Raw genomic sequence first — 57,671 nt, forward strand, 5'->3', positions numbered from 1 at the left:
CCGAGAAGCGGCTCAACCTGCTCGGCACGCACGCCATCGACTTCGACCGCGACACCCAGCTGGTGCTGCACCGGCGGCGCTCGCTGCCGTACCACGCCAACGGCATGACCCTGTGGGCCTACCGGGCCGACGGCTCCACCGTGCTGGAGAAGACCTACTACTCGGTCGGCGGCGGCTTCGTCGTGGACGAGGACGCGATCGGCGCGGACCGGGTCAAGCCCGACGACACCTCGCTCAAGTACCCCTTCCGCACCGGCGACGAGCTGCTCCGGCTCAGCCGGGAGACCGGCCTGTCCATCTCCGGCCTGATGCTGGAGAACGAGAAGGCCTGGCGCAGCGAGGAGGAGATCCGCACCGGGCTGCTGGAGATCTGGCAGGTCATGCAGGAGTGCGTCCGGGCCGGCATGTCCCGCGAGGGCATACTCCCCGGCGGCCTCAAGGTGCGCCGCCGCGCCGCCTCGGGCGCCCGTGCGCTGCGCGCCGAGGGCATCGGCCCGGCCAACGCGATGGAGTGGGTGACCCTCTACGCGATGGCGGTCAACGAGGAGAACGCCTCCGGCCGCCGGGTGGTCACCGCCCCGACCAACGGCGCGGCCGGCATCATCCCCGCCGTCCTGCACTACTACCTGAACTTCATCCCCGGCGCGGACGAGGACGGCATCGTCCGCTTCCTGCTCGCCGCGGGCGCGATCGGCATGCTCTTCAAGGAGAACGCCTCCATCTCCGGCGCCGAGGTCGGCTGCCAGGGCGAGGTCGGCTCGGCCTGCTCGATGGCGGCCGGCGGCCTCGCCGAGGTCCTCGGCGGCTCGCCCGAGCAGGTCGAGAACGCCGCCGAGATCGGCATCGAGCACAACCTCGGCCTCACCTGCGACCCGGTCGGCGGCCTGGTGCAGATCCCCTGCATCGAGCGCAACGGCATGGCCTCGGTCAAGGCCGTCACCGCCGCCCGGATGGCCCTGCGCGGCGACGGCCGCCACCACGTCTCCCTCGACAAGGCGATCAAGACCATGAAGGAGACCGGCGCCGACATGAAGATCAAGTACAAGGAGACGTCCCGCGGCGGCCTCGCCGTCAACGTCATCGAGTGCTGACAGCGCCCCGCTCACGACCGCGCCCCCGCCCACCGGCGGGGGCGCGGTCGTTTGCTCCCCCCGGCCAGGGGCAAGAAGTGGGGCCGACGTCAGGTCACGCAGGATCGGAACCGGGAGATCGTGAATAATCTCAGGCGCTGACGTGAACCTATGCAAATTCCGAAGGTGAACTAAGTTACAAACCTTCCATTCGAAGCCACCCGGTTTGCCCACATGCTGAGATCCATGCGATAGTCGAAGCGTTCGAGGGTGAACGTCAGCGACTGACGGAGCCCCGGGCAATGACTTCGGCCCGCCCGACCCGGCACGGCCGACACCCATCGCACGGCACGCACCCCCTTGGCCGCGCGGTGACTTGCAAGGGCCCCCAGCCGCCGACCACGGCGATATCGGGGGCCCTGCGTGTTTTCCGGGCCCGGCTCGCACCGGACGGGCCCGGTTCAGACCCGCTCGCGGACCTTCAGCTCGAACCAGACGCCCTTGCCGCGCGGCAGCAGGTCGGCGCCCCAGCGGTCCGCGAGGTCGTCGACCACCTGGAGCCCGCGCCCGCGCTCGGTGACCGGCAGCGGCTCCGCCAGGATCATGCAGGGCAGCGCCCGCGAGGAGTCCCGCACCTCGACCCGGAGCCAGCCCGGTTTCCGCACCACCTGGAGCCCGATCGTCCGCCCCGCGGCATGCCGCACGGCATTGGCGACCAGCTCACTGGTGAGTAACTCGCACACCTCCAGGTGCTGGTGCAGCTCCCAGGCACCCAGGACCGCGAGCACCAGTCGGCGCGCCACCGGTCCGGTCTCCGGCCGGGACGGGAGCCGCACCTCACCCGGCGTCGTCCGGTCGCACAGCCTGCCGGCGTACAGCCGCTCCAGCTCGTCGCAGCTGAGCCGTTCCAGCGCCGCCAGGGAGTCCTGGAACGACCCCCACGACGCTTCGGCGACCAAGCTGGAACCCGGAATCGATGACTGATCTGTTTCGCCCCAACCCGCCATGCGCCCCATCATTGCGGAACGCAAGCGGCCGCGTACGGACAATGAACAAACGATCACTACTCTTTCGGCATATGCCGGGTGCAACCCGAACCCGCGTTCGTACGGGCCGGGCCGCCCCCGTGCCGATGTGCTACCAAGCGCTCCAGTCCATGTTCCAGCCGCTGAGGCCGTTGTCCGGCTTGACCTGTCCGCGCGTGGAGTTCAGCACCGTGACGATGTCCCCGATCAGCGAACCGTCGTAGAACTTGCCCGCCTCGGTGCCCGGTGCGCCACCCTCGACGTCCTTGAGGGCCACGCAGCCGTGGCTGGTGTTCTGGGTGCCGAACACCGACGCGGGGCGCCACCAGTTGCCGTGCACGTAGGTGCCGCTGTCGGTCAGCCGCATCGAGTGCGGAACCTGCTTGTCGTAGGGGTCGCCGGTCATGCCGGGCAGGGTGCTGGACTGCATCCGCACCACGCCCTCCTTGGACATCACGACCATGGTGCCGTTCCAGGTCGGGAACTCCGACGAGCCGGAAGTGATGTCCAGGACCGAGCTCTGGCCGTCCCGGACCACCGTCATCCTGTGCGTCTTGGCGTCAACGGTCGAAACCTGGGATCGCCCGATAGTGAAGGGCTCGTCCCGGTCCACTCCCCCGTAGACGCCCGGCGCGATCTCCACGCTCTTCAGCCGGTACTTGACGGTCACCTTGGTGCCGGGGGTCCAGTGCTTCTCGGGACGGAAGTCCAGCCGGCGGTCGCCGAACCAGTGACCCTTGAGCACGGTGCCGTTGTCGGTCTCGAAGGTGATGCCCCGGGCCACCGCCTCCTTGTTCTTCACGTCCTTGTCGAAGTCGACCGAGACGATCATGCCGACGCCGTAGGTGGCGTTGTCCTGGACGTTGTCGCTCACCTTCGACTCCCGCTCGGGCGCCAGCGTGGTGAAGCCGCTCTCCGCCTCGGCGACCACGCCGCCGGCGTCCGCCGCCAGCGCGTTCACCTGGTACGCGGTGCCGACCGCCAGCGGGCCGGACGGCGTCCAGCTCGACCCGTCGGCGGCGAGGGTGCCGGCCACCTCCTTGCCGGCCTTGTCGCTCACCTTGACCGTGGTGAGCTTCCCGCCCGTCACCGCGACCTTGAGCGCGCCGTTCGGGGCGACGTCCACCGCGCCGCTCTTCGGCTGGATGTCCACCACGGCCTGGGAGACCTTGGGCGCGGCGGGGGCGGTGGTGGCGGCGCCGGCGGGGGCGCCCGTGGCGGCCGGAGCGCCGGTGGCCTGACCGTCGGCCGGGGCGGCGGACGACGGGGCCCCCGCGGTCCCGCCGGCCCCCAGCTCGGCCTTGGCCGCCGTCCCGCTCCCCGCCCCGCCGCTCCCGCCGCAGGCGCTGGTCAGCACCAGCGCCCCGCCGACCAGCCCCGCGGCCACCACCCTGCGTATCGACTTCACCGTCGTCCCCCTCGTTCGTGTCACGGTGTTCGACATTTACACGCGCCGTGCACCGGAAAGGTTGCGCCGTTCGGGGGGCATCGGCACCGAAAACACGACCGGCCCGACCCCAACGAGTGAGGATCGGGCCGGTCGTGGCGGTTCCGCGACTGGCGGGTGCTACTGGCGGGTACGACTACCAGTTCGCCCAGCCGATGTTCCAGCCGCTCAGGCCGTTGTCGGGGGCGACGACCTTCTCCTTGGAGTTCTTGATCGTGATGACGTCACCGATCATCGAATCGTTGAAGAACTTGCCGGCCACCGAGGCGTCGCTGCCGCCCTTCTCGTCCTGCATCGAGATGCAGCCGTGGCTGGCGTTGCTCTTGCCGAACGGGTTGGCCCAGTAGTTGCCGTGCACGAAGGTGCCCGAGTTGGTCAGCCGCATCGCGTGCGGGACGTCCGGGATGTCGTACTCGCCGCCGAGGCCGACGGTCTGCGAGTTCATCCGGGTGACCTTCTCCTTGGACATCACCACCATGGTGCCGTTCCAGGAGGGGTTCTTCTCGTCGCCCAGGGTCACCGGGATCGTGCGGCTGTCGCCGCCCCGGGTCACCGTCATCTGGTGGGTGGCCGAGTCGGCGACCGAGACCTGGGAGCGGCCGATGGTGAACGGCTCGTCCTTGTCGATGTCGCCGTAGACGCCCGGGGAGACCTCGACGTTCTTCAGGCGGTACTTGATGAGCACCTTGGTGCCCGGGTTCCAGTACTTCTCCGGGCGGAAGTCCAGCCGCTTGGTGCCGAACCAGTGGCCCTTCACGGTGGTGCCGTCGCTGGCCTCGAAGGTGATGCCCTGGACGACCGCGTCCTTGTTCTTGACGTCCTTGTTGAAGACCACCGAGACGATCATGCCGACGCCGTAGGTGGCGTTGTCGGCGATGTTGTCGTTGGTGGAGATCTTCTTCGCCGGGGTCAGCGTGGTGAACGAGGTGGTCGACGCGGCCACCAGGCCCTCGGCGTCGGTGGCCTGGGCGTTCACCTTGTACGCCATGCCGACGGCCAGCGGGGCGCTGGGCTTCCAGCCGCTGCCGTCCGCGGCGATGGCGCCCGCGACCGGCTTGCCCTCCTTGTCGGTCACCTCGACCGTGGTGAGCTTGCCGCCGGTCACCCCGACCTTGAGCGCGCCGTCCGGGGCGACGTCCTGGGAGCCGTCCTTGGGCTCGACGTTCAGCACGGCGGCCGAGGTCTTCGGCGCGGCGGAGCTCGGGCCGGGCGTCGGCGTCCCGCCGTTGACCGCGGCTCCGGCGTCGGCGGCCCCCGCGCTGGCGGTCGCGTCACCCCCGCCGGCCGCCTTGTCGTCACCCCCGCTGTTGCAGGCCGCGGTGAGCAGCAGCACCCCACCCATCGCCAACGCCACCGCGCTCTGGCGCAGACGGCGGCTGGTGACGGTGGTACGTATCGCGGCGTCGGCCGCCCTAACCGGCTTCACGGTCTCTCCCCTCCCGGTGTCCATCACTGTGGACGCGCTGGTGCCCGAACGGGTTGCACCGGACCGGCGATCATCCGCGCCGGGCTTCGGCGCGGCAAGCAGGATAGCTGGGCCGATCGGGTGAATCCTGGGAGGGCTGCCGGTGAACGGGGGTGAAGATCGTCCGCACCCGGCGGTCACGCCGCCGTCAGGGCCTGGAGCCGGGGGACGGCGCCGGGGCGACGGCCGGGGGAACACCCGCCGGGAGGCCCGGGGCGGGGCTCGGCACCGGACTCGGGGACGCCCCGGGCGGCGCACTCGGGGACGCAGTCGGCGGCGCACTCGGGGACCCGCCGACCGGCGCACTCGGGAGCGGACCGGCGCCCGGCCCGGCGGCCGGGGCGCCGGAGGGGCTCGCGCCCGACTGGAGGGCGCTCCCGGCCACCCACTGCGCCCAGGGCAGGTTCCAGCCGTTCAGCCCGTTGCTCGGCGGCACCGCGTCCCCCGTCGAGGCCCGGACCTCCAGCACGTCCCCCGGGATCGTGTGCTCGAACAGCCAGCCCGCCGGCGTCTCCCCGCTCGCCCCGCCCTTGGCGTCGGCCAGCCCGATGCAGCCGTGGCTGGTGTTGGCGGTGCCGAACACCGACGGGTTGGCCCAGTAGTTGCCGTGCACGAAGGTGCCGGAGTTGGTCAGCCGCATCGCGTGCGGCACGTCCTTGATGTCGTACTCGTCGCCCATCCCGACGGTCTGCGAGTTCATCCTGGTCACCCGGTACTTCTCGGACACCACGAGCACGCCCCGGTAGGTCGTGTGCTTGGCGTCCCCGCCGGACACCTTGAGGGTGCGCACCACCCGGCCGCCCTGGCCGGCCCGGACGGTGAGGGTGTGGGCGTCCAGGTCGACGGTGGAGACCTGGGGCCGGCCGACGGTGAACCGGACGTCCTTGTTCTGGGTGCCGAACTCGCCCGGGGCGCCCTGGACGTCCTTGAGCCGCAGCGCGACCGCCACCTTGGTGCCCGGCGCCCAGTACGCCCGGGGGCGGAAGTCCAGCCGCTGGCCGCCGAACCAGTGCGCGGCCACCTCCACCGGCGGGTCGGCGGTCACCGCGATCGCCCGCTCCACCGCCGCCCGGTCGGTGACCGGGCGGCTGAACCGCAGCGAGACCGGCATCCCGACCCCGACCGTGGAGCCGTCCTCGGGGGTGAAGAAGGCGACGAAGGTGTGCGCCCGGGCCATGGTCGAGAAGTCGGCGTGCTGGACCGCCCGCTGCCCCTGGTCGTCCTCGGCCACCGCGTCCAGGGTGAACCTGGTGCCCAGCGGCAGCGGGCCGTCCGGCGCCCAGCCGGTGCCGTCCGCGGAGAGCGTCCCCGGCACCTCGCCGCCCCGGTTGTCGGCCAGCCGCACCGACACCAGCCGGCCCTGGGCGACGCTCACCCGGACCGGGCCCTCGGGCGGCAGGTTCTGGGTGTCGTCGGCCGGCAGCGCGGTGATCGACGCCCTGGAGGCCGGCGGCGGACCGGACGGCTCCGCCCGGACGGCGTCCGCGCTCGTGCTCCCCGGCCCGCCGCCACCGCCGGAGCACCCGGCCAGCACGGCCAGGGAGCAGCCCACCGCCGCCAGCCGCCGTGCCCACATCCGTCCTCGGGGCCGCATCCCGGGACCTCCCGCCGTAGCCGTCCGATACCCCGCACAACGAGGACGGCCCCGGCAGGACACGCCGACACGCCGGAAGCACCCACTCCGACGGCCCAGCACCGCGGCCGTACCCGGGCGCCATCCGCCGGTAACACGGTGTTAAGCCGCTTCCGTCCGGTGCGATCAGGGAATGAGACACCGCACGGGGTCCGGGACACCCCGTCAGGGAGGGCACCGCCATGGCGTCAGGGCAGGAGTCGGCGGCCGCCGTGCGCGCGCACGCCCCCACGGCCGTCAACGGGCACCGCGCGTACGGGCATCCCGGCGAGCGGCCGGACGGCGAACCGCCCTGGCCGGGCAGCCGGCTGCCGCTCGGCGCGCGCTTCCACCCCGGTCCGGACGGCCGCCCCGGCACCAACTTCGCGCTCTGGGCCGGCGGCGCCGAGGCCGTCGACCTCTGCCTCTTCGACGAGGACGGCCGGGAGAGCCGGCTGCGCCTCACCGAGCAGGACGCCCACACCTGGCACGGCTTCGTCCCCGGGGTCCTGCCCGGCACCCGGTACGGCTACCGGGTGCACGGCCGCTGGGACCCGTGGACCGGCGCCCGGTGGAACCCGGCCAAACTGCTGCTCGACCCCTACGCCCGGGCGATCGACGGCGGCTACACCGCGCACGACGCGGTCTGCTCCGCGGCCCGCAACTGGCCCGAGGCCGAGGTCGCCGACACCGTCCGGGACAACCGCGACTCGGCCCCCTACGTGCCCAGAGCCGTGGTCGTCCGGGACGACGACGACTGGTCCGACGACCACCGGCCGAAGACGCCATGGGCCGAGACCGTGCTCTACGAGCTGCACGTGCGCGGCTTCACCCGCCGCCACCCCGACGTCCCGCCCGAGCTGCGCGGCACCTACGCCGGACTCGCCCACCCCGCGGCGATCGCCCACCTCACCGGCCTGGGCGTCACCGCGGTCGAGCTGCTCCCGGTCCACCACCACGTCAGCGAGGACCACCTCCAGGCCCGCGGCCTCGTCAACTACTGGGGCTACAACACGGTCGGCTACTTCGCCCCGCACGCCGGCTACTCCGCCGCCGGCTCGCGCGGCGGCCAGGTCGGCGAGTTCAAGCGGATGGTCCGCGCCCTGCACGCCGCCGGCATCGAGGTGATCCTCGACGTCGTCTACAACCACACCGCCGACGGCGCCGAGCTCGGCCCCGCACTGCTGCTGCGCGGCATCGACAACGCCGGCTACTACCGGCTGCCGCCCAACCGCCCGCGCGGCTACGCCGACTACACCGGCTGCGGCAACAGCCTCGACACCCGCCGCCCCCAGGTGGTCCGGCTGATCACCGACTCGCTGCGCTACTGGGTGCACGAGATGGGCGTGGACGGCTTCCGCTTCGACCTCGCCGCCACCCTCGCCCGCGGCGCCGACGGCGGCGTCACGATGGAGCACCCGCTGCTCTCCGCCGTCTCCCAGGACCCGCTGCTCAGCCGGGTGAAGCTGATCGCCGAGCCCTGGGACGTCGGCCCGGGCGGCTACCAGGTGGGCGGGTTCCCGCCACCCTGGGCCGAGTGGAACGACCGCTACCGCGACACCGTGCGGGACTTCTGGCGCGGCGCCCGCCCGGACGTCCGGGAGCTCGGCTACCGGCTCTCCGGCTCCTCCGACCTCTACCAGCGGGACGGCCGGCGCCCGTACGCCTCCGTCAACTACGTGACCGCGCACGACGGCTTCACCCTGCGCGACCTCGTCTCCTACGACCGCAAGCACAACGAGGCCAACGGCGAGGCCAACCGGGACGGCACCGACGACAACCGCTCCTGGAACCACGGCGCCGAGGGGGAGAGCGCCGACCCCGCCGTCACCGCCCTGCGCCGCCGCCAGCTGCGCAACCTCACCGCCACCCTGCTGCTCTCCGCCGGGGTCCCGATGATCACCGCGGGGGACGAGTTCGGCCGCACCCAGGGCGGCAACAACAACGCCTACTGCCAGGACAACGAGGTGAGCTGGCTGGACTGGTCGCTGCTCGACGACCCGGCCTGGCGGAGCCTGTACGAGTTCACCGCCCGGCTGGTCCGGCTCCGCCGCGACCACCCGGTGCTGCGGCAGCGGGCGTTCTTCTCCGGCCGCGCCACCGCCCCCGGCGGCCTGCCGGACCTGGCCTGGTTCACCCCGCTCGGCAAGGAGATGACCGAGGCCGACTGGTTCGCGCCGACCGCCGCCGTGGGCATGCTGCTGGCCGGCACCGCGATGTCGGAACGGGACGCGCGCGGCCGGCCGCTGCTCGACGACAGCTTCCTGCTGCTGCTCAACGCCGGCCCCGAACCGGTCCCCTTCGTCCTGCCCGGCACGCCCCGGGCGGGCGACGGCACCGGCTACGAGACCGTGGTCGACACGGCGGCGGCGGACGGCGGCCCGGCGGGGCGGCACCTCCCCGGCGACCCGGTCCCGCTCGGCGCCCGCGCCCTGCGCCTGCTCCGGACCGTGCCCTGACCGCGCCGGCCGGCCGCCCCCGGCCGACGGCTCCCAGCTGGCCGGTTCTCGACGACAGGTCCGAAAAACCGGATGAGAAATGACGCGTACTCGGCCTACCCTCACCGCGATGGCCGAGAACCAAGCCCCCGACACCGCCCCCGACTCCGAGACCGGCTCCGACCCCGAGCCCGGCAGCGAGCCGCCCGCCCCCCGCCGGTCGACGGTGCGCTCGCTGCTGCGCCTGTGGCCCTACGTCCGCCCGATCCGCGCCCGGCTGGCCGTCTCGGTCACCGCCGCGATGCTCGCCTCGCTCAGCGCCCTGCTGGTCCCGACCGTGCTCGGCCGGATCGTGGACGGCCCGATCGCCGAGCGCGACCTCGACGGCCTCTGGGCCCCGGCGGCGCTGCTGCTCCTGCTCGGCCTCGCCGAGGCCGCCCTGTTCTACACCCGCCGGGTGGTGCTGGCCCGGCCGCTGTCCGGCGTCGAGACGGCGATGCGCGGCGACCTCTTCGCCAAACTCCAGCGGCTGCCGGTGTCCTTCCACGACCGCTGGGGCTCCGGCCAGCTGCTCTCCCGGGCCACCTCCGACATGTACACCATGCGGCTGTTCCTGGCCTTCCCGCTGGTCTTCCTGATCGTCAACACGGTGACCTTCCTGGTCGGCACCACGCTGATGTTCACCCAGGACTGGCGACTGGCGCTGATCGTGCTGGGCCCGGCCGTCCCGCTGCTGATCCTCACCCGCCGCTTCGAGGCCGGCTACTCGGGCGCCGCCCGCCGCGCCCAGGACCAGAACGGCGACCTCGCCACCGTGGTCGAGGAGTCCGTGCTCGGCATCCGGATCCTCAAGGCCTTCGGCCGCCACCGCTCGATGGCGGAACGTTTCCGCGAGCACTCCCGGCAGCTGCGCCGCACCGAACTGCGGAAGGCCGGACTGCTCGCCAACCTGTGGTCGGTCATCGTCGGCCTGCCCGAGCTGGCCCTCGGCTGCGCCCTCGCGGTCGGCGTCCACCTGGTCGCCCAGGACCAGTTGTCCGCCGGCACCCTGGTCGCCTTCCTGTCCACCGCGCTCTCGCTGCGCTGGCCGGTCGAGTCGCTGGGCTGGCTGCTCGCCTACGCCAACGAGGCCGCCACCGCCACCGACCGCTTCTTCGAGGTGCTGGACGAGCCCGAGGCGGAGGCCGCCGAGGCCCCCGCGGGCGGCTCCGCCGACTCCACCGACGTCCAGGACGGCATCCGGCTCACCGGCGTCCGCTTCCGCTACCCCGACGCCCCGGCCGACACCCCGGACCTGCTCCGCGGCGTCGACCTGCACATCCGCAGCGGCGAGACGATGGCCCTGGTCGGCGCCACCGGCAGCGGCAAGACCACCCTCACCGCCCTGCTCCCCCGCCTCTACGAGGCCACCGGCGGCAGCATCACCCTCGACGGCCGGGACATCCGCGAGTTCGACCGCACCCGGCTGCGGGAGCTGGTCGCGGTCGCCTTCGAGGAGCCCACCCTGTTCTCCGCCACCGTCCGGGAGAACGTGCTGATGGGCGCCCCCGGCGCGGACGAGGAGCGGCTGCTCACCGCGCTCGCCACCGCCCAGGCCGGCTTCGTCGAGAAGCTGCCGGAGGGCGTCGCCACCGAGGTCGGCGAGCAGGGCCTCAGCCTGTCCGGCGGCCAGCGCCAGCGGCTCGCGCTGGCCCGCGCCGTGGTCGGCGACCCGGCCTTCCTGGTGCTCGACGACCCGCTGTCGGCCCTGGACGTGCACACCGAGGCGCTGGTCGAACGCGCCCTGCGCCAGGTCCTCGCCGCCACCACCGCCCTGGTGGTCGCGCACCGGCCGAGCACCGTCCTGCTCGCCGACCGGGTCGCCGTGCTCGCCGACGGCCGGATCGAGGCCGTCGGCACCCACCAGGAGCTGCTGCGCGACTCGGCCCGCTACCGCGAACTGATGTCGGGCGAGGCCGCCCTCGTCCCCGAGGGGAGCACCGCCCGATGACCACCACCGTCGAACCCGCCGCCGCGCGCACCGACCCGGCCGCGCCGGACGAGGAGGAGCTGCCGGCCCCGCCCGCCGACGAGGAGGACATCCCCGTCCCGGCGGGCGCGCCGCGCGCCCTGCTGCGCTCGCTGCTCGGCCCGCACCGGGGCCGGATCGCCACCGCCATGGCGGTGATCCTGCTCCAGCAGGCCGCGCTGCAGGCCGGACCGCTGCTGGTCGCCTTCGCGATGGACCGGGGAATCCCCGCCCTGCGCGAGCACGACTCCGGACCGCTGGTCGCGGTGGTGGTCGCCTACCTGGGCTGCGCGCTGCTCGGCACCCTGCTCCAGTGGGCGTTCATCAAGATCAGCGCCCGGGTCAACCAGGACATCCTGCTGGACCTGCGCGGGCGGATCTTCCGGCACGCCCAGCGGCTCAGCCTGGACTTCCACGAGCGCTACACCTCGGGCCGGATCATCTCCCGCGCCACCAGCGACGTGGACGCTCTGCGCGAGCTGCTCTCCGAGGGCCTCCAGGAGCTGCTGACGGTCTTCCTCTCGGTCTGCTCGATCTCGGTCATCCTGCTGGTGCTGGACTGGCGGCTCGGTCTGGCCTCGCTGGCCTCCTTCCTGCCGCTGTGGCTGATCGCCCGCTCGTTCCGGCGCCGCTCGCGCCGGGTCTACCGGCGTTCGCGCACCGCCGCCGCCTCGCTGATCGTCCGCTTCACCGAGACCATGAACGGCATCCGCCCGGTCAAGGCCTTCCGCCGCGAGCGGGCCAACGACGCGGCGTTCGGCGTGGTGAACCGGCAGTCGGCCACCGCCACCGCGGACGGCCTGCTGGAGATCGCCCGGTACGTCGGTCTGTCCCGGGGCACGGCCAATGTGTGGAGCACCGGCGTGCTGGTGCTGGGCGCCTGGCTGGTCACCGACGGCGCCGTCGAACTGGGCGTGCTGACCGCCTTCGTGCTCTATCTGCGCCGGCTGTTCGACCCGATCGACCAGCTGGCGATGTTCCTCAACAGCTACCAGTCGGCCGCCGCGGCGCTGGAGAAGATCGCCGGCCTGCTGGCCCACGAGCCGACCGTCGCCGAGCCGACGGAGCCCGAGGAGCTGCCGGCCACGTCCGTGACGGGCCGGGAGGTGCGCTTCGAGAGGACGCGGTTCGCGTACCGCACCGGCAAGGAGGTGCTGCCGCCGTTCGACCTGGTGCTGCCGGCCGGGCAGACCGTCGCCGTGGTCGGCGCGACCGGGGCCGGCAAGTCGACGGTGGCCAAGCTGCTGGCCCGGTTCTACGACCCGACCGAGGGCCGGATCACCCTGGACGGGGTGGACCTGCGCGACCTCGCCGGTCCCGAGCTGCGGCGCGGGGTGGTGATGGTGACCCAGGAGTCCTTCCTGTTCTCCGGCACCGTCGCCGAGAACATCGCGATCGGCCGGCCCGGCGCCACCCGGGCCGAGGTCGAGGAGGCGGCCCGGGCGATCGGGGCGCACGCCTTCATCGCCGAGCTGCCGGACGGCTACGACACGGACGTACGCAAGCGCGGCGGGCGGATCTCGGCCGGCCAGCGGCAGCTGGTGGCCTTCGCCCGCGCGCTGCTCGCCGACCCGGCGGTGCTGATCCTCGACGAGGCCACCAGCTCGCTGGACGTGCCGGGCGAGCAGGCGGTGCAGCGGGCGATGCGCACGGTGCTGGCCGGGCGGACGGCCGTGATCATCGCCCACCGCCTCTCCACCGTGGAGATCGCGGACCGGGTGCTGGTGATGGAGCAGGGCCGGATCGTGGAGGACGGCAGCCCGCGCGAGCTGGTCGACGGCGCCGGGCGCTTCGCCCGGCTGCACCGGGCCTGGCGGGACAGCCTGGTCTGACACCCGCTCACGGCCCTCCCGCACCCTTCGCGAGTAATAGTCCATAGACCCTTTCGTCCATTACCGAAAGGGTCTATGGTCGTTCCCGGGGCCTACCGCCTCCGGGTTCGCGAAGGGGAACGAGCATGGTCGACCGTCAGCACTGGGAGCAGTGGCAGCGCAGCTGGGACCGGCAGCAGGAGTGGTACCTGCCCGACCGCGAGGAGCGGTTCCGGGTGATGATCGACCTCGTCGGCGCCGTGGCCGGCCCGGCCCCGCGGGTGCTCGACCTCGCCTGCGGCACCGGCAGCATCACCGAGCGGCTGCTCGCCCGGCTGCCCGGCGCCACCAGTGTGGGCGTGGACCAGGACCCGGCGCTGATGACCATCGCCCGGGGCGTGCTCGGCGAGGACGAGCGGTTCACCCTGGTGACCGCCGACCTCAAGGACCCGCAGTGGGCCCGCGCCCTGCCGCCGGGACCGTTCGACGCGGTGGTGACCGCCACCGCCCTGCACTGGCTGCCCGCCACCCATCTGGCCCGGCTCTACGCCGACCTGGCCGGACTGCTCCGCCCCGGCGGAGTGTTCCTCAACGCCGACCACATGCCGGACCCGGAGGTCCCGCTGCTCAACGCCGCCGAGCGGGCCCAGCGGCACGGGCGGCAGGAGCGGGAGAAGGCCGAGGGTGTCCTGGACTGGGAGGCCTGGTGGCTCGCCGCCGCGGCCGACCCGCTGCTCGCCGACCAGGTGGCCGCCCGCAACGTGCTGTACGGCTCGCACGCCGACGGCGAGTCCCACCCGGCCGGCTGGCACACCGAGCGACTGGTGGCGTCCGGCTTCGCCGAGGCCGGGGTAGCCTGGCGCTCGGTCACCGACGCCATGGTGGCGGCCGTCCGCTGAGCAGGCCGCCCACCGAGCGGGGCGGTCCGTCGAACGGAGCGGTCCGTCGGGTGGAGCGATCCACCGGGTGGGGCGCCGGTCCGGCCGGCGCCCCGCCCGGTGCGCTCAGCGCAGCAGCACCGCGTCCATGCCCGGCACCTCCGGCGGCAGCGCCACCAGCCCCAGCTCGGCGGGCGAGGCCAGCCGGGGGTGCGAGGGCAGCACCCGCACCGTGTAGCCGAACGGCCCGGTGCGGCCGAGCTCCAGTGAGCCCTCGTACCTGGTCCGCCCGTCCAGGTCGGGCCCGCCGACCGGCTTGAGCGCGAGCAGAGTGGCGTCCGAGATCCGGTCGGACTCGTCCACCCGGCCGGAGACCACCTGGACCTCGACGTCGGTCGGCTCCAGCGGGCCCAGGGTCACCTGCACCCGCAGCGCCAGGGCGCTGCCGAGCTCCTGCGCCTCGTCCGGGCAGTCCGCCTCGACGTGCTCCACCCGGACGGCCGGCCAGGCCTCGCGCACCCCGGCCTTCCACCCGGCCAGCTCCCGGGCAGCGCGGTGCGCCCCGCTGCCGGCCAGCTCCCGCTGGGCCTGCGCGGCCGGGGCGTAGAGCCGTTCGACGTACTCGCGGACCATCCGGCCGGCCAGCACCTTGGGCCCGAGGGTGACCAGGGTGTGCCGGACCATCGCGATCCACCGGTGCGGCAGGCCGTCCGAGCCCCGGTCGTAGAAGCGGGTGGCGACCTGGTCCTCGATCAGGTCGTAGAGCGCGGCGGCCTCGATGTCGTCGCGCCGCTCGGCCTCCCGGCTGTCCGGGTCGAGCACGCCGTCGCCGGTGTCGGCGGTGGGGATCGCCCAGCCGTTCTGGCCGTCGAACCACTCGTCCCACCAGCCGTCCAGCACCGACAGGTTGAGGCAGCCGTTGAGCGCGGCCTTCATCCCCGAGGTGCCGCAGGCCTCCAGCGGGCGGAGCGGGTTGTTCAGCCAGACGTCGCAGCCCGGGTAGAGGTGCCGGGCCATCGCCATGTCGTAGTCCGGCAGGAAGACGATCCGGTGCCGGACGGCGGGGTCGTCGGCGAAGGCCACCATCTGCTGGATCAGCCGCTTGCCGCCGTCGTCGGCCGGGTGGGCCTTGCCGGCCACCACGATCTGCACCGGCCTGGTCGGGTGCAGCAGCAGCGCGCGCAGCCGGTCCTGGTCGCGGAGCATCAGGGTGAGCCGCTTGTAGGAGGGCACCCGGCGGGCGAAGCCGATGGTGAGCACGTCCGGGTCGAGCACCGAGGAGACCCAGCCGAGTTCGGCCTCCCCGGCCCCGCGCTGGTGCCAGGAGGCGCGCAGCCGGTGGCGGACCTCGTCGACCAGCTGGGCGCGCAGGGTGCGGCGGAGGTCCCAGACCTCGGTGTTGCCGATCCGCTCCAGGCCGGTCCAGCGCTTGGTCTCGCCGGTGGTCATGGCCTCCTCGGCGCGGTCGGCGCCGATCTCGGCGGCGCCGAGCCGGACGACCGCCGGGTCGATCCAGGTGGCCGCGTGGACGCCGTTGGTGACCGAGGTGATCGGCACGTCCGCGGCGTCGAAGCCCGGCCAGAGGCCGTTGAACATCGAGCGGCTGACCTCGCCGTGCAGGGTGGAGACGCCGTTGGCGCGCTGGGCCAGCCGCAGGCCCATGGCGGCCATGTTGAACAGCTTCGGGTCGCCGCCGCGCCAGGTCTCGGCGCCGAGCGCGAGCACCTGCTCGACCGGGACGCCGGGGAGCGCGGTCTCGCCGCCGAAGTGCCGGGCCACCAGCTCGCGGTCGAACCGGTCGATGCCGGCCGGGACGGGCGTGTGGGTGGTGAAGAGGGTGCCGGCCCGGACCGACTCCAGGGCGGCCGCGAAGTCGAGCCCGGCGTCCGCGACCAGTTCGCGGATCCGCTCGACGCCGAGGAAGCCGGCGTGGCCCTCGTTGGTGTGGAAGACCTCGGGCGCGGGGTGCCCGGTGAGCCGCTGGTAGGCGCGCACGGCCCGGACGCCGCCGACGCCGAGCAGCATCTCCTGCAGCAGCCGGTGCTCGCTGCCGCCGCCGTAGAGGCGGTCGGTGACGTCGCGCTCGGCGGGCGAGTTGGCCTCGATGCCGGAGTCCAGCAGCAGCAGCGGGACCCGGCCGACCTGGGCCTTCCAGATGTGCGCGGCCAGGGTGCGGCCGCCGGGCAGCGCGAGGTCCACCCGGCTGGGCGTGCCGTCGGGTTCGCGCAGCAGGGTGACGGCCAGCTCGTCCGGGTCGAGCAGCGGGTAGCGCTCCTGCTGCCATCCGTCCCGGTCGAGGGACTGCCGGAAGTAGCCGTGCCGGTAGAAGAGACCGACGCCGATGATCGGGACGCCGAGGTCGCTGGCGGCCTTCAGGTGGTCGCCGGCGAGGATGCCGAGGCCGCCGGAGTACTGGGGCAGCGCGGCGGCGATGCCGTACTCGGGCGAGAAGTAGGCGATGGCGGCGGGGAGCGGCGCGGCGGCCTGCTGTCCCGCCGTCTGGTACCAGCGCGGGCCCGCCAGGTACTCCCGCAGGTCGTCGGCGAGGTCGCCGAGCCGGCGCAGGAACCTGCGGTCGGCGGCGAGCGCGGCGAGCCGGGCGGCCGGGACCTCCCCGAGCAGCCGCACCGGGTCCTCGCCCGTCGCGGCCCACACGTCCGGGTCCACGGACCGGAAGAGGTCCCGGGTCTCGGGGTGCCAGGACCAGCGCAGGTTGAGAGCCAGCTCGTGCAACGGCTGGAGTTGTTCGGGCAGGACGGTGCGGACGGTGAATCTGCGGATTGCCTTCACGGCGTGAAGCGTAGCCTCGCCCGATGGCATGATGGTGCGTCAGTTGGGCTATTCGGCATCCGTTCGGCCTATTGATGAGATCGCATTCGGCGCATTGGACTGCACGGGGGGCGCACGAGGCGCACTTTCCGGGGCGCCGCGCCACCAATACGTGAACACGGCGGAACAGATCCATTTCCGTCGGCGGGCCCGCGCCCGATCACCTCCGAAACTCCGGCCGGACCGGTGCGGAATCGGCTCCACCGGTGCGAGGATGAACTGCGGTCGTCGATGCTGCGGGGAGTGCGGAGACGGGTGGCGTTCCCCCGCGAAGCAGCACGTCCGAATCCTTTTCGTGTTGATCGTTCGTCATCCTGATTGGTCCATTCGGCGCCCATCGCGGACCGCCGCGTGTCCTTGCGATCATCCCGCTCGTTCACGGGTGGGTCGGGTCCTCCAGGGGCGCGCTCCGAGAGGCGTGCGCCGGGACGCGCGCGGGCTCTCGGGCCCTCCGCCACGGGCTCGGCGGGAGCGGGGCAGGTTGCCCGGAACGACGGCGCGGGCAGGCTTCCGGTCGCAGGTCCTCCCCACCCAGTAGTCCTCCCGGTACTCCCCTGGCCCTGCCGGCCCGCGGGAGCTGCCGCCGATCTCGGGCAGGAGTTTGGCATGCACGGCGACACGCGGGACCAGTCCACACCGGTGGCGGACATCCTCGACGCAGCGGTCGCGGAATCCGCCGGACGGATGGATTCTGACGCTCGGACGGACGCGGCGATGCCGGGACCCCGGGGTGCCGGGGCAGACGGTACGGAGCGACCGGACGAACCGGCCCGACAACCAGGGGCCGAGGACAGCCGGACCGCCCCCGGCCCGACCAGGGCCGCGACCCCGCGCGGGCGCACCACCGCTCGCGGCGCGAGCGCCTCCGAACCCGCCACCGGCCGGGCCGGGGGCGCCGCACCCGCCGGTGCGCCCACCGCGCGCCCCACCGCCGGCCGGACCCGCGCGAAGCCCGCCACCACCCGCAAGACCGCCCGCAAGACGACAGAGAGCGACACCGTGATCGGCCGCATCCCCGTCCTGGACGTCAGCCCGCTCGTGGACGCCGGCCGCCGCCCGGCCAAGGCGGTGGTGGGCGAGTCCTTCCCGGTCTCCGCGACCGTGTTCCGCGAGGGCCACGACGCGGTCGCCGCCAATGTGGTGCTGCGCGACCCGCGCGGCCGCGGCGGCCCCTGGACGCCGATGCGCGAGCTGGCCGAGGGCTCCGACCGCTGGGGCGCGCACGTCACCCCGACCGCCCCCGGCCGCTGGTCGTACCTGGTCGAGGCGTGGTCGGACCCGGTGGCCACCTGGCGCAAGGCCGCGTCGATCAAGCTGCCGGCCGGGATCGACACCGCGCTCGTCCTGGAGGAGGGCGCGCAACTGCTGGAGCGCGCCGCCGCCGGGGTGCCGAAGAAGGAGGGCCGGGCGGTGGTGCTGGCGGCCGCCGAGGCGCTGCGCGACCCGGGCCTGCCGCCGCTGTCCAGGCTGGCCGCCGCGCTCGCCCCCGAGGTGCAGGAGCTGCTGGGCCGCTTCCCGCTGCGCGAACTGGTGAGCGCCTCCCGGCCGGTGCCGCTCCAGGTGGACCGGGAGCGGGCGCTGTTCGGCTCCTGGTACGAGTTCTTCCCCCGCTCCGAGGGCGCGGTGGTCGACCCGTCCGGGGTGGAGCCGCCGCGCTCGGGCACCCTGCGGACCGCCGCCGAGCGGCTGCCGGCGGTCGCCGCGATGGGCTTCGACGTGGTCTACCTGCCGCCGGTCCACCCGATCGGCCGTGCGTTCCGCAAGGGCCCGGACAACAGCCTGACGGCCGGCCCGCACGACGTCGGCTCGCCCTGGGCGATCGGCTCCCCGGAGGGCGGCCACGACGCCGTGCACCCGGACCTCGGCACGATCGAGGACTTCGACCACTTCGTCGCCGAGGCCACCGCGCTGCACCTGGAGGTGGCGCTGGACTTCGCGCTCCAGTGTTCGCCGGACCACCCCTGGGTGAACAAGCATCCGGAATGGTTCAGTCACCGGGCGGACGGCACCATCGCCTACGCCGAGAATCCTCCGAAGAAATATCAGGATATTTATCCGATCAACTTCGACCAGGACATGGACGGAATCGTCAAGGAGACGATCCGGGTCCTCCGGTTCTGGATGGCGCACGGGGTACGGATCTTCCGGGTCGACAACCCGCACACCAAACCGGTGCTCTTCTGGGAGCGGGTGCTCGCCGACATCGCCCGCACCGACCCGGACGTGGTCTTCCTCGCCGAGGCCTTCACCCGTCCGGCGATGATGCACACCCTGGGGAAGATCGGTTTCCACCAGTCGTACACGTACTTCACCTGGCGCAACACCAAGGCCGAACTCACCGAGTACCTCACCGAGCTCACCGGCGACGCGGCCGCCTACATGCGCCCCAACTTCTTCGCCAGCACCCCGGACATCCTGCACGCCTACCTCCAGGACGGCGGCCGGGCCGCGTTCGCGATCCGCGCCGTCCTGGCGGCCACCCTCTCCCCCAGCTACGGCGTGTACGCCGGCTACGAGCTCTACGAGAACGAGCCGGCCCACCCCGGTTCCGAGGAGTACCTGCACTCGGAGAAGTACGAACTGCGCCCCCGGGACTGGAGCCGCACCGACACCCTCGCCCCGCTGCTCACCGTCCTGAACCGGCTGCGCCGCCGTCACCCGGCCCTCCAGCAGCTGCGTTCACTGCGCTTCCACCCCACCGACAACGACCAGGTGCTCGCCTACTCCAAGACCGCCCCGACGCCCGACGGCCTCACCGACCACCTCATCACCGTGGTCAACCTGGACCCGCACCACACCCAGGAGGCCACCGTCACCCTGGACGGGGACGGGCCGTACGCGGTCCACGACGAGCTCACCGGCGCCGCCTACACCTGGGGCCGGCACAACTACGTCCGGCTCGACCCCTCAGCCGAGCCGGCCCACCTCCTCACGGTTCGGAGGAACCCAGCGTGACAGTCAACGAGCCCGTCCCCGACACCTTCCCCGAGACCTCGAAGAAGAACCTGGACCCGGAGTGGTTCAAGCGTGCGGTCTTCTACGAGGTGCTGGTGCGGTCCTTCCAGGACAGCAACGGCGACGGGGTCGGAGACCTCAAGGGGCTCACCGCCAAGCTCGACTACCTGCAGTGGCTCGGGGTCGACTGCCTCTGGCTGCCGCCCTTCTTCGCCTCGCCGCTGCGCGACGGCGGCTACGACGTGTCCGACTACAAGTCGGTGCTGCCGGAGTTCGGCGACCTCGCCGACTTCATGGAGTTCGTCGACGCCGCGCACGCCCGCGGCATGCGCGTGGTCATCGACTTCGTCATGAACCACACCAGCGACCAGCACCCGTGGTTCCAGGCCTCCCGGGAGGACCCGGACGGCCCGTACGGCGACTTCTACATGTGGGCCGACGACGACAAGCAGTACCCGGACGCCCGGATCATCTTCGTCGACACCGAGACCTCCAACTGGACCTACGACCCGGTGCGCAAGCAGTACTTCTGGCACCGGTTCTTCTCCCACCAGCCCGACCTCAACTACGACAACCCCCGGGTCCAGGACGAGATGATCGCCGGGCTGCGGTTCTGGCTGGACCTCGGCATCGACGGGTTCCGGCTGGACGCGGTGCCGTACCTGTTCGCCCGGGAGGGCACCAACTGCGAGAACCTCCCGGAGACCCACGAGTTCCTGCAGCGGGTCCGCAAGGAGATCGACGCCGACTACCCGGACACCGTGCTGCTCGCCGAGGCCAACCAGTGGCCGGAGGACGTCGTCGACTACTTCGGCGACTTCGCCTCCGGCGGCGACGAGTGCCACATGGCGTTCCACTTCCCGGTGATGCCGCGGATCTTCATGGCCGTCCGCCGGGAGTCCCGCTACCCCGTCTCGGAGATCCTCGCCAAGACGCCCAACATCCCGCACGGCTGCCAGTGGGGGATCTTCCTGCGCAACCACGACGAGCTGACCCTGGAGATGGTCACCGACGAGGAGCGCGACTACATGTACGCGGAGTACGCCAAGGACCCGCGGATGCGCGCCAATGTGGGCATCCGCCGACGGCTCGCCCCGCTGCTGGAGAACGACCGCAACCAGATCGAGCTCTTCACCGCCCTGCTGCTCTCCCTGCCCGGTTCGCCGGTGCTCTACTACGGCGACGAGATCGGCATGGGGGACAACATCTGGCTGGGCGACCGGGACGGCGTCCGGACCCCGATGCAGTGGACCCCGGACCGCAACGCGGGTTTCTCCTCCGCCGACCCGGGCAGGCTCAGTCTGCCGCCCATCATGGATCCGGTGTACGGCTACCAGGTGACCAACGTCGAAGCGCAGCAAAGCAGTTCGAGTTCGCTGCTGCACTGGACGCGTCGCATGATCGAGATCCGCAAGCTCAACCCGGCGTTCGGCCTCGGCAGCTACACCGAACTGCCCTCCAGCAACCCCGCGGTGCTGGCCTTCGTCCGTGAGTACGAGGGGGACCTGGTCATGTGCGTGAACAACTTCTCGCGGTTCGCGCAACCGACCGAACTGGACCTGCGGCGGTACGGCGGACGGAATCCGGTCGAGCTGATCGGCGGGGTGCGCTTCCCCTCGATCGGCGAGTGGCCGTACTTGCTCACCCTGGCCGGGCACGGCTTCTACTGGTTCCAGCTCCGCCGGCCCGCCCGGCCGACCGGAACCGTGCGGTCGAAGTAACGATCCGGCAGCCGCCACGGATCCCACCGAACCCTCCGGGGGCGCGAGTTCGTACCCCGCGCCCCCGGTCGTCTCTGCACCACCGCGTACGGAGAACAGCCCAACGGCCACCCACACGAAGGCGTGACACCCGGGCCCAGCGCTCGCGTGCCGCGCCGCCGCGCCGCCGCAATCCGGAAGACTGACGGACCCGGCCAGACCCGTCGGGCGATCCGCCCAGCTCCTCCGGGGAAAGGGAGTCATGTCCGAAACCTCCCGTTCGCAAGTCCCCCTGCACCAGGACGCCTCCGCCGGCCCCGCCGCGCCGGCCGTCCCGCGGGGTACCGGGGTCCGGAGGACCGCCCTGGGGGTGAGCGAACTCGTCCAGGCGGCGCTGCCGCTGATCGCCGAGTGGCTACCCACCCAGCGCTGGTACGCCGGGAAGGGACGGCCGATCACCGGCCTCACCCCCGTGGTCGGCACCCCCCTCCAGGTCGGCGACCCCGCCCTGCTGCACCTGCTGCTCCGGGTCGAGCACGCCGCCACCGCCGGAGCACCGCACGGCGACCTCTACCAACTGCTGCTCGGCATCCGCTCGCAGGGCCCGGCCGGCATCGAGCCGACCGCCGTCCTCGGCCGCCTCACCCAGGGCCCCTACGACGGGGCGACGCTCTTCGACGCGGTGCACGATCCGGAGCTCACCGGGCGGCTGCTGGAGCACCTGGCCACCGGCGACCGGTTCGGCGCACTGTCGTTCCGCCGCACCCCCGGCTCCGGACTGCCCACCAACCTGCCCGGGCGGGCCTCCACCGCCGAGCAGTCCAACAGCTCCGTCATCTACGGCACCTCGTACATCCTGAAGGTGTTCCGCCGCGTCCACCCCGGCACCAACCCCGACCTGGAACTCTCGCTCGCGCTCTCCCGGGCCGGTTCGACCCGCATCCCCCGGGTCGCCGCCTGGTTCGAGAGCCGGCTGGAGCGCGCCGAGCCGGCCACCCTCGGGCTGCTCCAGCGCTACCTCCCGGAGGCCGAGGACGGCTGGGAGCTCGCCCTCGACCAGGTCGGCCGACTGAAGGGCGACCCCTCCCCCGGCAACTTCGCGATCGAGGCGCACCGGCTCGGCCGGGCCACCGCCGAGGTCCACCGGGTGCTCTCCCGGTCGATGCCGGTGGCCCGGCTGGACCGGGGGCAGACCCGGCAGCTGGCCACCGCGATGGCCGACCGGCTGGACAGCGCGGTCGCCGCCGTCCCGGGGCTGATGCGCTACCGGGGCGCCCTGCGCTCGGCCTTCGGCCAGATGGCCGACGCCCACCCGGACGGCCTGGCGGTCCAGCGGATCCACGGCGACCTGCACCTCGGCCAGGCCATGCGCACCCCGCACGGCTGGGTGCTGCTGGACTTCGAGGGCGAGCCGGCCAAGTCGGTCGCCGAACGGCGCGAACCGCAGACCGCACTGCGGGACGTCGCCGCGATGCTCCGCTCCTTCGACTACGCCGCAGCCCACCTGCTGGCCGGCGGGCCGCCCGACCCGGAACTCGCGCACCTCGCCGCCGCCTGGGCGCAGCGCAACCGCACCGCCTTCTGCGCCGGCTACACCGCGGGCGGCGGCACCGACCCGGCGGCCTCGCCGGAGCTGATGCGCGCGCTGGAGATCGACAAGGCGGTGTACGAGGTGGTCTACGAGGCCAGGCACCGGCCGAGCTGGCTGCCGATCCCGCTGGCCGCGATCAACCGGCTCGCGCTCACCGTCTGATCCGCGGCGCCCCCTCGCCGGCCGGTCCGGTCCCCGCCCCACCGGGGGCCACCCCCTCCTCCTCCCCCGTTCCGCCGCCGGTGCCCCTCCCCGCCCCGGCGCCGACGGGCCCCGCCGCCCCGCATCCGCCGCCCCGCCCCCGATTCCGCGCCCCGCTCCAGGAGGTCCTCGCCGTGACGCCGCTCGACCCGCCAGGCCGCACCATCCGCACCGTGCCGGCCACCTTCCTGGCCGGCCCGGACGCCCCGAAGCGCGACCCCGCGGCCGCCCGACGGGCCGAGCCGGGGCCGACCGGGCCCGCCCCCGCCGCGACCGCCACCGCCACCGTGCCCCCGCCCGCACCCGAGCCCGCGCCCGCACCGGTGTCCGCACCCCTCGGCGACGCGGCCGTCCCCGGGACCACCGGGGCGCTGCGGCTGCCCGAGGCCCCGCTGCCGCCCGGCGAGGTGGACCGGCTGGTCGGCGGCCAGCACCACGACCCGCACGCCCTGCTCGGCGCCCACCCCGTCAACGGCGGCACCGCGATCCGGGTGCTCCGTCCCTTCGCCGACCGGGTCCTGGTGGAGACCGACCAGGGCTCCGTCGAACTCACCCACCAGCAGGGCGGCCTGTTCACCGGCCTGCTGGCCGCCCCCGAGGCCCCCGACTACCGGCTGCTGGTCGACTACCCGGGCGCCGAACCGCTGCGCCAGCACGACGGCTACCGCACCCCGCCCACCCTCGGCGAACTCGACCTGCACCTCATCTCCGAGGGCCGGCACGAGCAGCTCTGGCAGGCCCTCGGCTCGCACGTGCGCACGGTCGGCGGAGTGACCGGCACCGCGTTCGCGGTCTGGGCGCCGAACGCCGCCGGGGTGCGGCTGATCGGCGACTTCAACCACTGGAACGGCACCGGGCACCCGATGCGCTCGCTCGGCTCCTCCGGCGTCTGGGAACTCTTCGTCCCCGACATCGGCGAGGGCACCCACTACAAGTACGAGATCCACACCCGGCACGGCCAGGTGCTCGACAAGGCCGACCCGCTGGCCCGGGCCGCGCAGCTGCCGCCCGGCACCGCCTCGGTCGTCACCAGCTCCTCCTACCGCTGGCAGGACGGCGACTGGATGGCCCGCCGGGCCCGCACCGCGCACCACCGCGCCCCGATGTCGGTCTACGAGCTGCACCTGGCGTCCTGGCGGCCCGACCTCACCGACTATCGCGCGATCGCCGCCGAACTCCCGGCGTACCTGAAGGAGTTGAACTTCACCCATGTGGAGTTCATGCCGGTGATGGAACACCCCTTCGGCGGCTCCTGGGGCTACCAGGTGTCCGGCTACTACGCGCCCACCTCCCGGCTCGGCGGCCCCGACGACTTCCGCTTCCTGGTCGACACCCTGCACCAGCACGGCATCGGCGTGATCGTCGACTGGGTGCCCGCGCACTTCCCCAAGGACGACTTCGCGCTGGCCCGCTTCGACGGCGAGCCGCTGTACGAGCCGGCCGACCCGCTGCGCGCCGAGCACCCGGACTGGGGCACCCTGGAGTTCGACTACGGCCGGGTCGAGGTGCGCAACTTCCTGGTGGCCAACGCGGTCTACTGGTGCGAGGAGTTCCACGTCGACGGCCTGCGGGTGGACGCCGTCGCCTCGATGCTCTACCTCGACTACTCGCGCGAGGGCGGCGCCTGGACCCCCAACCAGTACGGCGGGCGGGAGAACCTCGACGCGGCCGCCTTCCTCCAGGAGATGAACGCCACCGTCTACCGGCGCTGCCCGGGGGTGATCACCGTCGCCGAGGAGTCCACCGCCTGGGACGGCGTCACCCGGCCCACCGACCGGGGCGGACTCGGCTTCGGCCTGAAGTGGAACATGGGCTGGATGCACGACTCGCTGGTCTACATGGGCAAGGACCCGATTCACCGGCGGTTCCACCACAACGAGATCACCTTCTCGATGGTGTACGCCTGGTCGGAGAACTACATCCTGCCGATCTCCCACGACGAGGTGGTGCACGGCAAGCAGGCGCTGGTCTCCAAGATGCCCGGCGACTGGTGGCAGCAACGCGCCAACCACCGCGCCTACCTCGGCTTCATGTGGGCCCACCCCGGCAAGCAACTCCTGTTCATGGGACAGGAGTTCGCCCAGGGCGCCGAATGGGACCACGAGCAGGGCCCGCAGTGGTGGGTGCTCGACGAGCAGTGGCCGGCCCACCTGGAGCACCTCGGCGTGCGCCGCCTCGTCCGCGACCTCAACGGGCGCTACCTGGACACCCCGGCCCTGTGGGAGCAGGACAGCGTCCCGGCCGGCTTCAGCTGGCTCGACGGCGGCGCCGCCGAGGACAACCTGCTCTCCTTCGTCCGGTACGCCGCCGACGGCACGCCGCTGGTCGCGGTCTGCAACTTCTCCCCCGTCGTCCGGCACGGCCGCCGGGTCGGCCTGCCCGCGCTGACCGGCCGCGACCAGCTGTGGGAGGAGGCGCTCAACACCGACGCCGCGGCCTACGGCGGCAGCGGGATCGCCAACTCGCACCCGGTGAAGTCGGAGGCCGTCGAGTGGGACGGCCAGCCGCGCAGCGCCGAGCTGGTGCTGCCGCCGCTGTCGACCGTCTGGCTCCGCCCGGTCTGACGGGCCGTTCCGGGCCGCCGCTCCGCCCCCGTGGCGCGGAGCGGCGGCCCTGGCGTGTCAGGGGCCGGCCGGGGGGAACGCAGGCAGGGTCACAGGACCGGAGAGGGGCCCGTCCAGCGGCGGGGGCTTGGGGGCCGAAGGCCCGGTGGGCGAGGGCAGGGCGGGCGAGGGTGAGGCGCCGCCGCTCTCCTGCCTCGTCCAGGGCCTCGGGAAAGTAGTGGGGTCGAAGGGGCCCACCGTCCAGCTTTCGACCCCGTTGGTCCCCGACCCGGCGGTGTGCACCGTGACGACGGGGTACTTCGGAATCGCGGCCAGGACCCCCGTCCACCGCTGGTCCGTCACCACCTCGGCCATCCGGTCCGGCGTCAGCGGCGGGTCGACCCGGGTGATGCCGGCCCCCTGCTCCAACGGCTCGCGGTTCCACTCCTGCAGCAGCAGCTCGTAGCCGCTCTTCGTGTCCAGCTTGGCGGACCACATCTTCGCCCCGGCCGGCTCGCCGTCCCGGGTGCCGGCCTGGTACAGCACCACCAGGGACCCGTCCGCGGTGACGCTCTGGGTGCAGGTGTCGGGCGCGGTGGCGTAGGCGCAGCCGTCGCCGTTGTCGGGCACGCTCCGGCCGTGTGTGATCGAGAACAGGTACTGCACCAGGCCGCTCCCGTCGTCGTGAGTCAGCCGGATCTGTGGGGAGCCGCTCTCCGTGCCCCGCGCCTCGCCGACCTGGACCACGCTCCCGGCCGGCAGCAGCGGGGTGAACAGGTCGAGGAACTCCTGGCCGGACACCGGCGCCGCGGTCGCCCCGGCGGACGGCGTGCCGGCGGCCGCGACCCGGCCGGTGCCGCCGCCGGGCAGGTCGGCCACCGCCACCCCGCCGACGCCGACCAGGGCCAGCGCGGCGGCGCCGGCCACCATCGCCGCCCGCCGCCGGCGGCGCAGCCGGCGGCCGTACGACCAGGCGGTGTCGACCAGCGGCACGGTCTCGGTGTGGAAGGTCTCCCCCGCCCGGGCCATCGCCGCGGAGAAGTCCTGCTCGTACTGGGTGTCGGGAAGCTCCCGGTCTTCGGACATGCTGAACCACCGTTTCAGGTCGGTCGATGATGAAGGTGGGCGGGTCGGCTCAGTGGTCGGCGAGTTCGCGCAGGTCGTCGCCGAGCACGGCGCGGATCCGGCCCAGCGCCCGGACGGTCTGCGTCCGGACGGCGCCCGGGCTGCGGCGCAGCACCTCGGCGGTCTGCTCGACGCTGCGGTCCTCCCAGAAGCGCAGGACCAGCACCGCCCGGTCGCGCGGCGCGAGCCGGGCGAGCGCGTCGACCAGGGCCAGCCGCAGCGCCGGGTCGCTCTCCCGGGCGGCGGAGTCCGGCACCGAGTCCACGGGCCGCTCGCCGCTGCTGCGCCGGCTGCGGTGCGACAGGAAGGCCCGCACCAGGACGGTGTGCGCGTAGCCGGCCGGGTTGTCGATCCGCTCGCGCGGAACGAGCCAGGAGGTGCGGTGCCACTGGGCGTAGATCCGCCCGAGCGCCTCCTGGACCAGGTCCTCCGCCAGGTGGGTGTCACCGCCCACGAGCAGGCAGGCGGTGCGGTACAGGTGCGGGGTCCTCGCCGTCGCGAAGGCCCGGAAGTCGTCGTCCCGGCCCGCCTTCGTCCGTAGCTGACTCTCTCGTGCCATCCGCCGGGCTCCCCTGCCTCGTTTTCCCCTACACCTGAATGACCTGCGGACGGCCGGGCACGTTACAGGCACCCGCCGAATTCCCTTCGCCCGCCCGTGCGGCCTCGCGGCTAGGCTCCCCGCCGGGGACGTCGGTGGGGACCGGGGGGAGCTTCGTGGGGACGGTGCTGGGGTGGGGGTACGTGCTGCTGCCGCTGGTCTGCTGGGCGGTGCTGGCGCGGACCAGGGCGGTCGGGGCGGTGGTCGCCGGGGTACTGGCCGCGCTGGCGGTCGTCCCGGTGGGCCTGGAGTACGGGTGGTTCCACAGCCGGGCCGTCGCGGAGTCCCAGGCCGGCTATCCGCTCGCCGCGGGGCTGGTCGTGCTGCTCGGCTCCCTGGCCGAGCACCTGCGGCGCGGCCACCGGCCCGCCGGCGGGTCCGGCCGGACGACCGCCGCGATCGCCCTGACCGCCGCGCACGCGCTGCTCGGCCTCGTGATCGGCCTGCTCTACCAGCTCGCCGTCCACGAGCCCTTCTCGCCCGAGCGGTCCGAGCTGGCGCTGCCGCCCGGCCTCGCCGTCGCGCACGACAGCGGTCCCGACCGCGACTGCGGTCTGCACACCTGTCTGCGCGAGCTGACGGTGGTGAGCACCGAGGGCCTGCCCGCCACCGAGGTGGCCCGGCGGCTGCGGGAGCGGCTGACGGCGGAGGGCTGGCGCACCCGGCCGGACCTCGTCCTGGCCCACCGGCACGGGTGGCTGCTGGACAAGCGGACCACCCTGCTGTCCATCGCCGAGCGGCCGGCCGGGGTCGCCGTCGAACTCGCCGGGACGGACCGCTCCCCCTGGTGACCTTCGGCCCTTGCTCCCGCGCGACCGCTCCGCTCGCCGACGCACGTTCACGGTGCGAATGTATGGTCGATATGACCACTTCCTGAGACGACGGGACGGAGAGAACCGCGTGGCGCGCAGCGTGTACGTGACCGGGATCGACCGGGGCGACGGCCGGCAGGCGGTGGAGCTCGGGGTCATGGAGCTGCTCACCCGCCAGGTGGACCGGGTCGGGGTGTTCCGTCCGCTGGTGCACGCCTCCGCGCAGGGCGCCGCCGGCCCCGACCACGTGGTCGAGCTGCTGCGGGCCCGCTACCGGCTGGACCTGCCGGCCGCCGACCTCTACGGCCTCGACTACGAGGCGGCCGCCGCGCTGCAGGCCGCCCAGGGCCAGGACGAGCTGGTCTCGGTACTGGTGGACCGGTTCCGGGCGCTGGAGCGCCGCTGCGAGGCGGTGCTGGTGCTGGGCACCGACTTCGCGGACACCAACATCCCCGACGAGCTGGCCTTCAACGCCCGGCTGGCGAACGAGTTCGGCGCCGCCGTGCTGCCGGTGGTGGGCGGCCACGGCGAGGACGCGGACGCGGTGATCGCCGAGGTCCGCAACGCCCACCGGGCGTACACCGACCTCGGCTGCGAGACCCTGGCGATGGTCGCCAACCGGGTCGCCCCGGCGGCCAAGCAGCCGGTGCAGCGCAAGCTGACCGAGAAGCTGCCGATCCCCGCCTACGTCATCCCCGAGGAGCCGGCGCTGGCCGCGCCGACCGTCGCCCAGCTGGTCGAGGCCACCGGCGCCGAGGTGCTGATCGGCGACTCCTCCGGTCTCGCCCGGGACGTGCGCGGCTTCGTCTTCGGCGGCGCCATGCTGCCGACCTTCCTGGACGCGCTGACCGAGGGGGCGCTGGTCGTCACCCCCGGCGACCGGGCCGATCTGGTGATCGGCTCGCTGGCCGCGCACGCCGCCGGCGCCCCGCCGATCGCCGGGGTGCTGCTCACCCTCGGCCAGCACCCCGGCCCGAACGTGATGGCACTCGCCGCCCGGCTGGCGCCCGGCACCCCGGTGGCGGTCGTCCCGGAGGGCAGCTGGCTCACCGCCGCCGCCCTGACCCATCTGGAGGGCAAGCTCTCCTCGGCCAGCCCCCGGAAGGCCGAGATCGCCCTCGGGCTGTTCGAACTGCACGTGGACACGGCCGAGTTGACCAACCTGATCGAGGTCGGCCGGTCCGAGCGGGTGACCCCGATGATGTTCGAGCACGCGCTGCTGGAGCGGGCCAGGGCGGCCCGCCGGCACGTGGTGCTGCCGGAGGGCACCGAGGACCGGGTGCTGCGCGCCGCCGAGATCCTGCTGCGCCGCAACATCTGCGACCTCACCCTGCTGGGCGAGACCGACGCCGTCCGCCGCAAGGCCGCCGCCCTGGGCATCGCGCTGCCGGAGCCGGACGCCGGGGCCGACCGCGCCCAGGTGCGGATCGTCGACCCGGCCACCAGCCCGCTGCGCCGCCAGTTCGCCGAGCTGTACGCCAAGCTGCGGGCGCACAAGGGCATGACCGTGGAACTGGCCCTGGACGTGGTCACCGACGTCTCCTACTTCGGCACCCTGATGGTCCAGGAGGGCATCGCCGACGGCATGGTCTCCGGCGCGGTGCACTCCACCGCCGCCACCATCCGGCCCGCGTTCGAGGTGATCAAGACCTCGCCGGGCGCGTCCATCGTCTCCAGCGTCTTCTTCATGTGCCTGGCGGACAAGGTGCTGGTCTACGGCGACTGCGCGGTCAACCCGGACCCGGACGCCCAGCAGCTGGCCGACATCGCCATCCAGTCGGCCGCCACCGCCGCCCAGTTCGGGGTCGAGCCGAGGGTCGCGATGCTGTCCTACTCGACCGGCACCTCCGGCTCCGGGGCGGACGTCGACAAGGTCCGCAAGGCCACCGAGCTGGTCCGCGAGCTGCGCCCGGACATCCTGGTCGAGGGTCCGATCCAGTACGACGCGGCGGTGGACGAGTACGTCGCGGCGACCAAGCTGCCGGGATCGGCGGTGGCCGGCCGGGCGACCGTGCTGATCTTCCCGGACCTCAACACCGGCAACAACACCTACAAGGCGGTGCAGCGCTCGGCGGGCGCGGTCGCCGTCGGACCGGTGCTCCAGGGGCTGCGCAAGCCGGTCAACGACCTGTCGCGCGGCGCGCTGGTGCAGGACATCGTGAACACGGTGGCGATCACCGCCATCCAGTCCCAGGAGCGTAAGGAGCTCAAGGGTGAGTGAGGGTACCCGGGTCCTGGTGCTGAACGCCGGCTCCTCGTCGGTGAAGTACCAGCTGATCGACATGCTGGACGGCGCCCGGCTGGCCTCCGGCCTGGTCGAGCGGATCGGCGAGACCGGCGGCCGGCTGGTGCACACCCCGCGCGCCGGCGCCGAGCGGGAGGCCGCCCAGGCCTTCCCCGACCACGGCGCGGCCCTCAAGGCGGTCGCCGAGGAGCTGGCCGCCGACGGCCTCGGCCTGGACTCCCCCGAGCTGGCCGCGATCGGCCACCGGGTGGTGCACGGCGGGCTGCGGTTCACCGAGCCGACCGTGATCACCGACGAGGTGCTGCGGGAGATCCGTCGGCTGATCCCGGTGGCGCCGCTGCACAATCCGGCCAACATCACCGGCATCGAGGTGGCCCGCGCGCTGCGCCCCGACCTGCCGCAGGTGGCCGTCTTCGACACCGCCTTCCACGCCTCGATGCCGGAGTACGCCGCCCGGTACGCGATCGACCGGGCGGTGGCCGACGAGCACCGGGTGCGCCGCTACGGCTTCCACGGCACCTCGCACCAGTACGTCTCGCGGGCCACCGCGCGGCTGCTCGGCAAGGACCCGGCCGAGGTCAATGTGATCGTGCTGCACCTGGGCAACGGCGCCTCCGCCTCGGCGGTGAGCGGCGGGCGCTGCGTCGACACCTCGATGGGCCTGACCCCGCTGGAGGGCCTGGTCATGGGCACTCGTTCGGGTGATATCGACGCCGGGGTGGTCTTCCACCTGCACCGGGTCGGCGGCCTGTCGGTCGACGAGATCGACGACCTGCTCAACCGCCGCAGCGGGCTGCTGGGCCTGTGCGGCGACAACGACATGCGCGAGATCATGCGGCGCGCCGACGAGGGGGACGCGGACGCCCGGCTGGCCTTCGACGCCTACATCCACCGGCTGCGCAAGTACATCGGCGGCTACTACGCGGTGCTCGGCCGGGTGGACGCGATCGCCTTCACCGCCGGGGTCGGGGAGAACGCGGCGCCGGTGCGGGCGGCGGCCGCGGCCGGACTGGAGGAGCTGGGCATCGCCGTCGACCCGGAGCTCAACTCGGTACGCTCGCGCGAGCCGAGGATCATCTCGCCGCAGTACGGGCGGGTGGCGGTCGCCGTCGTCCCGACCGACGAGGAGCTGGAGATCGCCCGGCAGACCTTCGCCCTGGTGCACCGATCGGCCGAAAACTGACCCCTCGTCGTCTCGCTCCGCGGAATCCTTCGTCGGCGATTCCTTTCCATTCGGGCCGAATGCACCCATAACACGAACGGATAGACTGATCGATATGCGCCGAGCGAAAATTGTCTGCACCCTGGGTCCCGCGACGGACTCCTACGAACAGCTGAAGGCCATCGTCGAGGCGGGCATGAACGTCGCCCGACTGAACATGAGCCACGGCACCCACGCGGACCACGAGGAGCGGTACCGCAAGGTCCGCCAGGTCTCGGAGGACACCGGCAAGGCCATCGGCGTCCTGGCCGACCTCCAGGGTCCCAAGATCCGTCTGGCGACCTTCGCCAACGGCCCGGTGACCGTCGACAACGGCGACGAGTTCACCATCACCACCGAGGACGTCCCCGGTGACCAGCACATCTGCGGGACCACCTACAAGGGCCTGCCCGGCGACGTCAAGCCCGGCGACCCGGTCCTGATCAACGACGGCGTCATCGCCCTGGAGGTCGTCAGCGTCGACGGCCCGCGGGTGAGGACCGTGGTCGTCGAGGGCGGCGTGCTCTCGAACAACAAGGGCATCAACCTCCCTGGCGCGGCCGTCAACGTGCCCGCCCTGTCCGAGAAGGACAAGGACGACCTGCGGTTCGCGCTCCGTCTGGGCGTCGACATGGTCGCGCTGTCCTTCGTCCGCAACGCCGCGGACGTCAAGGACGTGCACGCGGTCATGGACGAGGTCGGCATCCGGGTGCCGGTCATCGCCAAGATCGAGAAGCCGCAGGCCGTCGAGGCCATGGAGGAGATCGTCCTCGCCTTCGACGCGATCATGGTGGCGCGCGGCGACCTGGCCGTCGAGTACCCGCTGGAGCGGGTGCCGCTGGTCCAGAAGCAGCTGATCACCCTGGCCCGCCGGAACGCCAAGCCGGTCATCGTCGCCACCCAGATGATGGAGTCGATGATCCACGCCTCGCGCCCCACCCGCGCCGAGGTCTCCGACGTCGCCAACGCCATCCTGGACGGCACCGACGCGGTCATGCTGTCCGCCGAGTCCAGCGTCGGCAAGTACCCGGTCGAGACCGTCCGCACCATGAGCCGGATCTGCGAGAAGGCCGAGGAGGAGCTGCTCTCCCAGGGCCTCCAGCCGCTCAACCCGGGCCGCAAGCCGCGCACCCAGGGCGGCTCGATCGCCCGCGCCGCGTGCGAGCTGGGCGACTTCCTCAACGGCAAGGCGCTGGTCGCGTTCACCAAGTCCGGTGACACCGCGCGCCGGCTGTCCCGCTACCGCTCGCCGATCCCGGTGATCGCGTTCACCCCGGACAACGCCACCCGCAACCAGCTCTCGCTGAGCTGGGGCGTCGAGGCCCACGTCACCGAGCAGGTCGGCTCGACCGACGCGATGGTGGCCCAGGTCGACGGCGAGCTGCTCCGCATCGGTGAGCTGGACGAGGGCGACACCGTCATCGTCACGGCCGGCTCCCCGCCCGGTATCCCCGGCAACACCAACATGGTCCAGGTCCACCACCTGGGCACCCGCAGCGCGTAAGCGGCGCGGAACAAACGCCCGTGGGGCGGTCCCTCCGACGAGGAGGGGCCGCCCCACGGGCGTACGCGGGTCCGGGCCGGGTCAGGCCGCCCCGGGGTACGGCTGGTCGTCGTTGTAGAGCTTCATGCCGGGGATCTTCAGCGTCCCGCCGAACTGGCCCGACTGGATCGCGGTGACCCCGGTCAGCTCGATCCACAGCGGCACCTGGAGCTGGCCGATCAGGTCGTACAGCCACTGCGGCAGCGGCCCGTCCGGGGTGAGGGTCAGCTCGCCCAGGTCGATCGGGATCGGCAGGCCGAGCACCTTGGCCAGGTGGCCGGAGAGCCGCTCGACGTACATGACGACCGGGCCCTTGCGCATCGTCGAGACCGAGCCGGGCGCGCCCTTCACATGGAAGGTCTTGCCGTTCCCCTGCAGCGTCGTCATGTGCAGGTTCTCGATGTCGACCGTCTCCACCTCGAACTTCAGCACCCGCTTGGTGCCGGTCGGCGTCTGGACGTTGACCACGCCCAGCAGCACCGCGTGGTTCAGGGTGAGCCGGCTGGTCTGGAGGGTCCAGTTCTGGTCCGGCACCAGGATCGGGTTGTCCGGCGGCTTGCCGGCCGGGCTCAGCGCCTTGGAGTCGACCAGGCAGTTCGGGTCCTTCGACGGGGTGCCCGAGGCGGACGGCGTCGCCGAGGGGGCCCCGGCGGCGGGCTTCGCGGACGCCTTGCCGGACGTCTTCGCGGAAGCCGACGCGGAGGGCGCCGCGCCGCCGGTGGCCGGGGCGCCGGTCGAGGGCGCGGCGGTGGGCTTCGGGCTCGTCGGCGCGGTCGTGCCCGGCGCGGTCGTGGCCGGCGCGGTGGCGGCCGGGGCGGTGGTGGCCGGCGCGGTCGGCGTGGCGGGGTTGGCCGGGGCGGCCGAGGACGAGGTGCCCGACGCGGCGGGCGCGGGAGCGGCCGGGGCGACGGCGTGGGTCCCGGCGGAGGGGCTCGCGGTGGCCGTCGGGCTCGGCGCGCCGCCCGGGTGGAGCAGATCGGCGACCCCGCCGACGATGTCGCCTATGAGTCCGGCCTGGACGACCCCGCCGCCGCTGCCCGCCGTACGGGCCTTGGTGGCGGCCGGCTCCGGCGCGACCGGGGTGGCCGCCGGAGCGGTCGCGGCGGGCGCGGCCGGAGCGGTCTCGGCGGGCGGCGTCGCGGGCACCGTCGTCGGCCCGGTCCCGGGTGCGGCCGTCGGCTCGGGCGCGGCGGTGGCCGGCGCCTCGGGGAGCGGGACGGACGGGCCGGGGATCGGCGGCGGCAGCTCGCTCTTGGGCACCGGTGTCTCGGCGACCTTCGGCGGCGCGTCCGGGGCGGTGGCGCACGGCTTGCTGGCCGTGGTCTCCGCGATCGCCGGGTTCGGCGTGTAGGTGGCGGCCATCAGCAGCGCGGTCGGCACCGCCGCCATCGCCAGCGCCCGGCCGCGCAGCCGGAGCCGCACGGGTGTGCGGGGCGCCGCGTGCCGGGGCGAACGGTGCTCCGCCGGCTCGGGACGCTCCTCGCGCGGGTCACTCACCGGACCTCCTTGGGCTCCGCGGCCTGCTGCGCCGGAATGCTTCCCCCGGCGGCGGGCTGCTCGGCGGCGGCCTCGGCGGCCGGCTCCTCGGTGACCGGCTCCTCCGCGACGGGCGCGGCGGCGGGCTGCTCGGTGGCGACGGACTCGGCCGTCGTCCCCTCGGCCGCCCCGGGCGCCTCGGCCGCGGTGGCGACCGCCGGCTCGGGCAGCTTGGCCCACGCCATCATCAGTCCGCCGCCGATCAGCCCCGGCAGCAGCGCCATGCCGAATCCGGCGAGGTTGGAGACCGGGATCGACACCAGCGTCAGCAGCGTGGTGGCGACACCCGCGAAGATCCGGACGGCGGGCTGGAACCAGGCGGTGAGCCCGAGAATGATCAGCAGCACGCCGATGATCAGCGAACCGGCGCCCGCCGTGGTCGACATGGCGATGGTCACGCCGCCCAACGACAGGTGGGCGTAGGGGAAGTACAGGATCGGGACGCCGGCGATCATGGCCAGCAGGCCGCCCCAGAAGGGCCTGGAGCGACGGAAGTCACGGAAGCCCCGCCAGAACGCCCCGACCAGGTTCCGATGTTCGGGCCGAGCCTCGGCCGTTGCGCTGGACATGGTGCAGCTCCTCGATGTCTCTACGAGGGAAGAACTGTGATGTCGGGCCGGGGGCGGTCTTCGCCGCCCCCGGCCCGTGGGAACCCGTCACTCGGGCGTGCCGGTGGGCACGCCGTCAGCTGGGGCTCAGAAGCACTCGTTGCCCGCGCCGTCGCCGCTCTTGAGCTTGAGGCTCAGGCCGTTGAGCACGAAGGTGCCGGCCGAGGTGGCGCGCGCGGTCTGCTTGACGTCGGTCAGCACGGCCTGCTTGGCCGCCTGGGAGAAGCCCACCGCGCCGGTCGGGAGCTTCGCGCCGGCCTCCTTCAGCGCCGGGTGGCCGTGCCAGCCCTGCGTGGCCGAACCGGTGAGGGTGGAGGCGTCCTGGCCGATGTTGATGTCGGTGAAGGTCGCGTCGGCGTCCAGCTGCTCCAGGTCGATCAGCAGGTTGTGCGCGGTGACCGGCTTCTTCTCGTCGTTGCCGGCGTTCAGCTGGAGGGTGATCTTGCCGAGGCCGAGGCGCGACAGGTCGGTGACGACCGACTGGCAGAGGTTGTGGATCTCGGCGTCGTCGAAGGCCGAGACTGCGACCGGGTGCAGCGTTCCGTTGGCCTCGACGTCGACCGCGCCGAACTGGGCGAAGTTGTCGCCCTTCAGGTACGAGGTCTTCACCTTGAACTGCTGGCCGGAGACGCTGAACGACGCGGCGAGCGCGCTGTTGGCGATGGAGACACCGACCATCGCGGTGGCCGCGATGCTCGGGACCATCACCAGGGCGAAGCGCTTCCAGCGGGTCTTGCCGTGGGTCTGGGACATGCGTGTCCTCCTTCTGGACGTACATCTCCGGCTCCCCGGTGGCGCGTCCCGCGTCAATGGGGGCCTGGGATGGGAGAGAGCTACGTCCTCGGTAGCGGAGAGCGCCGTGGCAACACGGGCGATCCCCCCGAGCGACAACCAGTGACCGCGCGGGCAGCGCGGCCTTGCGAAGGACAGGAACCGCCGTGGGAGCGGATACCCCCCTGCCTTCTCGCCGGCGGCGGGGCCGTCGGCAGCCCGGTGGGGATCCCCTACGTCGGGTCCGCAGACCGGCTGCCGGCGGAGGTCGAATCGTGGGGACCGGGCGTGCCGATGCTGCTCGAATCCCGGGCTGAGCACAAGAGGTCGCATTACTGACGGGTAATCCCATACGAGCCGAAACGATCATGGAATCGGCGGGAAAAGCACGCAGAGTGACGAAATGGAGGATTCGTGAGGGCGAAATCCCTCGGAAACATCAGCGAAACACCCGTGGACGGTCACATGTCGTGACCGTCCACGGGTGTTGTCAAGATTTGGTAAACCTCAGCCGCGATGACCGGATTGTCGCCAAATCACCAGGCGGCACCGCAGGTCATCCGCCGTGTCACCGGCCGGACTTGGAGCGCGGGATCAGAACAGCACCCGGGCCAGCGCCTGACGTGCCGCGGTGACCCGCGGGTCCTCGGTGCCGATCACCTCGAACAGCTCCAGCAGCCGCAGCCGGACCGCGTCCCGGTCCTCGCCGAAGGTCTTGCCCACCGTCACCACCAGCCGGCCGAAGGCGTCCTCGACATGCCCGCCGACCAGGTCCAGGTCGGCCGCCCCCAGCTGGGCCGCGACGTCCTTGGGGTCGGCGGCCGCGGCCGCCCGGACCGCCTGCGGGTCCAGCCCCTCGACCCGGTGCAGCAGCTGCGCCTGGGCCAGGCCGAGCCGGGCCTCGGTGTTGCCCGGCTGCTCGACCAGCACGTTCTTGTAGGCCTGGACGGCGCCGGCCAGGTCGCCCCGGTCCAGCGCGTCGTGGGCGGCGGAGAGCGCCGGGTCCTCCGACCGCTGCGGAGCGGCGGCCTCGACGCCCTCGGCCGGAGCGCCGGCGCCGCCGACGATGCCGAAGCGCTGCTCGGCGACCAGGATCAGCTGGTCCAGCACCTTGCGGACGTTGGCCTCGTTCTCGGCGCCCTGGAACAGCGGCACCAACTGGCCGGCCACCACGGCCATCACGGCCGGGATGCCCTGGATGCCGAACTGCTGGGCGATCAGCTGGTTGGCGTCCACATCGATCTTGGCGAGCACGATCCGGCCGGCGTACTCCTCGGCCAGGCGCTCCAGGATCGGGCTGAGCTGCTTGCAGGGCCCGCACCACTCGGCCCAGAAGTCGACGACCACCGGCACCTCGGTGGACCGCTGGACGACCTCGGTCTCGAAGGTGTCCTCGGTGACGTCGATAACGAGCTCGTAGCCGGCCCCGGCCGGGGCGACCCCGGCCTCCTCGGCGGCGGCCGACTGGCGGGCCCGCTCGGCCCTGGCCTGCTCGGCCTTCTGGGCAGCCTCGCCGGCTGCCTTCACTGCGGCGAGGTCGACCGCGCCACGCAGGGCGGCACTGTTGAGACGAGAATTCCGTGGCTGCATGGCACTATCCTCCCCCGCTCGCGCCGCCGGTGGGCACCAACCTCCCGGAAATCGCCCCGCGCGGGCTGCGCGGTCCCGATTCCCGAAGCGGTGGACCCACCTCCGAGTAGCCTGAACCGTTCGGCGCGGATCCCCATCCGCGCCCGCGCCGCTCCCGTCCCACGGGGACGCGGCGCCTGGTCGTCGCTTTCGCTACGAGTCGTAGCGTAACTGGATCGGGGCCACCCGCCGCAACCCCTATCGGCAGTCCCCCGACGTGAGCTGAGCCACTTTCCCGGGCGCCCCGGCTGACCTGGGTGCGGAGGAGTCGCTACCGTTACCGGTCCCACCCAAGTTACTTACCGGTAAATCGCAAGGAGGCCCGGTGCCGGCCCCCCAGCCACCCGTGACCCCGCCGCACGAGGTCCGCCCGGCCGAGGCCCCCCAGGACGCCCCCCGGGGCCCCGGGCTCCCGCCCCACGCCCGCCCCCCGGAGCCCCCCGAGGGGGGCGCGGCCCGGGCCAAGGGGCGGCCGCGCAGTGCCGCCGCCGACCGCGCCATTCTGGACGCCACCCGCGAGGCCCTCGCCGAACTCGGCTGGGGCGGACTGACCATGGGCCATGTCGCGACCAGGGCCGGGGTCGCCAAGACCACCCTGTACCGGCGCTGGCCGTCCAAGAACGAGCTGGTGGTCGACGCCGTCGCCAGCCTCTTCGACGAGCTGGTGATGCCCGACCTCGGCAGCCTGCGGGCCGACATCGAGGCGGTGGTGACCCAGTTCGCCGATCTGCTGGCCCGTCCGGAGACCCAGGCCGCGCTGCTCGCCCTGTTCGCCGAGGGCACCCGCGACCGCCAGCTGCGGCGGCGGATCCGGGAGGCGATCGTCGATCCGCAGAAGCGGCTGGTCCGGCAGGGCCGGGCCGCCGCCCAGACCCGGGGCGAGCTGGCCCCGGACTGCGACGAGGCCACCGCCCGCGAGGAGATCGACATCATCTTCGACACCATCGCCGGGACGGTCGAGCACCGGGTGCTGGTCAGCGGCGAGCCGATCACCCCGGAGTGGACCCGCCGGTTCACCGGCCTGCTGCTCGGCCCGTTCCCGAGCCTGCTCGGCGACTGAGGACGACTGAGGACGGCCGAGGACGACCGTGGACGACCAGGGGCGGCCGCGGGCACGCCGAAGGGCCGTCCGGCGCCGCAGGGCACCGGACGGCCCGACCGCTCACCCGCCCTAGAAGCGGGCGGTCTCCCGGTAGATGCCCCACTCCTCGCGCAGTGCGTTGCAGATCTCGCCGAGGGTCGCCTCGGCGCGCACCGCGTCCAGCATCGGCGGGATCATCGAGGCGCCGGACCGCGCGGCGGCCAGCATCGCGTCCAGCCCGGCCCGGACCGCGGCCTCGTCGCGGGCCGCCCGACGGGCGCCCAGCACCCGGACCTGCTCCCGCTCCACCTCGTGGCTGACCCGGAGGATCTCCAGCTCGGGGGTGACGCTGCGGGGGTGGCAGTTGACGCCGACGACCCGCTTCTCGCCCTTCTCCACCGACTGCTGGTACTGGAAGGCCGCCTCGGCGATCTCGCCGGTGAACCAGCCGTCCTCGATCCCGCGCAGGATGCCGGAGGTGATCTGGCCGATCGGGTGGTCCTCCCGGCCCTTGTCCAGGATCTTCCGGAAGATCTCCTCGGCCTGCTGCTCGATCCGGTCGGTCATCGCCTCGACGTACCAGGAACCGCCCAGCGGGTCGGCCACATTGGTGATGCCGGTCTCCTCCATCAGCACCTGCTGGGTGCGCAGGGCGATCTCGGCGGCCTGCTCCGAGGGCAGCGCCAGGGTCTCGTCCAGGGCGTTGGTGTGCAGCGAGTTGGTGCCGCCGAGCACCGCCGAGAGCGCCTCGACGGCGGTGCGGACCACGTTGTTGTACGGCTGCTGCGCGGTGAGCGAGACGCCGGCGGTCTGGGTGTGGAACCGCAGCCACTGGGCCTTGTCGGTCTTGGCGCCGAACCGCTCGCGCATCCAGCGGGCCCAGATCCGCCGGGCGGCGCGGAACTTGGCGATCTCCTCGAAGAAGTCCAGGTGCGCGTCGAAGAAGAACGACAGGCCCGGGGCGAAGACGTCCACGTCCAGGCCCCGGGAGAGGCCCAGTTCGACGTAGGCGAAGCCGTCGGCCAGGGTGTACGCGAGCTCCTGCGCGGCCGTCGCCCCGGCCTCGCGGATGTGGTAGCCGGAGACCGACAGCGGCTTGTAGGCCGGGATGCCCTCGGCGCAGTGGGCCATCAGGTCGCCGATCAGCCGCAGGTGCGGCTCGGGGGCGAAGAGCCACTCCTTCTGGGCGATGTACTCCTTGAAGATGTCGGTCTGCAGGGTGCCGTTGAGCACGGCCGGGTCGACGCCCTGCCGCTCGGCGGCCACCAGGTACATGCAGAAGATCGGCACGGCCGGGCCGCTGATCGTCATCGAGGTGGTGACCTCGCCGAGCGGGATGCCGCGGAACAGCACCTCCATGTCGGCGGCCGAGTCGATCGCCACACCGCAGTGGCCGACCTCGCCGAGCGAGCGCGCGTCGTCCGAGTCGTAGCCCATCAGGGTGGGCATGTCGAAGGCCACCGAGAGACCGCCGCCGCCCGCCTCCAGGATCATCCGGTAGCGCTCGTTGGTCTGCTCGGCGTTGCCGAAGCCGGCGAACTGCCGGATGGTCCACGTCCGGCCCCGGTAGCCGGTCGCGTGCAGGCCGCGGGTGTACGGGTACTCCCCGGGCCAGCCGATCCGCTCGAAGCCCTCGACGGCCTGCCCGGGGGCCGGGCCGTAGACCGGCTCGACCTCCTCCCCGGAGAGGGTGGTGAAGTCCGCGTCCCGCTTGCGGGCGCTGTCGTACCGCTGCTGCCAGCGCTGCCGTCCGCGCTCGATCTCCTCGGCGTCCATGACCCCGAACTCCGCTCCGTACGGCCGCCACACCAGCGGGCGGCACAGCTATTAGGACGTCCTACCAATTTACTCGGACGTCCTAGTATTTGTCGACGGACACCCGGCCAAGCGCACCGGGAGCATGCGAAAGGGCGCCCTCCCCCGGACGGGGAAGGGCGCCCTCGGCGGCCCGGACGGCCGCTGCGGCCTCGGCGCGACGGTCGGCGGCGGCGCCGCTCAGACGCCGGCCGGCTGGCGGGCGGCGTCGGCGGCGGAGGACCCGGCGGCCGCCTCGGCGACCACCTTGCGCTCGGCCACGAAGGAGGCGAACGGGATGCAGCCGGCGGCCAGGAAGAAGACCATCCGCCCCAGCGGCCACTTGAGCTTCTGGCCGAGCAGGAAGGTCACCACGAAGTACCCGATGTAGAGGTACCCGTGCAGCATCGCGACGTAGGTGGTCACGTCCTCGGCCGCGTGGAAGCCGTACTTCGCGACCATGAAACCGCAGAAGACCAGCAGCGCCACACCGGTCGCCAGGGCCAGGGCGCGGTACCAGCCCAGCAGGGGGGTCGCCTTCATTTCTGCATCGCCTCGCCAGTCAGCATCGGGGGGTACGTCCTGATCCGCGCACCGCTCCCACGAGGGTAGCCGCCCTCACGCCCCGCCCGGCGCAGGCCCCTCGCCCGGCAGCTCGGCGAAGTCGCCGGCCGCCACCCGCAGCGGGCGCAGCAGGTCGAACACCTCGCGGCACTGGCCGCCGTCGAACTCCTCCAGACCGAAGTCCATCGCCATGAGCTCCCCGGTGGCCCCCTCGACGACCTCGCGGCCCCGGTCGGTGATGGTGGCGAGCACGCCCCGGCCGTCCAGCGGATTGGGGCGGCGGGCGACCAGCCCGGCCCGCTCCAGGCGGTCGACGGTGTTGGTGACGCTGGTCGGGTGGACCATCAGGCGCTCGCCGATCTTGGAGAGCGACAGCTCGCCGGTCCGGCTGAAGGTGAGCAGGACCAGCGCCTCGTAGCGGGCGAAGGTCAGCCCGTACGGCTTGAGCACCGCGTCCACACGGGAGAGCAGGATCTGGTGGGCCCGCATGATCGAGGTGATCGCCGCCATCGCGGGGACGGCTCCCCAACGGCGGGTCCACAGCTCGTCGGCACGGGCGATCGGGTCGAAGTCGAGTGCGAGGGGCTTGGCCACCCGCCAACCGTACCGGCGGGAGCGGCCGGTGCTACCAGTCGTCCTGAGGGATGGACAAGCGCGACACGTGGCGGGATCACGCCAACGGGTCCGTCAGGTCCGTACCAGCACGTTGCGGGGGTGTGAACGGGTACCAACCGTTCCGCGGCCGGGGGCGGACGGGCCCCGGGCGGCCCGCGGACGGCATCGGCGCCGCTACCGGGCGGCGGTTCGGACCGGAACCCGCGACAGGGACAGGGGATTCACCCCTTTCCTCACTCTGTTCACGTTCCGCCACATTGGCGAGACCTGGCCAATCCATGAACAAGACCTGTCATTTCACTTGTTGGATTGTCATGCTTTCGGCCAGCCCCGTCCGGTGGCCACCGCCCCACTCACCGGTGACCACCGTGGACCGCACGGAGCAGCACGTCAGCGCCCGTTCCGCCCCTAAGGTGCCAACCCCGGCACCCCGGAGCGAGGCGCGACCGCGCACGCGGTTTCCCGGAAGGACCTGTACGTGAAGCGATCGCTCGCAGCCGGCGCCGTACTCTCCGCCACCGCCCTCCTCACCGGCGTCATCCAGGTGAGCACCGCCGCCCAGGCCACTCCCACCCCCTCGGCCCAGGCCCAGGCCGCCGAGCACCGGGCCGGCCTGATCGCCCTGGCGAACGGCGAGACCGGTCCGCTGACCAAGGCCCTCGGCCTCGGCGGCAAGGAGACCCTGGTGGCCAAGGACGCCGTGGTGGACGCCGACGGCACCCGCCACCTCCGCTTCGAGCGCACCTACGCCGGACTCCCGGTGCTGGGCGGCGACCTGGTCGTGCACCAGGCCGCCGGCGGCGCCGTCGAGGCCGTGGACAAGGCCGTCACCGCGCCGATCGCGGTGGCGAGCCTGACCCCGGCGATCCCGGCCGACAAGGCCGCCGCCCAGGCCTCCGGCGCGGTCGCCTCCAGCGTCGGCATCGCCGCCGACAAGGACGAGTCCCCGCTCGCCGAGGTGCACCAGACCGGTGCCGCCGAGCTGGTCGTCTGGGCCGCCGACGGCAACCCGCGGCTGGCGTACCGGACCACCGTCCAGGGCGTGCGCGCCGACGGCACCCCGAGCAGCCAGCTGCTGGTCACCGACGCCGCCTCCGGCGAGGTGCTGTCCACGCACGAGCAGGTGCAGACCGCCGCCGGCACCGGCAAGGGCGTCTTCGTCGGCAGCGTCCCGCTGACCACCACCAAGAGCGGCTCCACCTACCAGCTGAAGGACGCCTCCCGCGGCGGGCAGTCCACCAGCGACCTCAAGGGCAAGACCACCGGCTCCGGCACCCTCTTCACCGACGCCGACAACGCGTGGGGCGACGGCACCGCCGCCAACCGCCAGTCGGCCGCGGTGGACGCGCAGTTCGGCGCGGCGGCCACCTGGGACTTCTACAAGAACACCTTCGGCCGCAGCGGCATCAAGAACAACGGCGTCGGCGCCACCAGCCGGGTCCACTACGGGCGCAACTACGTCAACGCGTTCTGGGACGACTCCTGCTTCTGCATGACCTACGGCGACGGCAGCGGCAACACCAACCCGCTGACCGCGCTGGACGTCGCGGGCCACGAGATGACCCACGGCGTCACCTCGGCCACCGCCGGCCTGAACTACTCGGGCGAGTCCGGCGGCCTCAACGAGGCCACCTCGGACATCTTCGGCACCATGGTCGAGTGGTCCGCGAACCTCCCCGCCGACAAGCCGGACTACCTCATCGGCGAGGAGATCGACATCAACGGCGACGGCACCCCGCTGCGCTACATGGACAAGCCCTCCAAGGACGGCGGCTCGGCCGACGCCTGGTCCTCCTCGGTCGGCAACCTGGACGTCCACTACTCCTCGGGCGTGGCCAACCACTTCTTCTACCTGCTGGCCGAGGGCAGCGGCGCGAAGACCATCAACGGCGTCGCGTACAACAGCCCGACCTCCAACGGCTCGACGCTCACCGGCATCGGCCGCGACAAGGCCGCGGCGATCTGGTACCGCGCGCTGACGGTCTACTTCACCTCGACCACCAACTACAAGGCGGCCCGTACCGGCACCCTGAGCGCCGCCAAGGACCTCTACGGCGCCGGCAGCACCGAGTACAACGCGGTCGCGGCCGCGTGGAGCGGCGTCAACGTCAACTGACGCGCGGTCCGACGGACGTCCGGGGCCCTCACTGGGAGGGGAGGCCCCGGACGTCCGTCCTTTTCCCCCGGCCGGCCCCTCTCCCCCGCGCGCCCGTCCCTTCCCCGCCCGCGTAGCAACACCGGCGGAGGCCGACAAGGGCCGCCGCTGGCGGGATCACGCCAGCGGACGAAAGCGGACAACCGGCACAACCGTCGCACGGCCACCACCCGTTCGGGCCGTGGCGAGACCTGGCCAATACCCGGTCGCTCCCTGTTGTTCGCCGAACTGACTTGTCATGCTTCTGCCCAAGCCCCGTCCGGACGTCCGTCGCCCCACCCACCGACGGACCGTCAGGCCGCACGGAGCAGCACGTCAACGCCCTACCGCCCCAAGGCGCCAACCCCGGCGCCCCGGTACGCGGCGTGACCGCGCACCCGCGGTTTCGTGGAAGGAACCCCGCACGTGAAGCGAAAGCTGACAGCCGGCGCCGTACTCTCCGCCTCCGCACTTCTGGCCGGCGCCATCCAGGTCGCCGCCGCCCCCGCCCAGGCCGCCCCCGTCCTGCAGCGCGACGCGATCATCTCCCTGGCCGGCCAGCAGGCCGCGCCGGTGGCGAAGGCCCTCGGCCTCGGCGGCCAGGAGCAGCTGATCGTCAAGGACGCGATCGTGGACGCCAACGGCACCCGCCACCTGCGCTACGACCGGACCTACGCCGGCCTGCCGGTCCTGGGCGGCGACCTCATCGTCCACCAGAAGGCGAACGGCACCGTCGCCTCGGTGGACCGCGCCTTCGACGGCCGGCTCTCGCTGCCGAGCCTCACCCCGAAGCTCTCCGCCGGCACCGCCTCCACCCAGGCCGTCGACTCGGTCCGGGCCACCGTCGGCATCGCCCCGGCCGACGAGGACGCGTCCCCGGTGAGCCGGGTCGACGGTGCGAGCAGCCCGACCCTGGTGGTCTGGGCGGGCGAGGGCACCCCGCGGCTGGCCTACCAGACCGTGGTCCACGGCGAGCGCGCCGACGGCACCCCGAGCAGCCAGCGACTGGTCACCGACGCCGCCACCGGCCAGCTGCTCTCCACCCACGAGGAGGTGCAGACCGCCACCGGCACCGGCAAGGGCGTGCACGTCGGGACGGTGACCCTGACCACCACCCAGAGCGGGTCCACCTACCAGCTCAAGGACGCCTCCCGCGGCAACCAGTGGACCGGCAACGCCAAGAACGGCAACGCGCTGTACACCGACGCCGACAACAACTGGGGCAACGGCACCGCCGCGGACACCCAGTCCGCCGCGGTCGACGCGCAGTTCGGCACCGGGGCGACCTGGGACTACTACAAGGCCAAGTTCAACCGGAACGGCATCAAGAACAACGGCGTCGGCGCCAGCAACCGGGTGCACTACGGCAACGCCTACGTCAACGCCTTCTGGCAGGACTCCTGCTTCTGCATGACCTACGGCGACGGCACCAACAACACCAACCCGCTGACCGCCATCGACGTGGCCGGCCACGAGATGAGCCACGGCGTCACGGCGGCGACCGCCAACCTCACCTACTCCGGCGAGTCCGGCGGCCTCAACGAGGCCACCTCGGACATCTTCGGCACCATGGTCGAGTGGTACGCCAACCTGCCCTCGGACGTGCCGGACTACCTGATCGGCGAGAAGATCAACATCTTCGGCAACGGTCAGCCGCTGCGCTACATGGACAAGCCCTCCAAGGACGGCTCGTCCAAGGACTCCTGGTACTCCGGGATCGGCAGCATCGACGTCCACTACTCCTCGGGCGTCGCGAACCACTTCTTCTACCTGCTGTCCGAGGGCAGCGGCGCCAAGGTGATCAACGGCGTCAGCTACAACAGCCCGACCTCCAACGGCTCCACGATCACCGGCATCGGCCGCGACAAGGCCGCCGCGATCTGGTACCGCGCGCTGACCACCTACTTCACCTCCAGCACCAACTACAAGGCCGCCCGCACCGGCACCCTGAACGCCGCCAAGGACCTCTACGGCGCCGGCAGCGTGGAGTACAACACGGTGGCCGCGGCCTGGAGCGCGGTGAACGTCAGCTAGTCGGGAACGGAACCACTCCCGGAAAAGCGACAGGCTGCCGGGGCCCACTGGGAGAGGGGGCCCCGGCAGCCTGTCGGCGTCGGGAGGGGTCGCGCGGGCCCGGTCAGGCCGCGACCGGCACCGCGGCCTTGCCCCCGGCGCGCTCCTCCTTGGCGAGCATCCGCTCGGCCACGAAGCCGCCGCCGGGCAGCACCGACAGCACGAACAGCACGGCACCGCGCTTGACGTCCCACTTCTGCGACTGCCAGGCCATGATCCAGAAGACCACGTAGAGGATGAACAGGATCCCGTGGACCATGCCCATCACCGGCACGCCGTTGAAGCTGGTGGTGCGCTTGAGCACCGAGCAGAGCAGCAGGAGCAGGAACGAGACCCCTTCGGGGCCGGAGACCAGGCGCAGGCGGTGGACGGCGCTGCTGTTCACGATGGGTACCTCGATACGGGGGCTCGGAGATCGCTTGTGAACCGGCTCACAAGCATCCGCCCCATTATCACCGAGCACATGTCCGAACCCGCCCCCGGGGGTGCGGGGAGCGGAGTCCGGGCGGCCGCTTTGTACCGGACGCGTACCAGAACCAGGCTCCCCCTCCCCGGCCCGGCCCGCCGACCGCTACATTGCGGCCGTGGCACAGTTTCGACTCCAGGGGTCCAAGACGCTCGCCGTCGACATGACCGGCGACCTCGTGAAGGCCAAGAACGGTTCGATGGTCGCGTACACCGGCCAGATGAACTTCAAGAAGCTCAGCGGTGGTGGTGACGGCATCCGCGGCATGGTGACCCGTCGGCTCACCGGCGAGCAGATGACGGTCATGGAGGTGAAAGGACAGGGCACCTGCTACTTCGCCGACCAGGCCACCGAGATCAACCTGGTACGGCTGAACGGCGAGACGCTCTACGTCGAGTCCGACAATCTGCTCTGCACCGAGGGCACGCTCAAGACCGGGACCAGCTTCACCGGCCTGAACGGCGTCTCCTCCGGCAACGGCCTGTTCACCACCAAGGTCGAGGGGCACGGCTGGGCCGCCGTCACCTCCAAGGGGCCGGCGATCATCCTCCGGGTGTCCCAGGGCATGCCGCTGCGGGTCGACCCCGGCGCGTACGTGGCGCACACCGGCAACCTCAACCGCTCCATCAAGTCCGGCGCCGGCTGGAGCACCTTCATCGGCGAGGGCGGCGGCGAGGCCGTCCAGGTGGAGTTCACCGGCGAGGGACTGGTCTACGTGCAGCCCTCCGAGAAGCTGACCGTCGGGGGCGACGTCTGATGGCGTTCACGAAGATCAACAGCAAGATGATCGAGGCCCGGGTCGTGCCGGGCCAGCGGCTGTTCAGCCAGCGCGGCGCGATGCTCGCGTACACCGGCGAGGTGCGGTTCACGCCGAACATCACCGGCGGCCAGGGCGGCGTCATGTCGATGATCGGCCGCCGGGTGGCCAACGAGGACACCCCGCTGATGACCGTCGAGGGCCAGGGCACCGTGATGTTCGGCCACGGCGGCCACCACGTCCAGGTGATCGACCTGACCGGCGACACCCTGTACGTCGAGGCCGACCGGCTGCTCGCCTTCGAGGGCTCGCTGCAGCAGTCCACCATGTTCATGGGCTCGCAGGGCGGCGTGATGGGCATGGTCCGCGGCCAGGTGACCGGCCAGGGCCTGTTCACCACCAAGCTGGACGGCCACGGCGCGGTCGCGGTGATGGCGCACGGCGGCGTCTTCGAGCTGCCGATCACCCCGAACCAGCCGGTGCACGTCGACCCGCAGGCCTACGTCGCGCACCGCGGCCAGGTCCAGAACAAGCTGTCGACCGCGCTGGGATGGCGCGACATGATCGGCCGCGGCTCCGGCGAGGCGTTCCAGCTGGAGCTGTCCGGGCACGGCACGGTGTACGTGCAGGCGAGCGAGGAGAAGCTCTGATGTCCTACCCGCCGCAGCCCCCGTACGGGCAGCCCCAGGACCCGTACGGCCAGTCCCCGTACGGCCAGCCGACCCAGCCCGGCTACCCCGCCGCCCCGCCGCCCGGGTACCCACAGCCGGGCTACCCCCAGCAGGGCCAGCAGCCGTACCCCCCGCAGGGCTATCCGCAGCAGGGCGGCTACCCGCCGCCCCCGCCGCAGGGCTACCCGGCCCAGCCGCCGCAGCAGTACGCCCAGGAGCAGTACGGCGGCGCCCAGGCCCCGCTGCCCAAGGCGCAGGACGGCACCGGTCCGGTCGTCCACGACGTGCACAGCCTGCCGTCCAACGACAACGTCAACCCGTACGCCTTCTCGGTGGACCTCAACGGCTCGTACTTCCTGCAGAAGGGCAAGATGATCGCCTACTACGGCGACATCTCCTTCAAGGGCGTCGGCGCCGGCGCGATCGACCGGATGCTCGGCCAGCACTTCAACTCGCCGATGCACGCGGCGGACTGGGTGGTCGCCGAGGGCCGCGGCAAGCTGCTGCTGGCCGACCGGGCCTTCGACCTCAACTCCTACGACCTGGAGGAGGGGAACCTGACGGTCCGCTCGGGGAACCTGCTGGCCTACGAGCCCACCCTGCGGCTCAAGCAGTCGATCATCCCGGGCTTCCTGACCCTGATCGGCAGCGGCAAGTTCGTCGCCGCCTCGAACGGGCCGGTGCACTTCGTCGAGCCGCCGATCCGGGTGGACCCGCAGGCGCTGGTCGGCTGGGCGGACTGCCCGGCGCCGTGCCACCACTACGACCACGACTACATGCACGGCGTGATCGGCGGCCTGCGCCGGCTCACCGGGCTGGGCGGGGCCTCCGGCGAGGAGCACCAGTTCGAGTTCATCGGCGCCGGCCAGGTACTGCTGCAGTCCAGCGAGGTGCTGATGGCCGAGCGCGCCGTCGGCCAGGTGCACGCCGAGGCCGGGGTGCCGATGGGCGGGGTGCCGGGCCAGCACGGCGCCGGCCACGGCAACAGCCAGCTGCCGAACGTGAACGTGCCCGGTCTCGGTAACCTGGGCGACCTCGGGCGGCGCTTCGGGCTCTGACCCGCCCCGCCCGTCCCACCGGTCCTGCCGCCGGTCCGGCCGCGGCGCCGCGCCTCCCGCGCGGCACCGCGGCCGGATCGCGACGGCCTCAACCGTGTGAACCCCGGTAAAGTCGTACAACATTGAACTAAGTGCGCTATCGTAGAACCATGGACACGCACATCGTCGACCCGGCAGACGCCTCGGCCCCGCAGCCCGAAGGGCCCGAGGAGGAGACCCCCTGGCTGACCGTCCGGGAGCAGCGGTTGTGGCGCGCCCACCTGGAGGTCGCCAAGCTGCTGGAGTACCAGCTGAGCCGCGAGCTCCAGCCGCACAACCTGGCGATCAACGACTACGAGATCCTGGTCGTGCTCTCCGAGGCGCCCGAGCGGCGGCTGCGGATGACCGACCTGGCCACCGCGACCCTCCAGTCGAAGAGCCGGCTCTCGCACCAGATCACCCGGATGGAGAACGCCGGCCTGGTGCTGCGCCAGGAGTGTCCCGGCGACCGCCGCGGCCTCTACGCCAACCTCACCGAGCAGGGCTGGGAGACCATGCAGCGGGTCGCGCCCTGCCACGTCCGCAGCGTCCGGGCCCACTTCATCGACCGCTTCACCCCCGAGCAGCTCGACGCGATGTACGAGGCGCTCGCCCCCGTCGCCGAGCACCTGCGCGGCCTGCGCGGACGCGGCTGAGCGTCCCCGACCGAGCCCCCGCGGCCCGGCACCCCGGACGGGGGCGCCGGGCCGCTGTGCGGGCTCAGCTGGTGGTCAGGCCCGCCACCAGCCGGTCGGAGGCGCCGTACGGGTCCAGCTCGCCGGCCACCACCTTCTCGGCCAGCGCGGCCAGCTGCCGGTCGCCGTGCAGGTCGCCGATCCGGGCGCGCAGCGCGGCCAGCGCGATCGCCTCGATCTCCTGGGCCGCCCGGCGGCGGCGCCGGACCACCAGCTCGCCGTGCTCCTCCAGCCAGGCGCGGTGCTTCTCCAGCGCCTCCACCACCTCGTCCACGCCCTCGCCGCGGGCCGCCACGGTCTTCACGATCGGCGGGCGCCAGGCCCCCGCCTCGCGGGCCTCGCCGAGGCCCAGCATGTGGTTCAGCTCCCTAGCGGTGGCGTCGGCGCCGTCCCGGTCGGCCTTGTTGACCACGAACAGGTCGCCGATCTCCAGGATCCCGGCCTTGGCGGCCTGGATGCCGTCGCCCATCCCGGGGGCGAGCAGCACCACCGCGGTGTCGGCCTGCGCGGCGATCTCCACCTCGGACTGGCCGACGCCCACGGTCTCGACCAGGATCACGTCGCAGCCGGCCGCGTCCAGCACCCGCAGCGCCTGCGGGGCGGCCCAGGACAGACCGCCCAGGTGGCCCCGGGTGGCCATCGAGCGGATGAACACCTCGGGGTCGGTGGCGTGGTCCTGCATCCGGACCCGGTCGCCGAGCAGCGCGCCGCCGGAGAACGGCGAGGACGGGTCGACCGCCAGCACGCCGACCCGCTTGCCCAGCCGCCGGTAGGCGGAGACCAGCGCCGAGGTGGAGGTGGACTTGCCCACGCCCGGCGAGCCGGTCAGCCCGACCGTGTAGGCGTGCCCGGTGTACGGCGCCAGCGCTGCCATCACCTCGCGCAGCTCCGGCGCGGCGTTCTCGACCAGTGAGATCAGGCGGGCGACGGCCCGCGGACGGCCCTGCCGGGCCTGCTCGACCAGGGTCGGCACATCGATCATGGGTGGGTCTCCTTGCGCCGAAGGGCTGCGCCCCGCTTGTGGCGGTGCGCAGCCCCGGTGTGGTTCGGTCGGTGGGCCGGTGCGGGTCAGGCCTTGGGGACCCGCACGATCAGCGCGTCGCCCTGACCGCCGCCGCCGCAGAGCGCGGCCGCGCCGATGCCGCCGCCGCGGCGCTTCAGCTCCAGCGCGAGGTGCAGCACGACCCGGGCGCCGGACATCCCGATCGGGTGACCCAGCGCGATCGCGCCGCCGTTGACGTTGACGATCTCCGAGGAGACGCCGAGGTCCTTGGTCGACTGGTGGGCGACGGCGGCGAAGGCCTCGTTGATCTCGATCAGGTCGAGGTCCTCGACCGCGATGCCCTCCTTGGCCACCGCGTGCTTGATCGCGTTGGACGGCTGCGACTGCAGCGAGTTGTCCGGGCCCGCGACATTGCCGTGCGCGCCGATCTCGGCGATCCAGCTCAGGCCCAGCTCCTCGGCCTTGGCCCTGCTCATCACGACCACGGCGGCGGCGCCGTCCGAGATCTGCGAGGAGGTGCCGGCGGTGATGGTGCCGTCCTTGGTGAACGCGGGGCGCAGCCGGGCCAGGCCCTCGACCGTGGTGTCGGCGCGGATGCCCTCGTCCTGGCCGAACACGACCGGCTCGCCCTTGCGCTGCGGGATCTCCACCGGGACGATCTCGGCGTCGAAGATGCCGTCGGCCTGCGCCTTGGCCGCGCGCTGGTGCGAGGCGGCGGCGATCTCGTCCTGGACCTCGCGCGGGATGCCGAGCCGGGTGTTGTGCTTCTCGGTGGACTCGCCCATCGGGATGTTCTCGTAGGCGTCGGTCAGGCCGTCGTGGGCCATCGAGTCGAGCAGCTCGATCGCGCCGTACTTGTAGCCCTCGCGGGACTTCGGCAGCAGGTGCGGGGCGTTGGTCATCGACTCCTGGCCGCCGGCCACCACGATGTCGAACTCGCCGGCCCGGATCAGCTGGTCGGCCAGCGCGATGGCGTCCAGGCCGGAGAGGCACACCTTGTTGATGGTGAGCGCCGGGACGTTCAGCGGGATGCCGGCCTTGACGGCGGCCTGGCGGGCCGGGATCTGGCCGGCGCCGGCCTGGAGCACCTGGCCCATGATCACGTACTGGACCTGGTCGCCGGTGATGCCGGCCCGCTCCAGCGCGGCCTTGATGGCGAAGGAGCCGAGCTCCGCACCGGAGAAGCCCTTCAGGGAGCCGAGCAGCCGGCCCATCGGGGTCCGTGCCCCGGCAACGATCACAGAGGTGGTGTTGGTCATGGGACGAGCCCCTTCGCACGTCGTGGCCAGGTGGAGGATTCCGCTCAATGTACTGACCTGTTACCCGCCCGTCACCGGACCCATGGTGTGATCGAGCGCACTGGCACACTCCGGTCAACACCGTGCCGACCCGGCCCGGGTGAACCCTGCCGGGTCCGTGTGAGCAGGCTCGCACCCCGATCGGTGGCGCCGCCGACCGTCATGCGCTGCACTGTTGCCGTCCTGTCACGCCCGCCCCTCACCGGAGGCCATCCGTGCTCACCCGCATCGACCACATCGGCATCGCCTGCCGAGACCTCGACAAGACGGTCGAGTTCTACCGCGCCACCTACGGTTTCGAGGTGTTCCACAGCGAGGTCAACGAGGAGCAGGGGGTCCGCGAGGCCATGCTCAAGATCAATGACACCGGCGACGGCGGCGCCTCCTACCTCCAGCTGCTGGAGCCGATCCGGGAGGACTCCCCGGTCGGCAAGTGGCTGGCCAAGAACGGCGAGGGCGTCCACCACATCGCCTTCGGCACCGGCGACGTCGACGCCGACTCCGAGGAGATCCGCGCCAAGGGCGTCCGGGTGCTCTACGACGAGCCGCGGATCGGCTCGATGGGCTCGCGGATCACCTTCCTGCACCCCAAGGACTGCGGCGGGGTGCTGACCGAGCTGGTCACCGCCGCCGAGCCGGGCGCGCACGAGGGCCACTGACGCCTCCCCCGGGTGCCGCCGCGGGGCGGTACCCGGGTCTCCGGAGCCCCGCCGCGGCCATGACCGGCCGGTAACCTCGGCGGTCGGGCCGGAAAACCCCCACGCGACCGTTCCCCCGCCACACGCTCCCACTACAATGCCCAGGTGCGCGAAGACTCCGGGGGACGGAGGCGACGGGCACGGCCGAAGACAGGCCCGTCCGCCCCGGTGGGAGGCCCGTCGCAGGGGAGTCCACTACGCGGGCACGGCTGAACAGTCGCAAGACGGATCTGTCACCATTCTCCACAAGGCAAGAGTTCGCCCAGGAGTCCACCCGGACGGGGGAATGCGGATCGACCGCGCTCCCACGCCCCGGACTCCGACGACGCGGGCGGACGTTCCCGGTACGACGGGGGCGTCCGGACGGCCGCGATGCAAGGACCAGTCGGACGGCACCCGGACCACGGGAGCGGACCGGCCGGGTCGAGGACGCGACCAGGAGATGGATGGGACCGCGGAGTGCGGGGCTACGACCGCTACGAGGTTGACGATCACCTCTCCCAGTTCGAGGCCGAGATGGATCGGACTCGGAAGGAGCGGGACAAGTCAGTCGAGCATGCCGAGGACCTCGCCTACCAGGTGGAGGTGCTCCGAGCCAAGCTGCACGAATCCCGCCGGATGCTCGCCCAGCCGCGCGCCTTCGACGCCGTCTCCGGCCAGGCCGAGCAGATGCTCCGCACGGCCGAGATGCAGGCCCAGCAGCTGCGCGCCGACGCCGAGCGCCAGCTGCGCGAGTCCCAGGCCGCGACCCAGCGGATCATGGCCGAGACCGCCGAGCGCACCGCCCGGCTGGAGGCCGAGCTGGCCGCCCGCCGCCGGCAGCTCGAGGACGAGCTCGCGGAGCTGCGGCGCAGCGCCGAGCAGCACGTCAACGAGAACGTCAGCTGGGCCGAGCAGGCCCGGGCCGGCACCGAGCAGGAGGCCCAGCGCCTCCTCCAGGAGGCCCGCGGCGAGGCCGACCGGCTGATGGCCGCGGCCCGTGCCGAGGCCGCCGCCCTCGCCGACCAGGCCCGCGCGCAGACCGCCGCCGACGTGGACGCCGCCCGCGGCGAGGCCCAGGCCGCCGCCGAGGCCGCCCTCCACCGTGCCCAGAACGACGCCGAACGGCTGCTGCGGGCCGCCTCCGAGCAGGCCCAGCAGGCCGGCGCCCAGGCCGCCGCCGACGTGGACGCCGCCCGCGGCGAGGCCCAGCTGCAGCTCGCCGTCGCGCACGCCGCCGCCGAGCAGGAGCTGGCCGCCGCCCGCGCCGAGATCGGCCGGCTGACCGAGGTCGCCGCCGCCGAGCAGGCCCACGCCGAGCAGCAGCTGTCCCACGCCCAGGCGGAGATAGCACGACTGCGCGCCGAGGTCGCCGCCGAGGCCGAGCGGGCCCGGCAGGAGGCCGCCGAGCTGCGCGCCAGGACCGAGGCCGCCGCCGAACAGCTCCAGGCCGAGGCGGAGGCCGCCGCCGAGCGGCGGGTCGCCGACGGCGAGGCCGCCAGCGAGCAGCGCTCGCAGACCGCCCGCGCCGAGGTCGCCCGGATGGTCGCCCAGGCCACCAAGGAGGCCGAGGCGATCCGCGCCCAGGCCGCCACCAGGAAGGCCGAGGCGGACGCCGCCAAGGCCGCCGCCGCCGAGGAGAGCGAGCGGCTGCGCGCCACCGCCGAGTCGGTGGCCGGCCAGCTGCGCTCCGAGGCCGAGGCCGCGATCGCCGAGATGCGGGCGCAGGCCGAGCGGGACGTCACCGAACTGCGGGCCCAGGCCGAGAGCGCCGCCGAGCGGCTGCGCGGCGAGGCCGAGGAGGCCGGCCGGGCCGCCGGTGCCGCGGAGGCCGCCGCCCACCTGGCCAAGGCCGCCAAGAGCGCCGAGGAGATGCTCGACCGGGCCGGCCGGGACTCCGAGGCCACCCGCACCGGGGCCACCGCCGAGGCCGAGCGGATCAGGACCGAGGCCGCCGCCGAGGCCGAGCTGCTGCGCGAGCAGGCCCGGGCCGCGGTCGAGGCCGCCCAGAACGCCGCCCTGGACGACGCCGCCGCGATCCGCGAGCGGATCCAGGAGATGCAGGACGAGGCCGCCCGGCTGCGCGCCGAGGCGGAGGAGCTGCGCGCCCAGGCCGCCGCCGAGGCGGAGCGGGTGCGCAGCGAGGCCCGCCGGCAGGCCGTGGTGCAGATCGAGGAGTCGGCGAAGACCGCCGAGGAGCTGCTCACCACCGCCAAGTCCGACGCGGACGAGCTGCGCTCCGGCGCCGCCGCCGAGATCGAGCGGCTGCGCGAGCAGGCCAAGGAGCAGGCCGCCGAGACCCAGGGCCGGGCCGAGCAGACCCTGGAGCGGGCCCGCGCCGAGGCCGCGAAGATCACCGCCACGGCCGAGCAGCAGGGCCAGGACGCGCTCACCGCCGCCAAGGCCGCGGCCGCCGAGAACCGCTCCGCGGCCGAGCGGGAGACCGCCGAACTGCGCCGCGAGGCAACCGAGTTCGACCAGCAGCTGCGGGCCTCGGCGAACGCCGCCGCGCAGGCCCTGCGGGCCGACGCCCAGGCCGAGGCGAACGCCGTCCGGGACGCCGCCGTCGGCGCCGCCGAGCGGCTGCGCACCGAGACCGACAGCGAGACCGCCCGCAGCCGGGCCGAGGCCCAGGCCGCCGCCGAGGCGCTGCGCGAGGAGAGCCGCCGCGAGCGCGAGGAGGCCTCCGCCGGGCTGCTCCGGGAGCGCGAGGAGACCGCCGAGCAGCTGGCCGCCGCCAAGGCGGCGCGCGAGCAGGCCGAGGCCGCCGCCGAGGAGCTGGCCGGGCGCACCGCCGCCGAGGCCGCCGCCGTCCGCGAGGCCGCCGACACCCACGCCGAACGCGTCCGCACCGAGGCCGAGACCGCCGCCGCCGACCTCACCGAACGCACCGCCACCGAGACCGCCCGCCTCCGGGCCGAGGCCGAGGCGGCCGCGGCGGAGCTGCGCGAGCGGGCCGAGGCCGAGCGGACGCTCGCCGACGAGCAGGCCGCCACGGTCCGCGCCGAGGCCGGCCGCGAGCTGTCCGAGGCCCGGGCCACCGCCGCGGCGATCCGGGCAGAGGCCGGCGAGGAGCTGGAGCAGGCCCGGCGCGACGGCGAGGAACTGGTCGCCGCGGCCAGGACCGAGGCCGCCGCCCTGGTCGAGGCCGCCGAGGAGGAGGTCGCCGAGGTCCGCCAGTCGGTGGCCGGGCTGCACGAGACCGCCTCCCAGCAGATCGCCGAACTCCGGGCCACCGCCGAGCGGGAGGCCGCGGAGCACCGCGAGCAGGCCGAGCGGGCCGCCGCCGAACTGCGCGACACCGCCGACCGCGAGACCACCGAACTCCGGGCGCTGGCCGACCGCGAGACCACCGAGCTGCGTGACACGGTCGAGCACGAGGTGGCGGAGCTGCGCGCGACCGCCGAGCGGGACACCGCCGACCTGCGGGCCCGCACCGAGGCCGAGACGGCCGCGCTGCGCGAGCAGACCGAGTTGGAACTCACCGCCGAGCGCGAGGCCGCCGAGGCCGAGCTGGCCCGGCACCGGGCCGAGGCCCTGGCCTGGGACGAGCAGCTGCGCGCCGAGGCCGACGACACCCTGCGGGCCGCCCAGGAGGCCGCCGAGCGGCAGCGCGCCGAGGCCGAGGAGCTGGCCGCCCGGACGGTGGCCGCCGGCGAGGACCGGGCCGCCGCCGGCATCGCCGAGGCGGAGGAGTTCGCCGCCGCGCTGCGGGCCGAGGCCGAGGAGTACGCGCTCGCCACCCGCACGCTCGCCGACGACTACGACGCCGACACCCACGCCCGCGCCGACGCCTACGACGCGGACACCCGCGAGGCCGCCGAGCAGTTCGACAAGTCCACCCGCGAGCACGCCAAGTCCGTGCTGGAGAAGGCCTTCGCGGACGCCGAGTCGCTCGGCGAGGACGCCCGCACCACCGCGCTGGCCACCACGGCCGCCGCCGAGGAGCAGGCCGACGCGATGGTCGCCGCCGCCCGCAAGGAGGCCGACCGGCTGGTCGCGGCCGGCGAGGCCACCGGGCAGGAGGCCGTGGAGAAGGGCCGCTCGGACGCCGACGCCCTGCTCTCCGAGGCCCGCCGGGACGCCACCGCGATCCGCGAGCGCGCCGAGGAGCTGCGCGAGCGCACCGACGCCGAGGTCGAGGCCCTGCACGAGCGCGCCCGCAAGGAGAACGCGCAGGCCATGAAGTCGGCCGGCGAGCGGGTGGACGCCCTGGTGACGGCCGCCCAGGACCAGCTGACCGAGGCCGAGGAGCAGGCGGTCGCGACCGTCGCCGAGGCCGAGGACCGGGCGGCGGCGCTGGTCGCGGGCGCCGAGGACCGCGCCAACGAGCTGACCTCGGAGGCGTCGAGCGAGGCCAGCAAGGTCCGGCTGTCCGCCGTCCGCAAGGCCGAGGGCCTGCTGAAGGAGGCCGAGACCAAGCTCGCCAGCTCCACCGACCGCGCCGAGGCCCTGATCGTCAAGGCCGAGGCCAAGCTGAAGTCCGCGCAGGACGAGGCGGAGGAGCGGCTGGAGTCGGCCGCGGCCGAGGCCGAGAAGCGGCTGCGGGCCGCCGACCGGACCGCGGACGAGCAGATCGAACTCGCCCGGGCGGAGGCCGAGCGGCTGCTCGCCGAGGCCAGGGCCGAGGCGCAGCGGGTCACCGACGAGGGCCGGCGCGAGCTGGACGAACTGGTGCGCCGGCGCAAGGACATCAACACCGAGATCTCCAGGGTGCAGGACGTGCTGTCCGCGCTGGAGGCCTTCGAGGCACCGTCACCGGTCGCGCAGGCAAACGGGGGAAGTACGAAGAAGGACGGGGGTGCCAAGGCCGGTGCCGGAATTGGCTCCCCCCGATCGGGTGGCAATCGCTCCAAGAGCGCACCACCCGATTGAGCGGACATTGTCCGCGGGACAACGGCGTTTCGCCGCCGACACTCCGGTACCGTGTCAGGATTCCCTCAACCACCTCAGCGGTTTGACGACAGGAAGCCCAGAACCCCATGAGCGACAGTCACTCCCCTCACGGCTTCGACCTGGTGCGCCGTGGGTACGAGCGTGCCCAGGTCGACGAGCGGATCACCAAGCTGGTGGCCGACCGTGACAGTGCCTTGACCCGGATCAGCGCACTCGAGAAGCGCATCGAG

General features: G+C 73.0%; 40 protein-coding genes (2 of these 40 cut by a window edge). 23 read left to right on the forward strand and 17 right to left on the reverse strand.

Annotated features, from left to right (window positions below; translation table 11 throughout):
• Positions 1 to 1,091, forward strand: the 3' portion of a protein-coding gene (locus IF01_RS0108735) for an L-serine ammonia-lyase (RefSeq protein WP_030392725.1). Its footprint begins 277 nt before the window's first position; 1,091 of the gene's 1,368 nt are visible here — the last part of the coding sequence; its start codon lies off the left edge, out of view; its stop codon occupies positions 1,089 to 1,091.
• A 440-nt stretch (positions 1,092 to 1,531) separates the two neighbouring features.
• Here IF01_RS0108735 and IF01_RS0108740 read toward each other — a convergent pair whose 3' ends face one another.
• The 4 genes from IF01_RS0108740 to IF01_RS0108755 all read right to left on the reverse strand — a co-directional run bounded on the left by IF01_RS0108740 (position 1,532) and on the right by IF01_RS0108755 (position 6,601).
• Positions 1,532 to 2,029 carry an ATP-binding protein gene (locus tag IF01_RS0108740; protein WP_233290167.1) on the reverse strand — a complete coding sequence of 166 codons (498 nt, stop codon included), beginning with the start codon at positions 2,027 to 2,029 and terminating at the stop codon, positions 1,532 to 1,534.
• 178 nt (positions 2,030 to 2,207) lie between these two features.
• Entirely contained in the window at positions 2,208 to 3,503 is a 1,296-nt protein-coding gene (locus IF01_RS0108745; protein WP_030392727.1) for a L,D-transpeptidase, read from the reverse strand.
• Positions 3,504 to 3,678: 175 nt separating this feature from the next.
• Complete coding sequence (locus IF01_RS0108750) at positions 3,679 to 4,968, reverse strand: L,D-transpeptidase (protein ID WP_233290168.1); 1,290 nt, start codon at positions 4,966 to 4,968, stop codon at positions 3,679 to 3,681.
• A 187-nt stretch (positions 4,969 to 5,155) separates the two neighbouring features.
• Entirely contained in the window at positions 5,156 to 6,601 is a 1,446-nt protein-coding gene (locus tag IF01_RS0108755; protein WP_078879799.1) for a L,D-transpeptidase, read from the reverse strand.
• Between the two features lie 221 nt (positions 6,602 to 6,822).
• Here IF01_RS0108755 and glgX point away from each other — a divergent pair, with 221 nt between their 5' ends.
• The 4 genes from glgX (at position 6,823) to IF01_RS0108775 (ending at position 13,775) form a co-directional block, all read left to right on the forward strand.
• Complete coding sequence (glgX, locus tag IF01_RS0108760; protein WP_030392730.1) at positions 6,823 to 9,078, forward strand: glycogen debranching protein GlgX; 2,256 nt, start codon at positions 6,823 to 6,825, stop codon at positions 9,076 to 9,078.
• Between the two features lie 109 nt (positions 9,079 to 9,187).
• Positions 9,188 to 11,047 (forward strand): ABC transporter ATP-binding protein, encoded by a 1,860-nt coding sequence (locus IF01_RS0108765; protein WP_030392731.1) that lies wholly within the window; start codon positions 9,188 to 9,190, stop codon positions 11,045 to 11,047.
• A complete protein-coding gene (locus IF01_RS0108770) occupies positions 11,044 to 12,897 on the forward strand; it encodes an ABC transporter ATP-binding protein (protein WP_030392732.1) in 1,854 nt (617 codons plus the stop codon). The genes IF01_RS0108765 and IF01_RS0108770 overlap by 4 nt, the downstream gene beginning before the upstream one ends.
• Before the next feature lie 125 nt (positions 12,898 to 13,022).
• Positions 13,023 to 13,775, forward strand: coding sequence for a class I SAM-dependent methyltransferase (locus IF01_RS0108775; RefSeq protein ID WP_030392733.1), 753 nt, complete (start codon positions 13,023 to 13,025; stop codon positions 13,773 to 13,775).
• Between the two features lie 105 nt (positions 13,776 to 13,880).
• Here IF01_RS0108775 and glgP read toward each other — a convergent pair whose 3' ends face one another.
• Positions 13,881 to 16,544, reverse strand: a complete 2,664-nt coding sequence (glgP, locus tag IF01_RS0108780; RefSeq protein ID WP_030392734.1) for an alpha-glucan family phosphorylase — start codon at positions 16,542 to 16,544, stop codon at positions 13,881 to 13,883.
• A 1,038-nt stretch (positions 16,545 to 17,582) separates the two neighbouring features.
• On the opposite strand from glgP, the gene IF01_RS0108785 reads away from it, so the two are divergent.
• The 4 genes from IF01_RS0108785 (at position 17,583) to glgB (ending at position 25,594) form a co-directional block, all read left to right on the forward strand.
• Positions 17,583 to 19,538 carry an alpha-1,4-glucan--maltose-1-phosphate maltosyltransferase gene (locus IF01_RS0108785; RefSeq protein WP_030392735.1) on the forward strand — a complete coding sequence of 652 codons (1,956 nt, stop codon included), beginning with the start codon at positions 17,583 to 17,585 and terminating at the stop codon, positions 19,536 to 19,538.
• Positions 19,535 to 21,259 carry a maltose alpha-D-glucosyltransferase gene (treS, locus tag IF01_RS0108790; protein WP_030392736.1) on the forward strand — a complete coding sequence of 575 codons (1,725 nt, stop codon included), beginning with the start codon at positions 19,535 to 19,537 and terminating at the stop codon, positions 21,257 to 21,259. Before IF01_RS0108785 ends, treS begins: the two co-directional genes overlap by 4 nt.
• A 241-nt stretch (positions 21,260 to 21,500) precedes the next feature.
• Entirely contained in the window at positions 21,501 to 22,991 is a 1,491-nt protein-coding gene (locus tag IF01_RS0108795) for a maltokinase N-terminal cap-like domain-containing protein (RefSeq protein ID WP_030392737.1), read from the forward strand.
• Between the two features lie 173 nt (positions 22,992 to 23,164).
• Positions 23,165 to 25,594, forward strand: a complete 2,430-nt coding sequence (gene glgB / locus IF01_RS0108800) for a 1,4-alpha-glucan branching protein GlgB (RefSeq protein ID WP_375340974.1) — start codon at positions 23,165 to 23,167, stop codon at positions 25,592 to 25,594.
• A 57-nt stretch (positions 25,595 to 25,651) separates the two neighbouring features.
• Here glgB and IF01_RS0108805 read toward each other — a convergent pair whose 3' ends face one another.
• Both IF01_RS0108805 and IF01_RS0108810 read right to left on the reverse strand, forming a co-directional pair.
• Entirely contained in the window at positions 25,652 to 26,659 is a 1,008-nt protein-coding gene (locus IF01_RS0108805; protein ID WP_030392739.1) for a hypothetical protein, read from the reverse strand.
• A 49-nt stretch (positions 26,660 to 26,708) separates the two neighbouring features.
• Positions 26,709 to 27,257 carry a SigE family RNA polymerase sigma factor gene (locus tag IF01_RS0108810; RefSeq protein ID WP_030392740.1) on the reverse strand — a complete coding sequence of 183 codons (549 nt, stop codon included), beginning with the start codon at positions 27,255 to 27,257 and terminating at the stop codon, positions 26,709 to 26,711.
• Positions 27,258 to 27,412: 155 nt separating this feature from the next.
• Between IF01_RS0108810 and IF01_RS0108815 the strand changes: the two genes are divergently transcribed.
• The 4 genes from IF01_RS0108815 to pyk all read left to right on the forward strand — a co-directional run bounded on the left by IF01_RS0108815 (position 27,413) and on the right by pyk (position 33,058).
• Positions 27,413 to 28,087 carry a hypothetical protein gene (locus IF01_RS0108815; RefSeq protein ID WP_043468849.1) on the forward strand — a complete coding sequence of 225 codons (675 nt, stop codon included), beginning with the start codon at positions 27,413 to 27,415 and terminating at the stop codon, positions 28,085 to 28,087.
• 109 nt (positions 28,088 to 28,196) lie between these two features.
• Positions 28,197 to 30,329: a phosphate acetyltransferase gene (pta, locus tag IF01_RS0108820; RefSeq protein WP_030392742.1), complete on the forward strand. Its 2,133-nt coding sequence runs from the start codon at positions 28,197 to 28,199 to the stop codon at positions 30,327 to 30,329.
• Complete coding sequence (locus IF01_RS0108825) at positions 30,322 to 31,536, forward strand: acetate kinase (protein ID WP_030392743.1); 1,215 nt, start codon at positions 30,322 to 30,324, stop codon at positions 31,534 to 31,536. Before pta ends, IF01_RS0108825 begins: the two co-directional genes overlap by 8 nt.
• Before the next feature lie 94 nt (positions 31,537 to 31,630).
• Positions 31,631 to 33,058 carry a pyruvate kinase gene (gene pyk / locus IF01_RS0108830; protein ID WP_030392744.1) on the forward strand — a complete coding sequence of 476 codons (1,428 nt, stop codon included), beginning with the start codon at positions 31,631 to 31,633 and terminating at the stop codon, positions 33,056 to 33,058.
• A gap of 81 nt (positions 33,059 to 33,139) precedes the next feature.
• On the opposite strand, the gene IF01_RS0108835 is transcribed toward pyk, so the two are convergent.
• From IF01_RS0108835 to trxA, 4 genes are all read right to left on the reverse strand, one after another.
• Positions 33,140 to 34,594 (reverse strand): hypothetical protein, encoded by a 1,455-nt coding sequence (locus IF01_RS0108835; protein WP_030392745.1) that lies wholly within the window; start codon positions 34,592 to 34,594, stop codon positions 33,140 to 33,142.
• Positions 34,591 to 35,202, reverse strand: a complete 612-nt coding sequence (locus IF01_RS0108840; RefSeq protein WP_030392746.1) for a DUF6114 domain-containing protein — start codon at positions 35,200 to 35,202, stop codon at positions 34,591 to 34,593. The genes IF01_RS0108835 and IF01_RS0108840 overlap by 4 nt, the downstream gene beginning before the upstream one ends.
• 126 nt (positions 35,203 to 35,328) lie before the next feature.
• On the reverse strand, positions 35,329 to 35,994 hold the full coding sequence (locus IF01_RS0108845) for a DUF6230 family protein (RefSeq protein ID WP_030392747.1): 666 nt from the start codon (positions 35,992 to 35,994) through the stop codon (positions 35,329 to 35,331).
• 612 nt (positions 35,995 to 36,606) lie between these two features.
• The gene (gene trxA / locus IF01_RS0108850; protein WP_030392748.1) at positions 36,607 to 37,602 is read right to left on the reverse strand and encodes a thioredoxin; all 996 of its coding nucleotides are present in this window, start codon (positions 37,600 to 37,602) and stop codon (positions 36,607 to 36,609) included.
• A gap of 538 nt (positions 37,603 to 38,140) precedes the next feature.
• On the opposite strand from trxA, the gene IF01_RS0108855 reads away from it, so the two are divergent.
• Positions 38,141 to 38,701: a TetR/AcrR family transcriptional regulator gene (locus IF01_RS0108855; protein WP_051741366.1), complete on the forward strand. Its 561-nt coding sequence runs from the start codon at positions 38,141 to 38,143 to the stop codon at positions 38,699 to 38,701.
• Positions 38,702 to 38,812: 111 nt separating this feature from the next.
• Here IF01_RS0108855 and icmA read toward each other — a convergent pair whose 3' ends face one another.
• The 3 genes from icmA to IF01_RS0108870 all read right to left on the reverse strand — a co-directional run bounded on the left by icmA (position 38,813) and on the right by IF01_RS0108870 (position 41,674).
• Entirely contained in the window at positions 38,813 to 40,498 is a 1,686-nt protein-coding gene (icmA, locus tag IF01_RS0108860) for a coenzyme B12-dependent isobutyryl-CoA mutase large subunit (protein ID WP_030392750.1), read from the reverse strand.
• A gap of 219 nt (positions 40,499 to 40,717) precedes the next feature.
• Positions 40,718 to 41,059 (reverse strand): DUF3817 domain-containing protein, encoded by a 342-nt coding sequence (locus IF01_RS0108865; protein WP_030392751.1) that lies wholly within the window; start codon positions 41,057 to 41,059, stop codon positions 40,718 to 40,720.
• A gap of 75 nt (positions 41,060 to 41,134) precedes the next feature.
• Positions 41,135 to 41,674: a MarR family winged helix-turn-helix transcriptional regulator gene (locus tag IF01_RS0108870; RefSeq protein WP_030392752.1), complete on the reverse strand. Its 540-nt coding sequence runs from the start codon at positions 41,672 to 41,674 to the stop codon at positions 41,135 to 41,137.
• A gap of 499 nt (positions 41,675 to 42,173) precedes the next feature.
• Here IF01_RS0108870 and IF01_RS0108875 point away from each other — a divergent pair, with 499 nt between their 5' ends.
• Together IF01_RS0108875 and IF01_RS0108880 are read left to right on the forward strand one after the other, a co-directional pair.
• Positions 42,174 to 43,811, forward strand: a complete 1,638-nt coding sequence (locus tag IF01_RS0108875) for a M4 family metallopeptidase (protein ID WP_030392753.1) — start codon at positions 42,174 to 42,176, stop codon at positions 43,809 to 43,811.
• Between the two features lie 444 nt (positions 43,812 to 44,255).
• Entirely contained in the window at positions 44,256 to 45,863 is a 1,608-nt protein-coding gene (locus tag IF01_RS0108880; RefSeq protein ID WP_030392754.1) for a M4 family metallopeptidase, read from the forward strand.
• A gap of 103 nt (positions 45,864 to 45,966) precedes the next feature.
• Here the strand turns inward: IF01_RS0108880 and IF01_RS0108885 are convergent, their stop codons facing one another.
• Positions 45,967 to 46,290 (reverse strand): DUF3817 domain-containing protein, encoded by a 324-nt coding sequence (locus IF01_RS0108885; protein WP_078879831.1) that lies wholly within the window; start codon positions 46,288 to 46,290, stop codon positions 45,967 to 45,969.
• 196 nt (positions 46,291 to 46,486) lie between these two features.
• Here IF01_RS0108885 and IF01_RS0108890 point away from each other — a divergent pair, with 196 nt between their 5' ends.
• The 4 genes from IF01_RS0108890 (at position 46,487) to IF01_RS0108905 (ending at position 49,528) form a co-directional block, all read left to right on the forward strand.
• Entirely contained in the window at positions 46,487 to 47,125 is a 639-nt protein-coding gene (locus IF01_RS0108890) for an AIM24 family protein (RefSeq protein WP_078879803.1), read from the forward strand.
• Entirely contained in the window at positions 47,125 to 47,775 is a 651-nt protein-coding gene (locus IF01_RS0108895; RefSeq protein WP_030392757.1) for an AIM24 family protein, read from the forward strand. The genes IF01_RS0108890 and IF01_RS0108895 overlap by 1 nt, the downstream gene beginning before the upstream one ends.
• Positions 47,776 to 48,038: 263 nt before the next feature.
• Positions 48,039 to 48,854, forward strand: a complete 816-nt coding sequence (locus tag IF01_RS0108900; protein ID WP_030392758.1) for an AIM24 family protein — start codon at positions 48,039 to 48,041, stop codon at positions 48,852 to 48,854.
• A 149-nt stretch (positions 48,855 to 49,003) separates the two neighbouring features.
• The gene (locus tag IF01_RS0108905; RefSeq protein WP_078879804.1) at positions 49,004 to 49,528 is read left to right on the forward strand and encodes a MarR family winged helix-turn-helix transcriptional regulator; all 525 of its coding nucleotides are present in this window, start codon (positions 49,004 to 49,006) and stop codon (positions 49,526 to 49,528) included.
• Between the two features lie 64 nt (positions 49,529 to 49,592).
• Here the strand turns inward: IF01_RS0108905 and meaB are convergent, their stop codons facing one another.
• Entirely contained in the window at positions 49,593 to 50,549 is a 957-nt protein-coding gene (gene meaB, locus IF01_RS0108910; RefSeq protein WP_030392760.1) for a methylmalonyl Co-A mutase-associated GTPase MeaB, read from the reverse strand.
• A gap of 86 nt (positions 50,550 to 50,635) precedes the next feature.
• Entirely contained in the window at positions 50,636 to 51,829 is a 1,194-nt protein-coding gene (locus IF01_RS0108915) for an acetyl-CoA C-acetyltransferase (RefSeq protein ID WP_030392761.1), read from the reverse strand.
• Positions 51,830 to 52,083: 254 nt separating this feature from the next.
• Between IF01_RS0108915 and mce the strand changes: the two genes are divergently transcribed.
• The 3 genes from mce to IF01_RS0108930 all read left to right on the forward strand — a co-directional run.
• Positions 52,084 to 52,527, forward strand: coding sequence for a methylmalonyl-CoA epimerase (mce, locus tag IF01_RS0108920; protein ID WP_030392762.1), 444 nt, complete (start codon positions 52,084 to 52,086; stop codon positions 52,525 to 52,527).
• A gap of 498 nt (positions 52,528 to 53,025) precedes the next feature.
• Positions 53,026 to 57,420 carry a polarized growth protein Scy-related protein gene (locus tag IF01_RS0108925; RefSeq protein ID WP_030392763.1) on the forward strand — a complete coding sequence of 1,465 codons (4,395 nt, stop codon included), beginning with the start codon at positions 53,026 to 53,028 and terminating at the stop codon, positions 57,418 to 57,420.
• Between the two features lie 107 nt (positions 57,421 to 57,527).
• A protein-coding gene (locus tag IF01_RS0108930; RefSeq protein WP_030302799.1) for a coiled-coil domain-containing protein crosses the window boundary here: on the forward strand, positions 57,528 to 57,671 show its beginning. 786 nt of this gene lie beyond the right edge of the window; 144 of the gene's 930 nt are visible here — the first part of the coding sequence; it begins with the start codon at positions 57,528 to 57,530; the stop codon falls past the right edge of the window.

Source organism: Kitasatospora purpeofusca (assembly GCF_000718025.1).
GTDB classification, from domain to species: Bacteria; Actinomycetota; Actinomycetes; order Streptomycetales; family Streptomycetaceae; genus Kitasatospora; species Kitasatospora purpeofusca.

Coding starts and splice junctions, on each gene's coding strand:
- IF01_RS0108755 (WP_078879799.1), bottom strand. CDS start 6,601: ATGCGGCCCCGAGGACGGATGTGGGCACGGCGGCTGGCGGCGGTGGGC.
- glgX (WP_030392730.1), top strand. CDS start 6,823: ATGGCGTCAGGGCAGGAGTCGGCGGCCGCCGTGCGCGCGCACGCCCCC.
- IF01_RS0108765 (WP_030392731.1), top strand. CDS start 9,188: ATGGCCGAGAACCAAGCCCCCGACACCGCCCCCGACTCCGAGACCGGC.
- IF01_RS0108770 (WP_030392732.1), top strand. CDS start 11,044: ATGACCACCACCGTCGAACCCGCCGCCGCGCGCACCGACCCGGCCGCG.
- IF01_RS0108775 (WP_030392733.1), top strand. CDS start 13,023: ATGGTCGACCGTCAGCACTGGGAGCAGTGGCAGCGCAGCTGGGACCGG.
- IF01_RS0108795 (WP_030392737.1), top strand. CDS start 21,501: ATGTCCGAAACCTCCCGTTCGCAAGTCCCCCTGCACCAGGACGCCTCC.
- IF01_RS0108805 (WP_030392739.1), bottom strand. CDS start 26,659: ATGTCCGAAGACCGGGAGCTTCCCGACACCCAGTACGAGCAGGACTTC.
- IF01_RS0108810 (WP_030392740.1), bottom strand. CDS start 27,257: ATGGCACGAGAGAGTCAGCTACGGACGAAGGCGGGCCGGGACGACGAC.
- pyk (WP_030392744.1), top strand. CDS start 31,631: ATGCGCCGAGCGAAAATTGTCTGCACCCTGGGTCCCGCGACGGACTCC.
- IF01_RS0108840 (WP_030392746.1), bottom strand. CDS start 35,202: ATGTCCAGCGCAACGGCCGAGGCTCGGCCCGAACATCGGAACCTGGTC.
- IF01_RS0108845 (WP_030392747.1), bottom strand. CDS start 35,994: ATGTCCCAGACCCACGGCAAGACCCGCTGGAAGCGCTTCGCCCTGGTG.
- trxA (WP_030392748.1), bottom strand. CDS start 37,602: ATGCAGCCACGGAATTCTCGTCTCAACAGTGCCGCCCTGCGTGGCGCG.
- icmA (WP_030392750.1), bottom strand. CDS start 40,498: ATGGACGCCGAGGAGATCGAGCGCGGACGGCAGCGCTGGCAGCAGCGG.
- IF01_RS0108865 (WP_030392751.1), bottom strand. CDS start 41,059: ATGAAGGCGACCCCCCTGCTGGGCTGGTACCGCGCCCTGGCCCTGGCG.
- IF01_RS0108895 (WP_030392757.1), top strand. CDS start 47,125: ATGGCGTTCACGAAGATCAACAGCAAGATGATCGAGGCCCGGGTCGTG.
- IF01_RS0108905 (WP_078879804.1), top strand. CDS start 49,004: ATGGACACGCACATCGTCGACCCGGCAGACGCCTCGGCCCCGCAGCCC.
- meaB (WP_030392760.1), bottom strand. CDS start 50,549: ATGATCGATGTGCCGACCCTGGTCGAGCAGGCCCGGCAGGGCCGTCCG.
- IF01_RS0108915 (WP_030392761.1), bottom strand. CDS start 51,829: ATGACCAACACCACCTCTGTGATCGTTGCCGGGGCACGGACCCCGATG.